Origin of the sequence: Kitasatospora sp. NPDC101183, from assembly GCF_044767945.1 — a bacterium.
In the GTDB taxonomy this organism is placed as follows: Bacteria; Actinomycetota; Actinomycetes; order Streptomycetales; family Streptomycetaceae; genus Kitasatospora.
Map to the genome: position 1 here is coordinate 169,493 of NZ_JBIWOW010000001.1, position 56,291 is coordinate 225,783.

A 56,291-nucleotide genomic window follows, 5' to 3' on the forward strand; every position below is an offset into this window, starting at 1 on the left:
CGCCCGCGACGTACGCGCAGCGGGCGCCGAGGCCGCGCGCGTCGAGCCTGCGGCGGGCGGCGGCGACGGCGTGGGGGCGTTCGAGCAGGACGCCGTGCAGGGCGGGGTTGGCGGCCAGGACGCGCTCGAGGAGTTCACCGTTGCCTCCGGCGACGTCGACGACCGTACGGGCCGCGCGGACGGCCGGGTGGGCGGGCAGGGGCTCGAACATGCGGGAGCCGGCGGCCATGGAGCGGTCGAAGAGGTCGGCGAGTTCGGGGTCGCGGGCGAAGTGGTCGAAGTGGTGCTCGCCGTAGAGGTGGTCGAAGGCGGGCTCCCCGGTGCGCACGCTGTGCTCCAGGGCGGCGAAGGAGTGGTAGAACGGGCCGCCGTACATCAACGCCAGGGGCCGCATGGTGGCCGGGGTGTCGGCGCGCAGCAGGTCGCCGGCCTCGGTGAGCCGGTAACCGTCGGGGTGTTCGGTGACCACGCCCAGCATCGCGAGGTAGCCGAGGAGGGTGGCGAGGGCGGCCGGGTGGGCGCCGAGGGCCGGGGCGAGGGCGTCGAGGGGGGTGGAGGCGCGGGTGTCGAGGGCGTCGGGCAGGCCGATGCGGGCGCCGGTGGCGAGGGCCTGGGTGGTCCAGGCGCCCGTGAGGCTGCGCAGAAGCGTTTCCGCCGGGTGGGCGGCGGCGGTCTCGCCCAGGTGGTCGGCGAGGACCTCGGCGTGCTCGCCGTCGGCGTGCAGCTCGAAGCGCCCGTAGCCGGCCTTGGAGTCGCCGGGGGCGGTGAAGTACAGGACGGTGGCGTCCTCGTGCGGGTTGTGGCCGCCGCCGTCGGGGGCCGCGCCGTGGCGGGCCAGCAGGGCGCACAGGCCGCGCAGCAGGAGCGGGTCGGGGCGGCGGACGTCGAAGGCGAGGTGGGCCTCGTGCTGGTGCTCGCGCTCGTGGGCGGCGAGGCCGGCCAGTTCGGAGCCGGGCGGGACGGTGAGGGCGAACACCTCCACCGTCCTCGCGCCGTCCGAGTCCTCCGTGGTGGACGCACGGGGGCCGGGCACGGCCGGGTGCAGGATGCCGACGTCGAGTGCGGCCCCGTCGAGGCGGTGGCGGCGGGCCAGGCGGTCGCGGACGACCACGCTCGGCCGTAAGGCGGCGTCGGGGTCGAGGTCGCAGGCGGCCAGCTGGGCGCGCAGGGTCTCGCCGTCCGGCGGGAAGACCAGCAGCGCGGCGTGCGCGAAGCGGCAGTGCTCGACCAGGGCGCGCAGCTCCGGGCCGTCGAGGCCGGGGAGCAGACGGGCGAGCAGGGTGGCGGTGTCGTGCTCCCGGACGAAGTCGGCGGTCGCGCGCAGGCGCGCCGCGTCGTCGAGGGTGGTGGTCATGGTGAGGGTGTCCTTCGGGGAAACGGAGTGGTGCTCAGAGGCCCAGGTAGTTCTCGGCGAACCAGTCCTGGTGGGGGCGCGAGGTGCGCAGCGCCTCGATCCGGGAGGCGCGCAGGGCGGCGTGGTACGAGGCCTCTTCGCCCGATGCGCCCGATGCGCCCGACTCGCTCGGCGCGTGCAGGAGTTGGACCATCCAGTGGGAGAACTCCTGGGCGCGCCAGATGTTCCGGAGGCAGCGCTGCGAGTACCGCTCCAGCGGCCCGGGGTCGCCGTGGACGAGGTCCTCGACGAGGGCCTCGGCGAGGAGTTCGGCCTCCAGCACGGCGAGGTTGGCGCCCTTGGCGGCGGTGGGGCTGAGCAGGCCGGCGGCGTCACCGGCCAGCAGGAGCGAGCCGTGGCGCAGCGGTTCGACGACGTCGGACTCCAGCGCGATGATGCCGCGCTGGACGATCGGCCCGCGCAGCAGGGGGCCGAGCTTCGGCGCGTACAGGCGCTCGTCGAGCTCGTCCCATATCCGCTCCTCGCTCCAGGCGTCGGCGGCCAGGCCGCGTTCGCACTGGAGGTAGTAGCGGGTGACCTCGGGGGTGCGGGCCATGTGCCCGGCGAAGCCGCGCTCGTGCAGGGCGTAGCCGACGGCGTCCAGGCTCGGCGGCGCCTCGGCGAGCAGGCCGAGCCACGTGACGCCGTGGTCGCGCCGGTGGCGGCGGGCGGTCGGGGGCAGGGAGTCGCGGGCGGCGCCGTGGCGACCGTCGCACCCGGCGACGTAGCGGGCGCGCCAGCGGCCGGGGCGGTCCTCGGCGTCGCGGACGGTGACGGTGGGCCGGGGGCCGTCCGTCTCCTCGACGCCCAGGGCGGTGGTCTCGAAGCGGACCTCTCCCCCGCCGTCGAGGAAGTGGCCGAGCAGGTCGGTGACCAGGTCCTGCTGGGGGTAGACGGTGTGCTGCTCGCGGCGGCCCAGGCGGCTGTAGTCGAGGCGGAAGGCGCCGTCGGCGGTGCGGAACTCGCAGGTGCCGTGCGGGAGTCCGCGGCGGCGCAGGCCGTCGGCCAGGCCGTGGCGCTCCAGGACGCGCACCGTGCCGGGGGCGAGGAAGCCGGCCCTCGCCCGGGTCTGGACGTGGTCGCGGGTGGCGCGTTCGAGGACGACGCACTCGACCCCGGCGGCCTGGAGGAGGTTGCCGAGGGTCAGGCCGGCGACTCCGGCGCCGAGGATGACGACGGCGGCGGAGTCGCGCTCTTTTCGAAAATCCTGATGATTCGTCACAAAGGTTGGAGCGTAGCCATCCCAGGTGTACGGAGCACCATCAATCACCCAAGACGGTGAAAAGTCGGACAACCGCATCTGGCCCCTGACCAGTGCGGACCACCCCCACCCCCGTTCCCGGGGGGCGGGCCGCGCCGGCCAGGGGCCTGGGCGATCAGACCCCCTCGGGCAGCGGTTCGCCCGTCTCCAGCAGGGTCTTGAGGCTCGCCAGCACACCCGGCCAGCCGTGGCCCACCATCTCGGCCAGGGTCGATCCGGCCTCGAAGCCGTCGTGCACGACCGTGAGCTTGACGACCTTCCCCGCCGACTCCTCGATCGTGAAGGTGACCTTCGAACGGGGCTCGGCGGCGAGGCGGGCGAGCAGGTCCCCGTCCCAGCCGAAGCGCTCGGCGAGCTCCGGGGTCATGGTGTGCCAGGTGTACGAGAGGCGGCTGTACGGCTCGGCCTCCAGCACGACCTGCTCCGGGTCGGCGATCGTCACGCCGTGGTTGTCCCAGACCATCGGCGATCCGGCGGCCCAGTCGGTGGCCAACTCCGTGGTCCAGTAGCGGCGGGTGAACTCCGGCTCGGTCAGGGCCTGCCAGAGCTTCTGCGGGGTGGTGCGGATGTAGGTGGTGTAGACGAAGGTCGGAGCGTCCATCTCACTCTCCTCCAGGGCGAGTTTCAGGTCCGCCAGGGCTTGGACCCTGGCCCGGTCGTAGCGGCTGATCCACCGGTGGGCGATCTCGTGCACGGGCGCGGCGTTGAGGTAGTGCAGCTTCTCCCGCCCCCGCCGGACGGTCGTGACGAGCCCGGCCTCCTCCAGCACGGCGAGGTGCTTGCTCACGGACTGCCTGGCCATGTCCAGCCCGCCGCACAGCTCCCGCAGCGTCTGCCCGTTGCGGGCGTTGAGGCTGTCGAGCAGCGCTCGCCGGCTCGGGTCCGCCAGCGCCTTGAACACGTGGTCCACGTCCGCGCCCACCCTTGATCGCCGCCTCTCGATAGGCAGCCTTTCAGCTGCCCTTTCACTGTAGGCAGCCGTTCGGCTGCCTGTCAATCGGAGCGGCCTCATGACGCGGGGGCCCGCCCGGATACCGGACGGGCCCCCGGAGGGACGGGCGGGGCGGCTACGGGCGCCAGATCACCGCCCTGTTCGCGGAGCCGGCCCGCACGCCGACGACCACGCTCGCGTTGTTGACGAAGAGGGCGTAGGAGTAGCTGTCCGCCGGGGCGACGTTCAGCTCGGTCTGGCTCCCGTCGGCCTCCCACCGCAAGGCGTAGCGCTCCTGCGCGTTGGGCACCTTGGTGCCGGTGTGCCCGACGGAGACCCCCGCGTCGTTGACGGCGGCGGCCACGGTGTAGTCGAAGTCGGCGCCGAGCGTCGTCGCGGTGCCGTCCGGGCTCCAGCTCGTCGCCGTGTAGTCGGCGCCGTCCGCCCCGGTCCGGCGGCCGACGACGGTGCCCGAGGCGTTGATCGCCTGCGCGGTGGAGTACCGGCCGAAGTCCGTGACCGTGCCGTTGGTGTTCCAGGTCAGCGAGCGCCACTGGTCGTTCGCGGCGCCGGTCGGCGTGGCGCGGGCGAGGACGGTGCCGGCGTCGTTGATCCGGACGATCCACACGCTGCGGTAGGCCGAGGCCGGGTCCAGCGCCACGGGGATGCCGTCCGGGCCCCACTTCACGGGGTGGAAGGTGCCGTCGACCGCGAAGGACAGGCCGGCCACCGTGCCCGAGCTGTTGATCGAGAGGGCGTAGGTGTTGGTGTCGCCGCTCAGCGCGGCGAGCGGGACGGCCTTGCCGTCCGGGCCCCACTTCGCCGCGTGGTAGGCCCCGTTGTAGGACTCCCCGACCACCGTGCCGGTCGAGCTGATCGCGCGGGGGTAGCCGCTGTTGGGCGTGTCCCCGGGCAGCGACTGCAGCGTCGTGACCGTGCCGTCGGCCGCCCAGCGCACCGGGTGGTTCCCCGAGAAGCCGATGGAACTGCCCTCGTTGCTGATGCCCAGCGCGTAGCCGCTCGTGTCCCCCGCCACCAGCGGGAGCGCCGCGGCGCTGAGGTCCGCGTTCCAACGGACCGGGAACATCCGGTAGTTCGCGTCGGTGCCGTACCCGACGACCACCCCGCTGTCGTTGAGCCCGGCGGGGTAGGAGGACACCGCCCCGGGCGGCAGGGGCAGGTCGACGGCCACGGTGGCCGACGGATCGGTGTCGGCCGCGGCGCTGCCGGCCGTACCGAGGGTGAGGGTGCAGACGGTGGCCAGGGCGATGGTGGTGGCGCCCGCGGACCGCAGGGCTCGTGTGCCGATGCTCATGACGTGCGTTCCTCGTCTCGTGGACTTCTCCGGAAGGGCACTGGGGTGAGGCTGTGTCACGTTGCGCAGCAGAAGTTCCCGCGTGCCACTGTCGGGCGGCGCACGGGAACTTCACCCAGTCTTCACGAAGTTGCGCGCGGGCGCAGCGGAATGCGGATCCCGGTGCGCGTGACTCCTCGGCGAACTCCTTTTGACGGGGCCGGACTTGGCAGGATCAGCCCCTCAGCCCGCCAGCGCCTCAGCCCCTCAGCCCCTCAGCGCCTCAGCGCCCGGCGCAACCAGCGGGTGCGGGCCTCGTGGGCGTCGCGGCTGAGGGCCGCGTCCGGGGCGAGGGTGTCGAAGCCGTGGCAGGCTCCGGGCCAGACGTGCAACTCGGCCTCGCCGCCCGCCTGCCAGATGGCGTCGGCGTAGGCCACGCCCTCGTCGCGGAAGGTCTCGGCGGAGCCCACCTCGACGTAGGCCGGGGGCAGCCCCGACAGGTCGGTGGCCCGGGCCGGGGCGGCGTACGGAGGGACGTCGGCGGCGCCGTGGCGGTCGCCGAGGACGGCCCGCCAGGCGGTGGCGTTGGAGGTGCGGTCCCAGGTGTCGTGGCCGTCCATCTGGCGGGCGGAGAAGGTGTCGCCCCGGTCGTCCAGCATCGGGCTCAGCAGCAACTGGCCTATCGGTAGAGGCTCTTGGCGGTCCCGGAGCAGCAGCGCGAGGGCCGCCGCGAGCCCGCCCCCGGCGCTCTTGCCGCCGAGGACGACCCGCCGTGCGTCCACCCCGAGCGCGTCCGCGTTCTCGACGGCCCACAGGTACCCCGTGTGGCAGTCCTCCAGCGCCCCGGGGTAGCGGGTGCCCGGCGCCAGCCGGTACTCGGCGGACACCACGGCCAGCCCCAACTCCGTTGCCCACCCGGCCAGGACGCGCGGCAGGACGGACCGCGCGTTGCCCGCCACCATGCCGCCGCCGTGCAGGTAGTACAGCAGCGGCAGCGGCCCCGTCGCCCCGGCGGGCCGCGCGCTGATCAGCGTCACCTCGCCGTCCCCGTCCGCCCGGGGAACCCGCAGCTCCTCCACCTCGAACCGCCCGCCGCCGCGCAGCCGTTCGAGCGTCGGCCGGGGCCGGACGGCCGCGTCCCGCTCCTGCCACGCCGCCAGATTCTCCGGCGTGAGCACCGTCCGACCCCCGGGGAACGCCGCCCCCACCTCCGGATCCAGCGGAGGCACCCCCGAACCGCTCACCACTCGCTCCCCTCCACCGCGATCTCGACCAGGGAGCGGATCAGCGGATTCGCGTCCCCTTCCCTCCACGCCGCCACCACCCGGCTCCGCGCCATGTCCAGCAGCGGCACCACGGCCAGATCCCCCGGCAGCTCGTGCCCGAGCGGCGCCAGGCCGACCGTACTGCTCCACAGCACAGCCTGCTGGCACTCCCGCACCGTCCGCACCACCGGGCCCTCGCGCGGCCGGCCGCCGTGCCAGTACGCCTGCCAGAGCGGGTCGGTGCCCGGCGGGAAGCGGAACCAGCGGCGGTCGTCCAGGTCCGCCAGCCGCAGCCCCCCGCTGCGGGCCAGCGGGTCGTCGGCGTGCAGGACGACGCCGACCGGGTCGCTGCGCAGCGTACGGACGGCCAGCCCCGTGCCGTCGAAGGGCGCCCTGGTCAGGGCGACGTCGACCAGGCCCGCGCGCAGCCCGCAGGTCGGGTCGGTCAGGTCGGTGTCGCGGATCCGGACGTCGATGCCGGGGTGGCGCCGGCGGTAGGCGGCCGCCAGGGCGGCCATCCCCAGCCCGGTGCCGTCGGCCACCATGCCGACGGTGACGCTCACGAGGCCGGCCGCCGCCGCGCCGACCCGGGCGCGGACGCGGTCGGCGTGCTCCAACAGGCCCCGCGCCTCGTCGAGGAACACTGCGCCCACGGCGGTGAGGCCGACCCCGGCGGGCGAGCGCGTGAACAGCTCCGCCCCGACCTCCGCCTCCAGCCGCCGGATCGCCCGGCTCAGCGGCGGCTGGGTCATGTGCAGGCGCAGGGCCGCCCGGCCGAAGTGGAGTTCCTCGGCGACGGCGACGAAGTAGCGCAGGTTCTGGAGCTCCACGCTGCCACGATACCTGTACGGTATCGGCGGCGCCGAACGGGTCTTGGACAACCCGCGCGCCCGACGGTGGAGTTGGACCATGACCGACATCACCGAACCCGCCGTCGTCCTGGTCCGCCCCGGCGAGGGCGAGACGATCCTGCTGGGCACCACCCGCATGCGCGTCCTGGAGGACGGCAGCCGCACCGGGCACCGCCTCGCCGTCGCCGAGTCCGTCCTCGCCCCGCACACCGACGGCCCGCCGCAGCACCGCCACGCCGAGCACGACGAGGGCTTCTACGTCCTCTCCGGCACCATCCGCTTCACCGTCGGCGACCAGCACCACGACGCCCCCGCAGGCACCTTCGTCCTCGTCCCGCCCGGCGCCCCGCACACCTTCGCCAACCGGACGGACCACCCCGCCGTACTGCTCAGCACGTTCACCCCCGACCTGTACGTGCAGTACTTCCGCGACCTCGCGGAAGTACTCGCCTCGGGGCGCCCGATGACGCGCGAGGCGAACGTCGAGACGATGAGCCGCTACGCGACGGGCCCGGCACAGTGAGCGCCGCCTACTGGATCGTGGCCGTCCCCCTGGCCCTCTTCTACGCCTACGCCGGCGCCCTGAAGACGACCCGCACCCGCGACCGCCTCCGCCCGATGATGGCCTGGGTCGACCGCGTCCCCCTGCCCGCCCTCCGAGCCCTGGGCACAGCCGAACTCCTCGGCGCGGCAGGCCTGTTCCTCCCCGCACTCGCCCCGGCCGCCGCCCTCGGCCTCACCCTCCTCCAAGCCGGCGCGATCCCCGTCCACCTCACGGGCGGCGACCGCCGCATCGGCCTCAACGCCGCCCTCCTCACCGCCGCCGGCACGGCCTTCGCACTGGCCCTGGCCCGCTGAGCCGCGCCGGCGCCGGGCCGCCGTCCATATCTGTTCCACCGCTCTGGACGACGCACCGAGGTACGCCCCGTACACGCCCTTCAGCCCGTCATCGTGTGCGGCCCTACCGCCGGTTCGAGCAGCGACAACGTCCGCTGCTGCGCATCGAGGCCGACGCGGATGCCGACCGGCATCGGCAGATTCGGGCCGGCATGCCCGAACTCGACGTTGCCCAGGACCGGGATGTCACGGTCGCCGAGGACATCGAGGACGATCTCGGGCAGGGTCGGGGACGCCCCGGGCTCGAGTCCACCGATCTCGCGCGGAACGCCCACGATCATGCCGGAGATCCGATCGAGGATGCCGCAGTGTCGCATCACCTGCAGATAGCTCCACACGTGTGATGCCAGGCCGCCCATCTCCTCCCAGAACAGCACCGCGCCATCGAACCGTTCGAGCGGCAGCGCGAAAGGCGTCGCCTGCGCCAGCACGATGCGATTGATCACCCCGCCGATCAGCCGGCCTTCGACACGACCAGGACGCCAGCACTCCCACGACGGGCTCGCAGGCAGCGCACCGATCGCCTCGGTACCGGTCAGCAACCTGGAGTAGAGCTTCTCGAGATCTGCTCGGCGCGCCGCGGGCGCAGACTGCCAGTGCCCGCCGAAGCCAGGGACGGCCATGTCGGCATGGAACCCGACCAGACCCGTGCGCGCATGGAGCACCAGATGCAGCAGCGAGATGTCGCTGTAGCCAAGGATGGGCTTGGGGTCGGCCCTGATCGCCTCGACGTCGATCAGGTCGAGGTAGCCGAGCGCCGTCTGGCCGCCGTCACTCGCGACGATCGCGCGCACCTCGGGATCACGCAGAAGACCATTGAGTTCCCCGGCGATCTCCGCCGGCGTGGCCGCGCTCCACCAATGGCGGCGTCCTACGTCGAGCAGCGGAGCCCGACGCACGCGGAACCCCATGCGCTTGAGCACCACGGCCGTCTGCTCGACGTTGGGCTCGTAAGCGGCTGACAGCGGACCGGACAGCGATGCGATGACAACGAGATCGCCGGGCCGCAGGGCACGCGGTCGAAGCAGTTGAGGCAGTGCAGAACCAGTCATGGCGTCAGCGTCGCCGGTGCCATGGGTGGGGTCACGCGACTTTCGCCGGTCGTCCGCCCCAGCGCAGGCCCTTCTCGCTGCGGATGCGGGCGCGCTCCCGGCGCTGGGCGGCCAGGACGCCGGGCTCAGCCCCGGAGGGAGGCGAGCCAGGAGGTCAGCAGGCGGTTCACCTCCTCGGGGCGCTCCTGCTGCACCCAGTGCCCGCAGCCGTCCAGGACGTGGGCGGCGTCCAGGCCGGGGAGGGTGGTCGGGTAGGCGTCGATCGCGTCGGCCATCCAGGTCGTGGAGGCGTCCAGGGCGCCGCCGATGAACAGGGACGGCTGCCGGATCGGGGCTCCGCGGTACGGGGCGAGGTCCTCCCAGTCGCGGTCCATGCTGCGGTAGCGGTTGAGTGCGCCGGTCAGGCCGGTGCGCTCGAACTCCCCGGCGTAGACGTCGAGTTCCTGCTCGCTCAACCACGCCGGGAGCGGGCCCGCGGGGAAGCGATCGCGCAACCGACGGCCCGGGGTGACGAAGTGCGGGTCGGGCTCGCCGTCGGCGGGCATGGTGTCGGCGGACAGGGCCGCGTAGAAGCCCGCGAGCCAACCCCGGACGTCGGGCTCGATCTCCGCCTCGGCGCGGCCGGGCTCCTGGAAGTAGGAGACGTAGAACTCCTGCTCGGGGCCGCCGATCCGGCCGAAGACCTCGGTCGGGCGGGGGCCGCCGGGCGGCGCGTACGGGACGCTCAGCAGGCCGACCGCGCGGAACACTCCGGGGTGGAGCAGCGCGGAGGCGGCGGCGATGTTGGAGCCCCAGTCGTGACCGACGATCACCGCGTCCTCCTCCCCGAGGGCGCGCACGACGGCGAGGTTGTCCTCCACCAGGTCGAGCATCCGGTAGGCGTCGGTCGCGGCGGGCCTGGACGAGCGGCCGTAACCGCGCACGTCGATCGCCACGGCCCGGTACCCGGCCGCCGCGAGGGCCGGGAGCTGGCGGCGCCAGGAGTACCAGGACTCGGGGAACCCGTGGACGAGGAGGACCAGCGGGCCGGCGCCCTGCTCCACCAGGTGCAGGCGCCCGGCGGGGGCTTCGACGGTGCGGTGGCGCGGTGCGGCGGTCGGCTCGGATCGCATGGGGCTTCTCCTCGGTTCGCGGGCGGGCGGCGGGAACCCCTTGATCATGCGGCGCCGCGGCCGCTCGGCGCGATCAGCGTTGCCGTTCTGGCAAGATCGCAGGACAGAGCGGTGAAGCGGCGCGGAGGAAAGGAACCGGGCGGTGGCAAGTGACGACGTGACCCGGACGCTGGCGGCGATGGGGCCCCGCCTGCGGACCGTGCGCGAGCGCCGTGGGGTCACCCTCACCGACGTCAGCCGCGCGACCGGCATCTCGCCCAGCACGCTCTCACGGATCGAGACCGGCCGGCGCAAGCCCACCCTGGAGGTGGTGCTGCACCTGGCCCAGGAATACGGAGTCGGCCTGGACGAGCTGGCCGGCACCGCACCCGAACCCCGCAGCCCGGCGCCGCCCAGCTTCGGCGACGACAAGGCGGTGCTGCCCCTGACCCGCTACGTCGGCGGCCTGCACGCCCACAAACACGTCCTGCCCGCCGCCACCCAGCCACCCGGACGCCCCCGCCAGACGTCCCACGAGGGCCACGAATGGCTGTGCGTCCTCTACGGCCGGCTGTGGCTCGCACTCGGCGACCAGGACCTCGTACTCACGGCCGGAGACGCCGTCGAGTTCGACACCCGCACCCCTCACGGAGTAGCGAACGCGGGTTCCACCGGCCCGGTCGAGTACCTGATCATGTTCGGCCCCCAGGGAGAACGCCTCCGACTCCGCACCCCTCCGACCGCCGGCCCCGGAATCGGTGGCGGAAGAGCCACTGAATGAACGGCTGCGCCAGATACGCGACGGTGCTCCAGTGCACCCACGGATGGTTCGAAGGATCGGTGCGGGGTCAGCGTTCGGCGCCGCGGATGCCCTCGAGCACCAGCGTGACGTACCTGCGCCAGTCACCCCCGCCGGTCATGTTCGCCATGGCGCCACGGATGATGAGCACGAAGTCACGAGCGTGGAAGTCGTCACGGAGGCGGCCCGCGTCGACGGCACGCCGCACGACGCTTTCGATGATCGCCGAGAAGTCCGTCTTCTCGGCAGCGATGTCGTTCCAGCGCGGCTCTTCCGGGCCGAGGAGCGCAAAGCGGAACGCGGCATCGGCCTGGACGGATTCCAGATAGCCGTAGAGCAGCGTCTCGAACGCCGTCCAGGGGTCCTCGGTCTCGTCGGCGGCGCGAGCGAGGGCGGTCATCGCCTCGAACCGGCGGCCGATGATCGCCGCGAGTAGCGCCTGTTTGTCGGCGAAGTGCCGGTAGAGGGTGCCGACGCCCAGGCCGGCACGCGCGGCGATCTCGTCCATCTGCACGGCGTCGCCCCGCAGGGCGAAGAGCTCGCCGGCGGCGTCGAGGACGGTTTCGCGGTTGCGCCGGGCGTCGGCGCGCAGTGGGCGTTCGGGGGCGGTCATGGTCGCTCCACTGTAGTTGACGTTGCGGGGAGGCCGCCCGTACATTCGGAACCGGAGTTCAGGTTCATGTTAGGGGAGATGAGATGATCGTCGTCACCACGCCGACGGGACAGATCGGCAGCCAACTGGTTCGTCAGTTACTCGAGCAGGACAAAGAGGTCCGGGTCATCGTTCGTGACGCCTCGCGTCTGGATGACTCGGTCCGCGAGCGGGTCGAGACCGTCAGCGGTTCCCATGACGATCCGGCCGTGCTCGACGAGGCCCTGCCCGGTACCGATGCGCTGTTCTGGCTCGTCCCACCGGACCCGCAGGCACCGAGCGCCGAGGCGCACTACCTCCGTTTCGCCCGGGCGGGCGCCGCCGCTGTTGCGCGGCACGGGGTCGGCCACCTCGTCGGTGTGTCCAGCGCCGGCCACGGCTGGCCGTCCCCGGCCGGCGTCCTGTCGGCGGCCTTCGCGATGGACGCCGAACTCGGCACCTCCGGTGCTGCGTACCGGGCGCTCTCCATGCCCTTCTACATGGAGAACCTCCTCAGGCAACTCGACGCCATCGGCGGGCAAGGCGCGTTCTCCCTGACCTGTGCGGGCGACCTGCCGCTGGCGACGACCGCGACGCGGGACATCGCCGGCACCGCCGCCGGCCTGCTCACCGATCTGTCCTGGACCGGGCAGGAGAACCTCCCCGTGTTCGGCCCCGACCGACTGACCCCTGAGGGGATGGCCGAGGTGATCGGCCAGGAGCTCGGGCGTCCGATCGCCTACCGCCGCCTGAGCAGCGACGACTTCGCGTCGCTGCTGCGCTCCCGGGGCGCCGGCGACCAGGCGGTCAAGGACATGACCGAGGCGTTCACCGCCCAGGACCACGGCATCTACGACACGGACTGGGCCATCGCCAGGCCCACACCGACAGACTTCCGCTCCTGGTGCAGGGAAGTCCTCAAGCCCGCTGTGGACGCCCGGGACTCCTGACCCGAGCGAGACTCAGCCGGCCGAACAGACCCACCTGGGATCACCCCGGGGAATCTCGATCCCGCCCATGCGGTCGTCGCCGCGACCGACCCGGCCGGTGAGCAGACCTGCTCACCGGCCCCTCTGCCCCGCAACGTGGCACGTCCCGTACCAGGGCACGGTGGTTCCGCGCCGCCGAGCGGTCAGCCGACGCTCCGGCAGCCGGCCTGCAGGGTGAACAGTCGGCCGGTCTCGGACGAACAGGGCGTTCAAGCCGGGTTCTCTGAACTCATTGCCGAGCACTGCTCGTGGCCACGATGTCGATGGCGACTCGAAGCGGTGTTTCCGCCTTCCCCAGTAGGGCGCGGGTGATGGCGATCGCCTGGACGATGCTCGTGCCGCGCTCGGCCAGGAAGGCCTGGACGGCCTCCATTCCGTCGTTCTCAAGGACTGGTCGGGATTGCTCGACCAGCGCGGCCCAGTGTGCGGCCTCCTCGGGGCTCAGCCCGATGACGTGGTCAAACACGACTTCTTCCTTCCCGCGATGGGCCGATGGATTGTGTTCGCGCCTCGCCAGAGCCCAGCGCCACAGTCAGAACTCGTACGGCGTCAGCGTATTGAAGGCGGTCGAACTGAAACGGGCCGAACCCCGAGTAGTCGCGCTTCTTGCGGTGGGGTTGTTCGAAGGAGTCCCAGGTCACGTGGTCAGGAGTCACCGTGATGCCGGCCATGAGCGGCCAGCATCCCCACTCACCGCATTCGCAGCCGAGTACGGGTGTCTTCGGCCCCATGGTTCCGGTGGAACGTCCATGGAAATGATCGTCCATCGGGCCGAATCGGAAGAACTGCGGAACAAGGCCGCCATAGGCGTTTCCGGCCGGTTGCATCCCGGCGTTCATCTCGAACTGGTCGATCAAGTCGGTGAGTGGTGTTCCGCCAATGCACGGGACCACTTCCAGCACGCCACGATCAGCGAGGCGTCGGCAGTCGAAGATGATCTCCTGGCTGGTCATGCGCTGATTGTTACAGCTCGTTCCTTCCCCGTTCCTCCGATTATGGTGGGCAGTCATGGCCGGGTCAGCGGGGCTCTGGAGGCTGGCTGCGAGTAGGGATACCGAGGTCGACAACGGCCCGACGGTCGCGCCGCCTGTTGATCTGGGCCAGTTTGGCCGACCGGTGCGCCCGCACTGGCCGCGCCCAGTCCCAAGCCGTTTGATGTCGGCGCTGTCGAGCACGTGCGGCCCGGGCCGTCGAGCCGGGCGACGGCGATCATCGCGCGCCCGACGCGTTTGGTTGTCGTCGTACGGGGTGACCGTCAGTAGTGGAAGCTGAGCCGGATCACCAGGCAGTCGCCGGGCAGGGTCTCCAGGTACTCGTTCGCGAACCGGTGGTAGTCACCGGATTCGCCCAGGTCCCGGCCCCAGTCCTCGAGGGTGCCGTCGATCCACCGGCCGTCCAGGAGCAGCAGGTGGTTCGTCGGGATGACGCGTTCAGTCTCACTACGGACGAACTTCGCCTGGTCGTCGCCGAAGTAATCGATGGGGTCGGACAAGAGGGGGGAGAGTCTGCAGACCTCGTGCGATTCGTTGGCCTCCTTGATCAGCGGCTGCTCGTAGTAGTCGTCGCGGGCCTGGGCGACGGGGTAGGCGACGAGGTCCTGGCGAGCGCGTGCGATGAAGTCCTCGAACGGCAGGGCGGGCGGGAACCTCGCGGCGAACGTGTGCCACTCCTGCCAGCGTTCGGCGGCGCGCGTGGCCACGGGCGCCCTTGCGGCGTGGAAGTCGAGGAGGGCACGCGGGCCGCCGTCCCAGCGGGAGGGGGTGCGCTGCCGGGTGATGCCTCGTGGCCCGGTCGGGTGGAAGATCAGGCGGGGGTCCGCCTCGTTCGCGGGCGAGACAAGGAATCCGTCACCGTCGTACCCGCCGTAGATGTGCCACGAGTCCCATTCGCCCTGCCAGGCGGAGCCGCCGGTCTGCTCCGCGTAGTCGTAGGGCGCCATGGCGGCCGCGATCGCCGCCTCGACCTCGTCCGGCGGGGTCGGGGGGAGGCAGACGGTCAGGAGGCCCTTGGACATGGTGCGCGCCTTCAGAGAGATGATCATGCGAGGTCGGGGCCGGAGCCTACAACGGCCCCGGCCGCCCGCGCCGCCTAGTTTTCCGGTGCCCCGTCGGAGCGGCCCTCGATCGCGGCCTTCCCTCCGACGAAGGCCACGCCCATCACGAGGACGGCCGCGCCGGCGGCGGCCGCCACCTTCAGCCCCGTCACCAGGAACTGCTTGTTCTCGCTGTCCTTCTGGTACTCCCGCCCCACGTTCTCGTCGAGCCGGTCGTGGAGGGCCTCCCGCTGCTCCCAGCTGAGGCCGTCCCGGCCGAGGTCCTCCCGGATGGCGTCCCGCTGGTCCTGGGAGGCGCGGTGGAAGTGGTCCTGGCTCCTGTCGTTGGAGGCGAGCGTCTCCTTGTGGGCCTCCTTGACCGCGTCGATGTTGCTCTTGCCGAGGTCCTTGAAGGAGGGGAACTGCTCGATGAGCTTGAGCCGCGCCTCGGTGGCCATGTCGGGCATCGCGGCCGCGAACCTGAGCACCTTGTCCTTGGAGACGTTCCGCCAGGTCTCGATCCCCAACTTCCGCTTGACCTCGGCCTCGTCCGCCCCGCCCATGTCCTGACTCCGTCCGCCGCGCCGTGATGTTCCCCGGATCTTACGAGGTCGTGAGCGAATCGGTCGGGGGCGTGTCGGCCTAAGGCTTCGGCTGATAGGTGATTCAGTGGGCCGTCATGCTGACGGGCACGAGTTCGGTGCTCGGCTGTGGCGGGTGGCCCGCTGGGCGGCGCGGTCGGAGACCAAGTCGGCGACGGCGCGGTGGGTAGCGGCGTAGTGCTCGCGGCGTCCGAGGAAGCGTTCCAGGGGGCGCCACTGCTTGTACTCAGCGTTGGCGTGCTCGACGCAGATCCTCGCGGAGGACTGGCGCCGCCGCTGCTCGCGCCAGGCATACTGCTCGCCGAGCGGCACGTCTTCCTTCGGTTTCTTCGGCGGGGCACTGACCTGGTCGGGGAACTCGTTAGCCAGACCCCGATAGCCCTCGTCGGCCTCGGCTCTCACGCCCGGATGGAGGCGGAACTGCTCTGCAATCCCCTCTGTGCGGACGCCCGTCTGGTCGTGCAGCGCGGACTCACAGCGAGCGGTCCACGGGGCGTCCAACTCCTCGATCAAACGGCCAAGATGACCACGCGAGATGCCCGTGAAGGCAGGACGGGACAAGGCCGCGCGGGCCCATTCCTTCGTCGTCACACACCAGGAACCCGTGCGGCCACCTCTAGATCACGTCCAGTGAGAGCCTTGGCCTACTGCCACGAGAGTTCAGTCTTCGCGGCGGCGAAGGCGGATCAGCCCAAGGGCTGGGTTTCACAGCCACCGCTTTGCGGCCTCGACGCTGTCGCCGCCGCTGGTGTTGAACGCGATCGCGGCACCTGGTGCATGCTGCCGGATCAGGTTCACGACCTGCTCGAAAAACGTCAGAGCAGGCTCCGGTTTGCGTATCCCGCCCCCGATGACGACGACGTCCCAGTCTCGTTCAGACAGTGCTGCGACAACCGTGGACTCGGCTGATTCGTCCGGCGCAATCAGCCCCATGGAAGCGTCGATGGCGTGTTCGCCAAAACGGGCCAGTTCCTTGTCCAGGACCGCGCGCATGGCGTCCCCGTCCATACCAGGCACTGCGTGAGGGTCGAAACCAAGAATGAGAACGGAAGGCATGCCCCGTGTGACGATCAGCCAACCGTGTCCGTTCCCGCTGCATGAAGGTGCCGTCTGGGTGGCAACAGCGTCAGTGCTCCGACCGCAGAGGTTCGCCGCGTTGGACGGCCGTCCCCGCCTGCTCGACCGTGACGACGAGGACGTCGTCGTCCGGACGGCCCCGGTTGCCCGCCACCTTCCACCGCACCCACGGGGTGGGCTACTTCCACGGCTGCTGCTCGATCGGCGACGACACCCCCTGGGGCATCGACCACCACAAGAAGGGTGCCGCGAACATACTGGCCGCCGAACGCACAGAACGCGCCCGCATCCGAAGTGAGAAAGGCGTCCGCTGGGGCGGACAGCCTCTCAGGAGCGCAGCTCGATCCGGCCTGGCGGGCCTGTCCGGCCGCATCACTAGGGTTTCGGCCATGAGTGACGACGTTCGTATGACCGCTTCGGCATCGGATCCGTCGGGGGTGGAAGGGTGGTGGACGGACCTGCCGTGGCTGGTGAACGCTGATCCGGAGCGGGTTCTGGGGTTGCTGGCTTCCGATGCGGCTTCCGATGCGCGGCTGATGGCTGCGGTCTACCGGGCGTCGGTGGACGTGCACCGGGAGGCGCCACCGTGGGTGCGGCGGCAACTGCTGGCCCTGGACGCGGCTCGGTACGGGGACCGGGAGTTGTCGGCACGGATTGCCGCCGTGTCGGTGGAGGGTGTCGACACCGAGCCGTGGCGGGTGCTGTGGTCCACCGGCGCGCAGAGTGACCCGCACTTCCGGATGAACCCGTCCGGTCACACCGGCGGTGTCGACGCGGTGGTGACAACCTTCTCGGACGGCCGCCACGTCGTGGTCACCGGCAGCAAGGACCGGACGGTCCGGGTGCGGGACCTTGAGACCGGCCAACCGGTCGGCGGGCCCATGAGCGACCTCAACGGCAGGGTGTGGGCGGTGGCGACGGAGGTCGTGGACGGTCGGCCGTGCGTCGTCACGGCCGGCGACTGGGCGGTACTCGCGTGGGACCTGGCCACCCGCCGGCAGACGGGCGAGCTGCCGGGGATCAACGGTGAGGTGTGGTGTCTGGGGACGGCTGTCGTCCAGGGGCGACCGTGTGCGCTCGCCAGCGACGACGACGTGTCCGTGCGGGTCTGGGATCTGGCCGGTGGGGAAGTGGTCGGCGAACTCACCGGACACGACGACTTCCTGATGGCCGTCGACACGCTGGTGATCGATGGCAGGCCCCATGCGGTGGGCTGTATGAGCGGTGGCAAGGTCTGGCTGTGGGACCTGACGACCGGACAACCGGTCGGGGAGCCCCTGTCGGGCCACGACGGCGAGGCGTGGGCGGTCGCGACAGCGGTCGTCGACGGCAGAGCCCACGCGATCACGGCAGGTTACGACGCCACCGTGCGTGTGTGGGACCTGGTCATGGGACGGGAGGTCGGCAGGCTGGTCGGCCACGAAGGCACCGTGTCCGCGGTGGTGACCGCGGTGATCGGTGGAGAACTCCGGGTCGTCACCGGTGGTTCGGACGGAACGGTGTGCCTGTGGGAGCCGGCCACCGGGCGGCAGATCGGCCGGGAGCTGGTGTTTCCCGCGCCGGTCCATGCGCTGACCGTGACCCCGGAAGGCTCGCTCGTGGTGGGCTTCGGCAGCGACGTCGCGGTCCTGTCCCTGCATTCCGACCCCGACTCCACCGGGCCGTGAGCCGTTGGTGCTGTGACCGGGTGAGGGCGGGGCTCACCTCAGCAGGAGGAAGGCGTCCCAGTCCCCGCTGTCCGTACCGGGGTTGGTGTGGGCGTGGAGGGCCAGGGCCGCGCCGGTGGTGCCCTCCAGGAGGGTGGCGGGTTCAGGTGCGGTGAGGGCGTCGGTGAGGGCGCGGGTGGTGGCGGTGGCGAGGGCGGGGAGGTGGGCGGCGAGGGCGGCGGAGCCGTCGGCCATGCGGTGGGTGATGCGGAGGAGGCCGGCCGGGCCGTGGCAGAGGCCGGGGCCGGAGAGGTGCCAGGTGGCGGGGTCGGCGAGGGTGGCGGCGAGGTCGGTGACGGCCGTGGTGCGCCAGTCCTCGCGGTCGAGGGCGGCGCCCGCCAGGTGGAGTGCGCGGGCCACGCCCGGGGTGCCGTAGCACCAGGCGGCACGGGTCGTGGCCTCGGCGTCCGGGCCGTCGAGGCGGACGGTCATGGGCCAGCCCCCGGCGGGCAGGCGGTGGGTGGTGAGCCAGAGTGCCAGCGCCTCGATCGCCTCCTCCTGGCCGGGGACGCGCACGCCCCGGGACCAGGCCAGGGACAGCAGGGCGAGCGGCCCCGGAATCCCGTGCGCCAGGCCGAGGTTGACGTGCCCCTCGGCCTCGGGCAGTCCCGGTCCGCCCGCCGTCCACCAGCGCGGCCGCGCCCCGCCGGTCGGCGCGGCCAGGTCGACCAGGGCGGTCAGGACGGCGGCCAGCGAGGCCCCGTACGGTTCGAGGTCCAGCAGGAGCCGGCCCAGGCCGGAGGCCCCCGAGACGGTGTCGAAGGTGTGCGCCCGCAGGCCCGCCCCCGCCGCCAGGTCGGCCCGCAGCGCGGCCGCGCGGCCGACGGCGGACTCCCCGACCCGGGGCACCAGCGCGTCCAGCAGCCCCCGGTACTCGCCGGGGGCCCGCGCCATCGTGCGGGCGGCGAGCGCCACGGCGGCGGCGCCCGAGTACAGGCCGCCCCCGCGCATGGCGCCTGGCGCCCGTACGGCGGCGGCGAGCCGCTCGTGCGCGGCCCGCCGCAGCGCCGGGTCCTCGCCCGCCAGCACGCCGAGCGCGAGCGCCTCGCCGCTGAGGCCGGCCCCGAGCCCGGGGGCCGTCACGGCGGTCGGCCGGGCGAGTTGGGCGGTGACGGCCGCGACGGCGTCGGTGGGGTTCATCGGACCTCGCTCGGCTCGGTGGGCGTGGGGGACCTTCGTGGGGCTCTCAGGCGCAGACGTGCTCGCCCGACGTGTGCCCGACCGCCTCCGGGAACAGCACCCGCTCGACCGTGGTGCTGCCGTCCGCGCGGCGGGCCTCGGTGTGCAGGACGCCCAGCGCCGCCCACGGGGTCCTGACGGCGTAGAGGGTGCGCGGGCCGTACGGGGTGGTGAGCTCGGCGATGCGCTCGGCGGTGAAGTGCCGGTCGTCGCAGGTGACGTCGACGATCTCCTCCTGGTCGGCGTAGAGGAAGGTCACCCACCGGCCGCCGTGCACGCCGGCCGCGTCGAGCGCGTTCACGGCGGGCGTGGCGTCGCCGGGGAGCGGGTCGGTCGTGCAGCCGACGTCCTGGGTGGTGGTGTCCTCCTCGAGGTGCAGCTCCCGCCCGGTGCAGAACCGGCCGTCCGGCAGGGGCCAGAAGTACCAGACCGTGCCGCCCTCGTCCCGGTAGTGCCCCCACTGCTCCCCGGGCGGGTTGTTCTTCGAGGCGGCGCGGATCCGTGCCAGCCCGGCCGCCACATCGCCCGGGACCGGCGGCTCGAACGCGCCCGGCGGGATCGTGGCGGACGGTGCCGGCCCCGCGTGCGTGGACGTGGACGAGGTGCAGGAGACCAGAGCGGCCAGTGCCAGCCCGGTGACCGCCGATACGACGGCATGCTGACGCAGCGAGTCAGGTTTCACGTTTCCCCCCGTGTACGACCTCATCGATCCGGCGATCCTACGACGGTGGGGCCGGGCGCGTGCGGTGGGCCTCCAGGGCGCCCCGGGCGAGGGCGTAGGCGCGGCGTTCGGCTTCGCGGTCGATGCCGATGAGGCGGTTGTGGCCCATGTGGAGGAGGGACGCCAGGGCCGGGCCCGCGTCGGATGGTGCCAACTCCCCCGCATACCGCCCGAGTTGGGCCGCCCGCAGCCGCCAGGCCTCAGCGAGGGATGCATCCTCCGGCAGCAGGCCGCCGCCGGGCGCGGCGGGCCCGTCCGGGCCGATGGCGCGCAGGGCGGCGGCGCGGTGGGTGCGGAACGCCCGGTGGTGTTCCTCCGACTTGGGGTACGTCGCGGCGATCCAGCCCCCGAGCGCGGGCGCCCCCGGCCGGGCCGCGAGGAAGTCACGGGCGGCGGCGGTGAGGTTGACGGCGGCGAGCAGTTCCCCGGGCTCGACGCGAGCGCCACGGGCCAGGCGCAGCGCCGCCAGCGCCACCAGGCTGTCCGCGTGGAAGACCCGTTCGGCGTTCGCGAGCGCGTCCGGGCCGCCGTACCGGTCGGTCTCGGGCGTGTAGCTGTCCAGCCGCAGGTCGGCGGCGAGCCCGGCCCGGCGCAGGTCGTGGGCCCAGTCGTGGAGGGCGGGCAGCAGGCCGGCCGTGAGTGCGGACGGCGTGCCGTGGAAGCGCAGGCGCAGGTGCGGGGCGGGGTCGCGGTAGCGGACGAAGAACCAGCGGTCGACCTCGCCGGGCAGGACGGCGAGCAGCCGGGGCAGGTGCTCGGCGAGGATCTCGTCCTGGCGGGCCTCGGTCGCCGCGAGCCGGGCGAACAGCCACGGCCCGCCGGGGAGTTCGGGCGTACGCGTGCCGTGCCGGGCAGGCAGGGCACGTCGCTCCCGCACGGACGAGCGGCCCAGCCGCCGCAGCGGGACGACGAGTTCGGCGGTGTGCGCGCCCCCGGGCCCGCGCAGCCAGCCACCCTCCCCCGCGAGGTCCTCCTGCAGGACGGTGGGCCGCCCCGTGCGGGCCTGACTGCGCAACAGCCGCTGGTGCCAAGGGTTGTCGAGGTCGAGCCCGATCCGCTGGTCCCCGCTGAGCAGCCGGACCGACGCGGGCACGCCCCAGCGGCGGCGCCACCGCGCGAGGCCGTCCGCCCACTCCTCGTCCGTGCAGGCGCCGGACGGCACCGGGTCGGTGAGCCGCCACGCGGCGGGCGCGAGGACGACCCGCCCGCAGCGCACCCGTGGCAGGGCGGGGGCGCCGGCGGACGCGCCCCAGTCCCAGGGCTGCCACGGGCGTTGGCCGGTGAGCGCGACCTCCTGGAGGAAGCGGGCCGCGTTCGGGGCGCCGGTGCGCAGGTTGAGCGCGTGGTGGGCGGTGGCGCGGATCTCGCGGCCGAGGCTGCGGGAGTGGACGGCGAGGCGTTCGGTGTCGGCGAGGACGAGGAGGTCGTCCAGCGGGAGGGCGGCGGGGCCGCCGGGGTCGGGGAAGGCGCTGACGGTGACGCGGTGGCCGAGCCAGCGCGGGGTCAGGGCGATGTTGGCGTGGCGGGGGCGGTAGGGGGTGAACTCCAGGTGGGTGTCGAGGAGTTCGTTGTTCTCGGGGCCGACGGCGGCGGCGAGCAGGGCGGCCCCGCCGCCGAGGTGGGCGGCGAAGCGCCCGAAGGTGGCCCCGGCGCGGTCGCTCCCGGCGGTCGGGGAGAGCACGAGCCTGAACTCCCCGGCGTCCAGGGCCTCCAGGGAGTCGGCGGCGAGTTCGGCGTACAGCTCCAGGGAGGCGGGCGGGGTGTCGGCGGGGCCGCCCTCCTCCGGAGCGGCCAGCCGCGCGATCAGCTCCTCGCCCAGGACGACCTCGGGCAGCGGGCCGCCCGGCTCGCGGTCGGCGAGCGCACCGGCGGCGAGTTCGGCCAGCAGCCGGTCGCGGGCCGCATCGGCGTCCGTACGGGTACGGGCGGGCTGCGGGTTGGCGGCGCCGCGCGGGCCGACCGGGCGGCGGTACCCGGCGGGCGGGCCGAGGCCGGTGTCGGGGTCGAGCAGTTCGGTGAGCGGGACGGGGCTGTCGGTGCCGTACCGCTCGACGAACTCCACGTGGTAGGCGCGCAGATGCTCGGGTGCGGTGGCAGGCGGGGAGAGCCGCCACAGGAGGGTGGCGGTGTGCTCCAGCTCGGTGCGGACGGGCTCGGGCAGGACCACCTCGGCGTCCAGGGCGAGGTCCGCGTGCAACGGGCGGTCGCACGCAGCGAGGCGGGTCATCCGTCGGCGCGTCTCGCGCAGGACGGCGGTGGCCCGCCCGCGCGGCAGGTCCGCCGCCCGGGCCAACTCGGCACGCACGGCCGCCAGTTCTGAGGCGACGGGATGCCCCTCGGGCAGCCGGTCGAGGACGTGCCCGAGCAGGTCGGTGCTGTCCGGCGGCGGCGTGAGGTCGGTGAGCAGGAACCCCTGGCCGACGAGCGTGCGTACGAGCGCGGCGATCGCCTCGGCGGGCGCGGCGGGGAACTCGGCGGCGAGCGCGGCGAGCAGCTCGCCGTGGAGCAGCGGGCGTTCGGCGTGCCGGACGGCGGCGAGGACGACGGCGGTGGCGCGCACCGTCCGCTCGGTGACGGGCTCCCCGGCGGTCGCGGCGCCGCGTTCGGGCAGGTACGGCAGGACGAGCCGGTCGCCGCGCCGGGCGATCTGCTGGTCGGCGGCGAGCCGCAGGCGGGCGAGCACCGCCGGGTCGGTGCGCAGCCCGTCCAGGAGCGGGAGCAGCCAGCCGAGGTCGGGGCGGAAGGCGCGGCGTTCGGCGCCGTCCCAGCGGACCTCGGCCCGGGGGCCGAAGCGCGCGGTGGCCACGGCGGCCATCAGGCCGAAGGGGGTGGGGCGGGTGGCCATCCGCAGCCGGTAGCGGCCGACGGCCTCGGCGGCGCGGTGCAGGGCCGCACCGGTACCGGCACCCGCGCCGACCCGCTCCAGCAGGTCGGCCAGGGAGGGGCTGGAGACCTCGACCGCCTCCCGAAGGACGGGATCGGCGGCGGCCTCGGCGAGCTGGGCCAGCGGGTCCGGGTCGTCGGGGGCGTCCTGCCGCCGGCCGGCCGGTGCGGGCGTACGCAGCAGGACGGGCGTACGCGCCAGTGCGGGCGTGCGCAGCAGGACGGGCCCGGTCGCGGCGAAGAGCGCGTCCCGGTGACGCCCCGTGTGCTTCCTCGTCCCCACCCTGCCCCCGAGTCCCTCGTGTGAGTCGTCGGGTCGTTCTATCCCGGCGGCCGAAAGCTGTCCATGGTTGATCAGAAGTCATCAAGAGTTGGCTGAATTCGCCTATTCATCCGGGTGCAGTCATTGTCGCGCCCCGCACAAGTGCCTAACGTCCGCTGCAGTCCGCCGTGGCGGCCCGTCGCGGCACAGACGAAGGGAGACCCTCATGGCCAACGACATGCAGGACCTGTTCGACCTCGATGTCCAGGACCTCGTCGCCGCCGAGACCGGCGAGCAGGAGGAAGCCGTGATCAGCATCTCGTGCGAGGGGTCCTGCACCCGCCCGTACTGCATCTGACCAGTGCGTTCCGCCTGACTCAGCCGTAGTACGGGTACGACCGGGCGCGGTTGCCCGGGCCGCTCAGCCGGCCCGGGCAGCCGCGCTCCGTCATGTCCGTCCCGCCCGGCTCATCGGCCCTGACTCCGCCGAGCGCTCCGCCGGGCACTCCGCCGCCGGGAGCGGCCCCCGCGCCAGGCGCAGCAGCTCCTCCGGCGTCAGCCCGGCCAGCCGCTCGCGGCCGAGGCGCAGCACCTCGGCGGCCGTGGCCAGCAACTCCGCCTCCGCGCCCGGGCGTTCGGGCAGATCGGCGCCGCCCCCGGCCAGGAACTCCCCCACCGCCGCACGCAGCCGCCCGACCCCCGCCTCCCGGACCGTGAACGAGAGGTGCACCGAGAGCCCCTCGCGCCCCGTCGCGGTGTGCGGCGCCCCGCGCGGCACGTACAGCACCTCGCCCGGCGCGAGCACGGTGTGCAGCGCCACCGGCCCCGGCTCGGGGGCGAGCCCCGGGTGCCACCGCCCGTCGGCGGGGGCCTCGTGGACGGTCCACTCCTTCTCCCCCGCGAGCTGGACGACCAGCACGTCCGCGTCGTCCCGGTGCACGTCCAGCCCGCGCCGGCCGGCGCCCGTCGCGAAGCAGAACGCCTCCGTGCGGCGGCCCAGCCGGAGCGCGATACCGGTGGCCAACTCCCGTACCGGGCCGTGCCACTGGTCCATCTGCGGCAGCAGCAGGGTGGCCCCCTGGTCCAGCAGTGCGGCGATCCGCCCGGGGTCCGCCCAGCCCTCCTCGCGCCGCCCCGCCACCGTACGGGCGGCGCAGAACCGCTCGGGCGCGACGACCTCGCCGTCCTGGACCATCTCCACGTACGGCACCCGCAGCAGCCCGCCGCGCAGCACGGCGTCCAGTTCCTCCGGGCGCGGCAGCCCGGCGGGCCACCGCTCGGGGCGGAACACCTGCGGCCGGCGGCCCTCCAGCGCCTTGCGGAAGGCGTCCGTATCCCCCGTCAACTCGTCCAGCACCATCGTCCTTCTCCCCAGGTCTCGTCCGGCAGTCGACCGTCCCATGGCGGGCGGATGAACGAGGGGGAGAAGCTCCACCACATGGCGGGAACCGGCCACCTTGCCGATTCCCGAGGACGCCACGAACCCGCAGGTCGGCACGGTCCTTCGCACCCTCCGCCGCAGGCCTCGGCGGGCGGAACGCCACATCGTGGGATGGATCACACCCTCACGAATGAACCTGCGGGCCCCTTGCTACGTACGCCGCCGCCCCGGCCAGCAGCACCGGAACCGCCGCCAGGGCGAAGCACAGCGGCAGCGGCACCCGCCCGATCAGCAGCCCGGCCCCGGCCGTCGCCGCCGCCGAACCGGCGTTGAGCGCGGTGTTCACCCACGCGCCCGCCCGCGTACGGGCCCCCGGGCCCGCGCTCTCGTCGGCGGCCAGGTACGCGGTGGTGACGGCCGGGGCCACGAACACCCCGGCCAGCGCCGCCCCGAGGACGAGCAGCCAGGGCCGGGGCGCCAGACCGGTCGCCGCCAGGACGGCCCCCAGTCCGATCGCGAGCCACGCCAGCCTCCGCCGGTTCGTCGCCCGCCACGTGACGGCGCCGTACGCGAGCCCGCCCACCGCGCTGCCCGCCGAGAGCGCCGCCAGCACCCAGGGCACCACCTGCGCGGCGCCCTGCTCGTCGGCGAAGGCGATCGCCAGCAGGTCCAGCGCCCCCAGCGCCACCCCGACCCCCGCCGCGACGGCGACCGCCCACCGCACCCGGAGCACCACCGCCCCGGAGGACCCGTCCTCCGAAGCGGCGGCCCTGCCCGCACCGCTCCACCCCCGCGCGACCGGCGACGCCGCCAGCGCCAACGCCCCGACCAGCACCAGCCCCGCACTCACCCCGACGGCCACCGAGGGCGCGGCCACCTTCACCAGCCCGCCGACCAGCAGCGGCCCGGCCACGAACAGCACCTCCTCGGCCACCGCGTCCAGGCTGTACGCCCGCGCCAGCAGCCCCCGCTCGGGCAGCAGTTCACCCCACATCGCCCGCATCACCGGCCCCAGCGGAGGCGTCCCCGCCCCGGCCACCCCGGCCAGCACCCCGAGCACCGCCCCCGGCACCCCGGGCCGCGCGGTCGCGACCGCCAACGCCCCCAGCGCCACCGCGTACCCGGCCGCCATCGGCGGCAGCACCCGCCTCGGCCCGTACCGGTCCACCAGCGCCGCCCGGGCCGGCGAGAGGAACACACTCGTCAGCCCGAACACCGCCATCACACCCCCCGCCACGGCGTACGACCCGGCGGCGTCCTTGACGGCCAGGACGAGCGCCAGCGAAACCATCCCGTACGAGAGACGCCCCACCAGCGCGGCCCCGAACGTCCGCGAGGCATGGGGAGTCCGCAACACCGCCGCGTACGACGGCGAAAGAGCAGAAGAAGACATGATCGTGTTCCTCGAAGAACGGCGCCGCACCGAGGGGCGCCCACACGTGCAAGGACAGCGAAAGGCCGCGCCCCACCACTCACGGGGCGCAGCCGCACTGATTCCTAGACACGGGGGAACAACATGCGCGTCAACCTAACAGACCCCCGCTGCCCCGCTGCGGCCCGATCGGGTGGCGGCGCCACCGAGGACGGCGCGGCTGCTCCACCACTCCCTCGGCCTCACGCCCCTGGACGGCCGCATGACGCTCCGCCCGGGGGGCGGAGGGGTGGCCGGGCTAGGAGACGAGGCGGTCGTCGACGAGCCGGGTGCCGGCCTGTTTGACGAGCTTCAGCACGGGTGAGACCTCCATGCTCTGCAGCCCGGCCAGGGACCCGATGCGGTCCGTGGTGAACTCGAACAGTTCGTCGAGGTCCCGGCAGTGCGCCACGGCGTGCAGGTTCCAGGGCCCGGAGACGGCCGCGACGAAGGCGATCCCGGGTTCCTGCGCGAGCGCGCGGCCCGCGCTCTTCACCGCCGACGGGTGCACGCGCAGCCAGAGGTTCGCGCGAGCGTGGTAGCCCAGCGCCGCTGCGGCGATCTCGACGTCGAGGTGGACGGCCCGCTGCCGGATCAGCGTGTCGAGGCGTCGCGCGACGCGTCCGGGTGTGAGGCCGGCGGCGGTGGCGAGGTCGACGAGACTGGCGCGGCCGTCGGCGGCGAGCGCGGCGAGCATCCGCTCGTCCTCGGGGGTGAGGCGCAGCGGCTCGCGGGCGACGACCGGCGCCTCGGTGAAGGGGGGCTCGCCGCCCCCCAACGCCGCCTCCTCCTGCGGGGACAGCGTGCCCTCCAAGGCGGTCCAGTAGTGACCGCGTCCGCCCAGGAACTGGCGGAGCATGGCGAAGGCGTTGATGTCGATCACCGCGGCCGTGCGGGGCAGCCGCCGCCCCAGGAGGTCCTCGCGCTGCTCCCGCGTCCGGGACTGCGTCGCGCAGGTGATCTCGCAGCCCGCCGCGCCCAGGGAGACCCAGTTGACGTCGTCCCGCCTGGCGAGCGCGTCGGCGATCGCCGCGACGCTGCCGGGGCGGCAGCGCAGGCGCACCAGCCACCTGCTCTGCCCCAGGGCGCCCGGATTGACCACACCGGCCACGCGCAGGACGCCGTCGGCGCGCAGGCGGCGGTACCGACGGTTGACGGCGCCCTCGGTCAGACCGAGGGCGGCCGCGATCGCGGCGAAGGACGCCCTCGGGGCGATCTGCACCGCCCGGATGATTCGCACGTCGTCGGGCTGCAGTGCAGCGGATTCCGTCATGAGTGCCCCTGTCATGCAGGCAATCGTACGAACGAGGGCTCGTGGCTCGCCCCCGACGCCGCACGGGCGGAACACTCGGGGCACACGCGGGTCCGCCCCGACGCGACCCGCGTCCAACGCCCGGCCCGAGTCCAACGCCCGGCCCGAGTCCAACGCCCGGCCCGAGTCCAACGCCCGGCCCGGGTCCAACGCCCCAAGAACGGAGACCACCGGATGTCATCGAGTGGCACCGAACAGCACCCGCCGACCGCTCTCCTCGTCGGGGCCTCGCGCGGCCTCGGCCACGCGATGGCGGCGGAGTTCCTCGACCGGGGCTGGCAGGTCGTCGGCACCGTACGCGACACCACCGTCCGGACACCGCTGCACGAGCTCGCGGACCGCGCCGGCGGGCGGGTGACGATCGAGCGTCTCGACATCAACGACCCCGCCCAACTTCCCCCGCTGCACGCACGCCTGGCGCACCGGCGGCTCGACGTGCTCTTCGTCAACGCGGGAACCACCAGCAACGAGCGGACGCCCGTCGGCGCGGTGGCGACGGCCGACTTCGTCGACGTGATGGTCACCAACGCGCTCAGCCCCCTGCGCGTCGTCGAAGCCCTGGAGGGCCTGGTGTCCCCGGCGGGACTCATCGGGGCGATGTCCTCCGGACAGGGCAGCATCACCAACAACACGACCGGAGGCCGCGAGGTCTACCGAGCCGGCAAAGCGGCGCTGAACATGCTGTTCCGGAGCCTCGCGGCCCGGCACGCCGGGTCTCGGCGCGCCTTCGTCCTCCTGGCGCCGGGCTGGATCCGCACCGCCCTGGGCGGCCCGGACGCGCCGTTCACCATCGAGGAGACCGTCCCCCTGCTGGTGGACGTCCTGCTCTCCCGGCTGGGCACGCCCGGCCTGGCGTACCTGGACCGCTTCGGCCGGACCGTCCCCTGGTAACCCCCGCGCCCCGGTGGCCGATGGGCGTGGCCGCCCCGGACCCTAGTCCTCCACCCGGCCCGGCAGGAGGAGGCTGAGCGGGACGGCCGCCGCGGTGAAGGCGGCGGCCCACCAGAAGGCGGTGGCGAAGCCCGGGGCGAGGGGGCCGCCGTCGGCCGTGGTGCGCTGGAGGATCACGACGAGGACGGCCGTGCCGAGGGAGCCGCCGATCTGCTGGGTGACGCGGCTGATGCCGGAGGCGGCCGGGATCTCGTCCTTGCGCAGGCCGACGAAGGCGCCGCCCATCAGGGCGATCATGGCCGCGCCCAGGCCGAGGCCCCGGACGAACAGCACGGCCATCAGCTCGGCGTTGCTCGTGGTCGCGGTGACGAAGCCGAACGGCACCGCGGCCGCGAAGGTGACGGCGAAGGCGAGGACGGCGACAGGGCGTGCGCCGATGCGGTCCATGGCCCGGCCCGCGAGCGTGCGGGAGATCAGGGTGCCGAGGCCCTGCGGGACGAGCAACAGCGCGGCGCCCAGGGCGGATTGGCCACGCACCTGCTGCCAGTACAGCGGCATGAGCAGCATGGCCCCGTACAGGGCGGCCCCGGCGAGGAGCAGCAGTGCGGACGAGGCGGCCAGGGCCCGGTGGCGCAGGAGCCGCAGGTCGAGGAGGGCGTCGGCCCCGCGCCGGAGCGCCCAGGCCGCGTACCCGGCCAGCAGGACGGCTCCGAGGAGCAGCGGCGGGAGCCCGGCCGCGCCGAGCCGCGTCAGCCCGTAGACGAGGGCGGCGAGGCCGGGCGGGAGCAGCAGCAGGCCGACCACGTCCAGGCGGGGGCGGGCGGAGGCCCGGGGCCCGTCCTCGGGCAGGTTGCGCCGGGCCAGGTACGCGCCGACGAGGCAGAACGGGATGTTGAGGAGGAAGATCCAGCGCCAGTCGCCCAGGTGCAGGATGGCGCCGCCGAGCACCGGGCCGAGGACGGGTCCGAGCGCGGTGGGGACGGTGATCAGCGCCATGACCCTGCCGATGGCGCGGCCCCCGGCGGCCTGCATGACCAGGGTGGACATCAGCACCATCATCACGCCGCCGCCGACGCCCTGGACGACGCGGAAGGCGATCAGGCTGGGTGCGTTCCAGGCCGATGCGCACAGCACCGATCCGGTGAGGAAGAGGCCCAGGGCGAGCAGCCACAGCCGCTTGCCGCCGAGCGCCGCCTGCGCCCAGCCGACGGTCGGCATGGTGGCGGACAGGGCCAGCAGGTAGGCGGTGGTGACCCACTGGACGGTGGAGAGCGGGGCGTGCAGCTGCCCGGCGAGGTCGTCGACGGCGACGCTCATGATCGTGGTGTCGAAGATGACGGCGAGGGCGCCGACGATCAGTGTGGAGACCAGGCGCCGCAAGGTCGGATCGACCTTCTCGGCGCTCGGGGCGGGTGGTGACTGGGTACGGCCGGCGTTCATCGACGCCCCCCTTAAGATACAGGGCTCTATCTTGCGATGCCCACGCTAGGCCGCCGAGCTAAGATAGGCAAGTCTTTCTAATTCGAGGAGCTCAAGGAGCTCAAGGAGAGCGACGATGACCGAACGGCGCCGCGGAGCCGCCCTGGAGAACGCCCTGCTCGACGCGGCCTGGGAGGAGCTCACCGCCGTCGGCTACGCCCGGTTCACCGTCGACGCCGTCGTCAAGCGCGCCGCCACCAGCCCCCCGGTCGTCTACCGCCGCTGGCCCGACCGCGAGGCCCTCGTCCGGGCGACCCTCGCCCACGTCCTGCGCCGCCACGTCCTGGAGGCCCCCGACACCGGGAGCCTGCGCGGGGACGTCCTGACCCTCATGCGGGAGATCAACGCCACCCGCGTCCAGCTCGTCACCGCCATGAGCGTGCACCTGGCCGGCTACCACCAGGAGACCGGCACCAGCCCGCGCGAGCTCTTCGACCCCGCCAGGACCGGCCGCAAGGAGGCCGTCGACGCGATCTACGAGCGCGCCGTCGCCCGGGGCGAGGCCGATCCGCAGCGCCTCACCGAGCGCGTCAAGACCCTGCCGTTCGACCTGCTGCGCCACGAGTTCCTCACCACCCTCGCCCCTGTCCCCGACCACGTCCTCGAGGAGATCGTCGACACCCTGTTCCTCCCCCTGGTCCGCTGACGGGCGCCGGTCCGCCATCGGCGAGACTGGTGCGATCACGTGGACACGGGAGGGGCACGAGCATGGGCACGGACGTCGTCAGGGAGTTGGGCGCGGCACTCGGCCGCGGAGAAGAGGCGGTGACGCGCCTCGGCGCCGACCACCACCAACTGGCTGTCCCCGACGGCGGGTTCACCGTCGACATCCTCGGCGACCCGGGCACCGCCCACCGCGTCGTCCACCTGCTGCCGGGCGGCGGCCTCAACGTCGCCGCCGACTTCTGCACCGCGCAGGGCCGCAGCCTCGCCCGCTTCCTCACCGACCGCGGGTACCTCGCCGTCGGCACCACCCCGTCCGACCGCGCCGACCAAGGCCTCGACGGCCGGCGGGCGGACCTCGACCGGGTCGTCTCCGCCGCCACGGCCGCCACCGCCCTGCCGTACGACCTCCTCGGCCACTCCGCCGGGGCCGCCCTCGCCCTGGCCACCGCCGCCGCCCGCACCTCGGCCGAGGGCCCGCACCGGGTACTCGTCCTCGACACCACCGGCCCGTACGACCCGTCCACCGATCCCGAACTCGCCGCCCGCGCCTCCGCGTTGACCGACCATTTCGCCCAGCAGCTCGCGGCCGGCGTCCGGACGGTCGACCCCGGCCTGAAGGCCCTCGTCGCCCGCGCCGCCACCGACCCGACCGGCCCCACCGCCCTGCCCCGCCCGACCGCCGACGCGGCGCCGTTCACCAACCTCGGCCTCCTCCACTACGCCCTGATCCACACCCGGGACCTGCCCGGCCCCGCCAACTGGATCTACCACCGGGGCCACAGCGACGGCACCTACGCCTTCGGCCCCACCCCCGCCGAGGACCGCTTCACCCTCACCCACGCGCCCCTGCCCGTCTGGCAGGAGGCCATCGGCCGCCTCGGCGGCGGCCTGCAGTCCACCGCCCTGCTGCGCGACCTCGCCGCGATCTGGGCCGGCCGCACGGACGTCCTCCGGATCGACTGGGCCGCCATCCGCGCCGACGTCGTCTGGGTCAACACCGAACTCGGGCGCGGCGACCACGACTTCGGCCCCCGCCTCATCCGCGAGGGCGGCGCGGCCGTCGACTACCGTGTGGTTCCGGGCTACGGCCACGGCGACATCGTCTGGTCGGCCACGGCCGAGCGCGACGTCTGGCGCTCGCTCCTGCCCCGCCCGTGAGCAACGAACCGACCGACGGGGGGAGCCCGCCATGACGGAGATCCAGATTCCCGGCCCCGAACAGGACTGGCAGCCGGCCACCGTCTGCTCGACCCAGCGACCGGCCGCCTGGAACCGGTCGACACGACCGAAACTCCCAATCCCCCGGCCCCGTCCGCCTGATGCCGACGATGAGCGGGCCCCGGTCGGTACATCTCCGGCGCGAGTGACCCCGACCGAGGCCCGTCATGCCTCCTAACCTAGGCCGCACCGCAGACGGCGAACCCGCAGTGGGTCTCCTCCCCTGCGCACTCCGTCTCCGGCCTCACCACGCTCGACGGGAGACCCCGAAGCAATTGTCGGCCCGACGGAGCAACCCGGCCCGGGGGGCGACCGACCAGGACCTGTCCGGCCGATCATGACAGGGAACCTCCGGGATCTAGCGCCGATACGATCTTTGCGGCTGAAAGGGGAGGACATGGAGGACGTCTTCGGGATGACCGGAAGACCAGGGCGTGGTTGGATGCACGCGCTCTTCGACGGTTGGCCCTACGGCGGGGACGTCGGCCGGTGCGTGCCCGGTCCGCCGGCTCCCGAGACAATCACGGTCCCGCTGTCGGAGGGCTTCACGCCCCGCACTCCCTCCACCAACCAGCCGACAAGACTCTGCCACGCAGTCTCGTCCTGGTGTTCCACTCCTTCGACCCCCAACCGCTCAGGCAGGTCTCGCCCCAGTGCACTCCGGTCCGCACCCGGTGCAGAATCCCGTCGATCACTTGTCGATGGTCACGCCACCGCCCGCACCGGCTGTTGCTCAACAGCAGGAATGGCCGTAGCCGCTCCCACGGACACTAGAGTCAACCGCATGTCGACAGCGAGCGCTCGCGCATTTCCGGATCCTGAAACCAACTCCTTTGGAAGCAGTCTTCTTTGGCCTTCGAAGCCGGATCCGTTGCCCGTCGGCTACGGCAGCCGTGAGGACCGTCGCCGGATGGCACAGGCCATGCGGGCCCACTGGACCCAGGCGAACGGAGAGCGTGGCACGCAGGTGCGCGAGGAACTGACATCCGCACAGAGCCGCCAAGGCGACGCGACCGCGTTCTGGGACGCGCACAAGACCACTGTGAAGGCGCTGTGGGCCAACCGCAGCGGCGGGCGGGGGAAGACCGTCGTCGCCGATATCCACCCGGTGGCGCAGCAGTGGGACCGCGGCAACCCGTCGAGCCCCGAGGCGGTCTCAGCCACAGCTCAGAACCCGGGGGTGCAGAGTCCCTACCGATGGCGGTGCCCGCTGTTCCCTGACGACCATCCCACCTGGCCCGCCTGGCCGAAGGACCGGGTGCTGGCCGGCGCGGGATGCCCAGCCTGCCGGAAGCTGACGCGGCTGGCGGACCTTCCCACCCTGGCCGCCCAGTACCGGGGCGACCAGTCGCTGGAAGACGTCGCCTACGGTTCCCACGATCACGTGCCTTGGCTGTGCCGGACCTGGGCGGCGGATCCACTCACCGGGTTGTGGCGCAAGGTGGAGCATCGCTTCACCGCCGAAGTGAAAAGCCGCGCCCTGCAACAGGACAGCTGCCTGGTGTGCGCCGGCTTCCTGGTCGACGACACGAGCAGCCTTCAGACATGGTTTCCCGAACTGGCCGAACAGTTGGACGACCCTGGGCTGGATCCAGCGACGATGCCGACGACAATGCACAACGCCACCGGTCAGAGCAGGACGCCGGGCCACAGGACGTATGCCACGGTCTGGTGGCGGTGCCGCCGTGGCCACCGTTGGCAGGCAACGGTCTTGAACCGCGTTCAGGGCGCCGACTGCGGACAGTGCTCGACCTCGGGGATATCCAAGGAACAGGTCCGGCTCGTCGCCGAGCTCGCCGAACTGTTCGTTCTCGCGCCCGCACAGCGTCCCGATCCCCGACTGCCCGACGGTGTCCGCGATTTCGCCTCCCACCGTCTTGCGGTTGCGCCCGAGTTCAAGCCCGCGCACTGGCGCTACCAGGATGTTGAGGTCGACGCTGTCCTTCACCTGCCCGGGTTGAAGGTCGTCGTGGGAGTCGAATACGACGGCTCGTATCACCACAGCTCGGCGGTGCGCGAGGGGGCCGGGCGCCGGGACGAGCAACAGAAGAGCGAGGTTCTCGCAAGCGCCGGGCTGCTGGACCTCCTGGTCCACGTCCGGGTCGGCGAGCTCGAGCCACTCGAGGGAGAGCATCTTCTGAGCGTCAGCGTGGCCGAGCGCAGTGGGCCCTTCGAGCAGGCGAGCGCTGTCGCTCGGGCCCTGCGCGAGCGCTACGCGGCGCACTGGCCGTGGCTGGACGACTACCTCTCCGCCGGTGTGGGGATCGGGCAGCACCAGGCGGACGCGTACATCACGGAGGTGTGGGGGCAGTTGGCCGCTCCTCGCGCCAAGCGTCCCCAAGCCGAGCCGAAAGAACGTGCGCTGCGTGCCACCGCCCCGCATCCCAGCAGCTGGCTCGCGCCGGTGAGCGAGCCTTACCGGCGACCGGGCAAGCCCCGCGAGATCGTCCGCGACTACCAGTGCCGTCGCTGCGGCGACGACGAGATGGTCACCGCAGTCCAGTCACAGGTCACCTACGGCACCCGCACCAGCTGCGGGTGCCTCAAAGAGGAGACCTCACGCCGCAAACGCCCTGTGATCTCCCACAAGGAGACACAGGCGGTACGTGTGTGGGCCACCGGACGCGGGCACGAGATCGCCGGGATGGGACGGGTGGCGGACCGGTACGTCGCCTCCTATCGGCTTGATGACGCCGGCCGCTGCGATCTGCTGGGTGAGGACGGTCTCCTGGCCGAGACCGCCGTGGCGGACTGGGCCCGTCAGGAAGGCCGCGCTCTGGGTGTCCGCAACCGGGTCACCAGCGAGTTGTGGCTGGACTACGCACACCACCACCTCACTACAGCGGCCGACACGAGTGAGGCAGGCGGAGCCGAGTTCCACTGACTGTGCTTCTCACCACTGCCCTGATCGCATTGCGGGCCCGCGATCGCGATCTGCGGCCAACGGCTCCACGGTCGCGATCGCGGTCACGCGCCCGTCAGCATCCGCCCCTGGTGGTCCCGGAACCTGGCATCAACACCACCCAGCTACGACGATCCCGGAAACCGGCCGCCCGGCACCGTAGGCACGGGCCGGTCTGATCCCTATGCTCGCCCTGGGACTTGGACACCAGGGGTGCCGGTGCACGGTGGAGACCTGATCGCGGGACGATACGAGTTGCTGAACCGTCTGGGGCGGGGCGGCATGGGAGAAGTGTGGGCCGCACATGACCACCGGCTCCAACGCCACGTCGCCATGAAAATGCTTGCCCTCGGCGGCGACGTACCGACGGAACTGGCCCATCGTTTCAACCGGGAAGCGGTGGCCGCCGCCCAGATCAACCATCCGAACGTGGCCGCGCTGTACGACAGCGGCAGGCACGATGATCTGCTGTTCCTCGTCTTGGAGAAGGTGGACGGTGGCCCGCTCGGCGAGCATCTGCGAACCCGCTCCGCCCTGGCGCCGGTCGAAGCGCTGACCCTCGCGCAAGGGATCTGCACCGCCTTGGTCTCGGCCCACGCGGCCGGGGTCGTGCACTACGACATCAAGCCGCACAACGTCATGCTCACCCCCGACCGGCGGGTGAAGGTGGTCGACTTCGGCATCGCCGGTTTCCTCCACAAGGCCTTCCCCTTGGCCCGCTCCTCCCAGCTGAGCCCGGCCGGAACCCCGGAATACGGCGCCCCCGAACAGTTCCTCCAGGGCGAGCACGGGGACGCGCGTTCCGACCTGTACGCACTCGGTGGCTTGCTGTTCGCCATGCTCGTCGGACGGGCCCCGTTCACCGGCCCGAGCGCACTGGCCGTCATACGGCACAAGCTCGACAACGACCCGCCCCGCCTGGACGCGTTTCGACCGGACCTTCCCCCCGCCTTGGTAGCGCTGGTGGCCGCCCTGCTCGCCAGGAACCCCGCCCACCGGCCCCAGACGGCGGCCGAGGTCCTCCGGCGACTACAGGGCCTGCAAGCGGCTCTGGCCATCGGACCGGTGCCGGTCGTGCTTCCGCCGCCCACGGTGCCGGACGCCGGAGCGCCGGACCGCTCCGCGGAAGGCATCGTGCGGCTGGGCTGGCGAGGCGACGAGCCACTGGACTCGTACGCCAAACTGGACCCGGCATGGCCCTTCTGGCTCGTGTTCCTGGCGCTGAGCCCGGTGTCGGCGGTCACATTCTCCATCTACGCCCGCGAGACCCGGGCCTCGCACGACATCTCGGACGACCTTGGCCTCGGCCTCATCGCATCCACCATGCTTGCGGTGCTGGCGTTGCTGTTCGCGTCGCTGTACGCGTTCCACAGCGTCTTGGACGCCCGCGCACGGCGACGCAGATCCGCCTGGGGCCTCCAGGTGGACAGCAGGGGCATCACCGTCACCTCCGAGACCGGCAGCACGACCTTCACCTGGCCCGCCCTCACCCGCGTCGCCATCGAACCCATCCAGAGCTCCGCACGGTACGACTACACCGGCGTCATCCTCGACCTCGACCCCACCGGACCACCCCACGCACTGCTGCGCCCAGCCGGCTGGCACTACGTAGTCGGCTTTCTCCCCATGGCGCCCAGGAACCGCGTCCCGGTCTGCGTCCTCGGCCCCACAACCGAACGGCAGCGCAGACAACTCATCCAGGCCCTCATTTCCCACGCCGGACCGACCTGGGAACCGACGACCTTCTTCAAGACGCTTCCCACCGACGGAGCGTGACACGGCCACGTCCGCCGCAGTGCCGGTCGCGGACACCGTGGTCGACGTTCGCCCGGAACCCGCCCGCGTCTGTTCGTCCATCGACCGATGAGTCCGAGCCTTGTGTGACCTCCTCCAAGCCCCCGGGCCAGCCTGCTCGATCTGCGCCATGAGCCGTTTGAGCCGGGTGACCTCGTCGCGGAGGGCGCGGTCGCCGGCCGGGGTGAGGGTGAGCCGGGTGCGGGCGCGGCCACGGCCTCGTACGTGAGCCTGCCGACCACCGCCCCGCCCAGCGTGAGCAGGCCCAGCAGGAGGAGGGGGAACCAGGCACCGCGCTGGGCGGCGCGCAGGCGACGGGTCAACTCGTCGAGCCCGGCGAGGACTTCGTGAGGGGGTACCCGGCGAAGGCACCGATGCGTCTGTCATGCCGTCAGCTGTGCATCACAAATCAGTTGCGACAAGAGACCAGGACGAAGCCGCCGGGTCGATCCGCCCCGAGAGGTGGTCGTACGCGACGGCGCAGTGCAGCCGTACGCCCGGGAGCAGCGCGCCGTCGTCGAGGTAGAAGCGCGGGCTGTGGTTGGGGACCAGCCCGCGACCGCCCGGGGTGGGGCGCGGCGTTCCGTCCTCGGTCAGCTCGCCGTCCTGGGCGCCGAGCATCAGGTAGGCGCCGCCGTAGCGGTTGACGAACTCGGAGACGTCGTCGTAGCCGAGGGTCGGCGGGGTCCGGAACACCTTGTCCGCTCCGACGACGCGCCGCACGGTCGGCAGGACGGCCTCCACCCACGCCGGGGTGTTGTGCACGGCGGGCACGTCCTGGTCGTACATGACGGCGGCGGTGCAGTGGTACGCGGCGGCGGACTGCTCGGCCAGGGTGGTCAGCCGCTCCTGGACGTCCGTCATGTCGGCCTCGACGGAGCAGCGGATGGTGCCCCAGAGGGTCACGGTCTCGCCGATGATGTTGAACCGGCCGACGTCCTCGACGTGCCCGATGGAGACGGTGACCGGGTCGAAGGCGGGCAGCTGCCGGTAGAGCTGGCCGATCCCCAGCTGGATCGCGCCCGCGGCGGGCATCGGGTCGACGCCCATCCACGGGGTGGAGCCGTGCACCTGGCGGCCCGTGATCACGATCTTGACCAGGCAGGAGGCGGCGAACTGGTTGCCGGTGCGGTAGCCGACGTACCCGGTCGGCAGCGGGCCCAGGTGCATGCCGAAGGCCATGGTCGGCGCCGGGTCGTCCAGCGCGCCCTCGGCGATCATCTGCCGCGCGCCCGAGGACTCCCCCACCGGGGCGCCCTCCTCGGCCGGCTGGAAGACGAACAGCACGGTGCCGGGCAGCCGCTCGCGCACCCCGGCCAGGACGGTGGCCGCCCCCAGCAGCATCGCCGTGTGCCCGTCGTGGCCACAGGCGTGCGAGACGGGGAACGGCCCGCCGGGGTAGTCGGCGTCGACGACGGTGGAGGCGAACTCCTCGCCGGACTCCTCCTTCACCGGCAGCGCGTCGATGTCCGCCCGCAACGCCACCACCTTCGACCCGGGCCGCCCGCCCCGCAGGACGCCGACGACGCCGTGACCGGAGACGCCGGTGCGCACCTCGTCCAGGCCCAGCGAGCGGAGGTGTTCCTCGATCAGCCGCGCCGTGCGCACCTCGCGGTTGGACAACTCCGGGTTCCGGTGCAGGTGGTGGCGCCAGTCGACCACCTGCCGCTCGACGGCCGCCGCACGCCGGTCGAGTTCCGTGGGGATCGGATCGTCGCTCATGAGGCAGGCCTCCCGGTGCGATCGGACGGCGGGCCGGTCCGCGCCGCCAGCGCCACGCTAGGGCCACCCGCCCCCGGGCGCGTGCGCTGCTGCTGCAAGCGGCGGACGCGCCCGGCGACGGCTGCGAAGATGACGGCCATGGATTCCACCGGGCCGCAGGGGCGGCTCATCGACGGCCGGTTCGAACTCCTCGAACGCCTCGGCGGCGGAGGCATGGGCCTGGTCTGGCGCGCCCGGGACACCGCGCTGCACCGCGAGGTCGCGCTCAAGGAGGTCCGCACGCAGGACACGGCCTCGGCGGACGAGGACCCGGCCCGGGCCCACGAGGTGCGCGAGCGCGTCCTGCGCGAGGCCCGCGCGCTGGCCCGCCTCCAGCACCCCAACGTCGCCGTGATCCACCACATCGTCGACTCCCCCGAGCATCCCCACCCCTGGCTGGTCATGGAGCTCGCCCCCGGCGGCAGCCTCGCCGACCGGCTCGCCCGGGGCCCGCTGCCCGTCCCCGAGGCGGCCCGGATCGGCAGGGGCGTGCTCGCCGCCCTGCGCGCCGCCCACGCCGCCGGCATCCAGCACCGTGACGTCAAGCCCGCCAACGTGCTGCTGCGCGCGGACGGCACGCCCGTGCTCACCGACTTCGGCATCGCCGCCGTCCACGGCGCCACCACCCTCACGCCCACCGGCGCGCTGATCGGCTCGCCCGAGTACATCGCGCCCGAGCGCATCCGCGGCGCCGAGGGCAACCCGGCCTCCGACCTCTGGTCGCTCGGCATGCTGCTCTACGTCGCGGTCGAGGGCAGCCACCCGCTGCGCCGGTCCACCCCGCTGGCCACGCTCGCGGCCGTCCTGGACGAGCCGCTGCCGCCGCCCGCCCGCTCCGGCCCGCTGGCGCCGGTGCTGGCGCGCCTGCTGGCCCGCGACCCCGCCGGACGGCCGGAGGCGGCGGAGCTGGACCGGGCGCTGGCCGACGCGGAGCGGCCGGAGCGGCCTGAGCGGCCGGAGCAGCCTGAGCGACCGGAGCGGGCGGAGGCACCGAAGGCCCGCGAGGAGCCCGTGCCTCCCAGGAACCGGCGGACCTCCGTCGCGCTGGCGGCCGTCGCGGGCGTCGCGGTCATGGCCGCCGCCGCCTGGCTCCTGTCCCCGGACCCCGGCGGCCACGACACCACGGCGGGCGGTGGGAGCACGGGCAGCGGGAGCAGCCCTGCGGCCCCTCCGTCGACGGGCGCCACGGGCACCGGGCCGACTGCCTCGGGTCAGCCGCCCTCCGTCAACACCCCCGAGATCATGGCGCTTCCCGTCTGCCTGTCCTCGGGGATCACGCTGGCCGTGGCCGGCTCGGCGAACTCCTACTCCGCGGGCGAGCGCCCCTCCCTCGTCCTGACCGTCCGGAACGCGGGGAACGCGAACTGCCGGGTCGACCTGGGCCGGTCCTCCTCCGCGATCACCCTGGACAGTGCCTTCGGCGAACGGATCTGGTCGTCCGGGGACTGCCCGAACGACCGGGGCAGCCTCTGGGCGCAGATCCCGGCCGGCTCCTCCCAGAACGAGACCTTCACCTGGGACCGCAGCCGCAGCCGGCCGCAGTGCGCACAGGCGGCGCAGACCCCCGCTCCCATCGGCACGTACTCCGTGCTGGCCGAACTCACCGGCGTCTCCGGCGACTTGGTCTCCACCCGGACCACGATCCGCCTCACGGGCTGAACTCGGCCGCCCGCCGCCTGCGCTGGACGGCCTGGAGGATGTCCGTCCCCACGAACTCCAGGAACTGCGAGGCCTGCGCCATCCGCGCCCCGGCGGGGGTGGCGGGGCCGAGGAGGTCGGCACCGTTGCGGGTGAACTCGGCCAGGGCGGTGTTGCGTTGGGCGCTGGCGAGCATCGCCCGGTACCAGATGTCGTCGTCGACGACGTACCGCTCGCGGTGGCCGTCCCCGGGCCGCTCGCGCCGTACGAGGTCCTGCCCCTCCAGGTACCCGATCGCCTTGGAGACGGAGGCCGGGCTCACCCCGAGGCGCTGCACCAGATCGGCGGCGGTGAGGCTGCCGGCGTCGGTGAGGTAGAGGCAGGCGAGGACCCGGCCGACCATCCGGGGCATGCCCAAGTGCGCCAGCAGCTCGGCGAGTTGTGTCGCGTACGCCTCCACCGCCGCCGGGTCGCGCCCGTCGCCCTCCCCCTCGCCCGCCCGGGCGCTGCCCTCCGCCACCCGGGGCGGCACGGCCCTGCTGCGCCGGGAGCGCCGTACGGTGGCGCGCTGCGCGTTGTCCGCGCGGTAGCCGGACGGGCCGCCGTTGCGGGCGATCTCGCGGGTGACGGTGGAGGTCGGGCGGGCGAGCTGCCGCGCGATCTCCCCGTAGCCCAGCCCCGCGGTCAGCCCGGCGGCGATCAGGCGCCGCTCCTCCTGGGTCAGTCTGGCTCCTGGCACGAGCCCTCCTCTCGTCACCGCCGAGTATGTGGCCGCTCCGATTCCATTGCAACAGGCGGACGTGGATCCGATTGCATTAGACGACAGGGTCATTGCAAGGAATTACCGCTTCTCACCTGCGATTTCGCACCTGACGAACCGGCAGGGCATTGATGGCTTCGCGAACACACCCCTAGTGTTTTCCCCAGAAGGAAACGGAACGCACCAACGGGGAGACCACGATGAAGACCACCGCCCGCGCCATCGCCCGCACCACCGCCCGCACCACCCTCACCACCGCGATCGCCGCCGCCCTGCTCGCCGGCGTCGCCGCCCCGGCGGCCCTCGCCGCCGACGCCTCGACGTCCAAGGGTGACCACGCCGCCGTCCAGGCCGTGCTCGACCGCGCGGTGACCGAGGCCGGCCTGCCCGGGGCGCGGGTCGAGGTCCGCGACGGCGACTCGGTCTGGTTCGGCACCGCCGGCGCCGCCGACCTGAGGACCGGCCGGGCGATGAAGCCCCAGGACCGCTTCCGGATCGGCAGCACCACCAAGACCTTCGTCTCCACCGTCGTCCTCCAGCTCGCGGCCGAGCAGAAGCTCAGCCTGGACGACAGCGTCGAGCACTGGCTCCCCGGCCTGCTGGACGACCACGGCTACGACGGCTCGAAGATCACGATCCGTCAGCTGCTCAACCACACCAGCGGCGTGTACAACTACGCCCAGTCCCCGAAGCTGGGCGCCGACTTCGTCGGCACGCCGTTCCTGCAGCACCGCTTCGACGACTTCACCCCGCGCCAGCTCGTCGAGGCCGCCGTCGTCTACGGGCCGGTGTTCGCCCCGGGCACCGGGTTCGCCTACTCCGACACCAACTACGCGCTCGCCGGGATGATCGTCGAGCAGGCCACCGGGCGCAGCCTCTCCCAGGAGCTGACCGAGCGCGTCATCGAGCCGCTGCACCTGAGGAACACCTACGAGCCGGCCCGCAACGACATGCGCATCCACGGCCCGCACGGCCGCCACTACTCCCAGCTGATGGAGAAGGACGTCGACACGGCGCCGGTCTACGACGTGACCGACCTCAACCCCTCCTGGGGGTACGCCTCGGGCGACATGATCTCCACCAGCGGCGACCTCAACACCTTCTTCCGCGCCCTCCTCCAGGGCCGACTGCTGCCGCAGGCCCAGCAGAACGAGATGTTCACCCTCGTCGACCCGCAGGGCCACTGGATCGACGGCTCCGAGTACGGCCTGGGCGTGTCCTCGCAGAAGCTCGCCTGCGGCGCCACGGTGTGGGGCATGGGCGGCGCGATCGACGGCTCCTGGTCGTACACCTTCGGCAGCCGCGACGGCCGCCACATGCTCTCCACCGAGGTGAACGGCGACTGGGCCAAGGGCCCGCTGGGCTCCCCGATCGGCGTCTTCACCGCCGAGCTGAACGCCGAGTTCTGCCCGGCCGCCACCTCCTGACCCACCGGCCCGGGGTGGACGACGGCGGCACGCGTCCTCCGCCCGGCCGGACGCCCGGCCGGGCGCCGGGGATGCCGTAGGGTCGGCCAATGGCCAAGTACTTCGACGTGCACCCCGAATCGCCCCAGCCGCGCACCATCGGCACCGTGGCCGACAGCCTCCGCTCCGGAGCGCTCATCGCCTACCCGACGGACTCCTGCTTCGCCCTCGGCTGCCGGCTGGACAACCGCGAGGGGCTCGACCGCATCCGGTCGATCCGGCGCCTCGACGACCGCCACCACTTCACGCTGGTGTGCGAGGACTTCGCGCAGCTGGGGCAGTTCGTCCAGCTCGACAACGCCGTCTTCCGCGCCGTCAAGGCCGCGACCCCGGGCAGCTACACCTTCATCCTCCCCGCGACGAAGGAGGTGCCGCGCCGCCTGATGCACCCGAAGAAGAAGACGGTGGGCGTGCGCATCCCGGACCACACCGTCACCCGGGCCCTGCTCTCCGCCCTCGGCGAGCCGCTGCTCTCCAGCACCCTGATCCTCCCCGACGAGGAGGAGCCGATGACGCAGGGCTGGGAGATCAAGGAGCGGCTCGACCACGTCCTGGACGCCGTGGTCGACTCGGGGGACTGCGGAACGGAGCCGACCACCGTCGTCGACTTCTCCAGCGGCGAGGCAGAGATCGTCCGCTACGGCGCCGGGGACCCCTCCCGCTTCGAGTGACACCGGGAACAGAATCGCCGACCGGCCGGTTGGGCCCCTGCGGACGACACGCAGCACTCGCACCACTCGCAGACGAGGGGCTTCCCATGAAGATCGGCATCATCGGCGCGGGCAACATCGGCGGCAACCTGACCAGGCGGCTCACCGCCCTCGGCCACGAGGTCGCGGTGGCCAACTCCCGAGGGCCGGAGTCGCTCACGGCGCTGGTGGAGGAGACCGGCGCGACGGCCGTCCCGGCGGAGCAGGCCGCCCGGGGCGCGCAGGTCGTGGTGGTGACGGTGCCGCTGAAGGCGGTGCCGGACCTCCCGGCCGGACTGTTCGACGAGGCGGCCGAGGGCGCCGTGGTGATCGACACCGGCAACTACTACCCGCGCGAGCGCGACGGCCGCATCGACGCGATCGAGGACGACGGCGTCACCGAGAGCCGCTGGACGGAGCGCCACCTGGGCCACCCGGTGGTGAAGGCCTTCAACGGCACCTACGCCCAGGACATCCTCGACCGCCCGCTCCCGGCGGGCGACCCGGGCCGCCTGGCCCTGCCCGTCGCGGCGGACGACGAGGACGCCAAGCGCGTGGTCCGCGCCCTGATCGACGAGCTGGGCTTCGACACGGTCGACGCGGGCGGCATCGACGACTCCTGGCGCCAGCAGCCCGGCACCCCGGTGTACGGGCTGCGCGAGGGCGTCGACGCCGTCACCCGGGCCCTCGCCGAGGCCTCCCCGGAGCGCCCGGCGGCGCACACGGCCTGACCGGGTACGGGGTCCGGGCGTGGCCGCCGCCCGCCGCTCCCGGGCCCCTGCGCCAACGAGCGGTCCCGGCGTTCACCGCGCCGCCGCACCCCGGCGCGCGCGTTCGGTGATGTTGCGGGCCATCCCCCCGAACACCACCGTGTGGAACGGCGAGACGGACCACCAGTAGGCGTGCCCCGCCAGGCCGTGCGGGTGGAAGAGGGCCCGCTGCCGGTAGCGGGCCCGGTGGTCGCCCTCCGGTGTGACGGACAGTTCGAGCCAGGCCAGGCCGGGCAGGCGCATCTCGGCCCGGAGCCGGAGCAGCCGGCCCGGCCGGATCTCCTCTACCCGCCAGAAGTCGAGGGAGTCGCCGACCCGCAGCCGGGCGGGGTCGCGGCGGCCCCGGCGCAGGCCGACGCCGCCGACCAGGCGGTCCAGCCGGCCCCGCAGGGCCCAGGCGAGCGGGAAGGAGTACCAGCCGTTGTCGCCGCCGATGCCCTCGATCACCCGCCAGAGGGCGTCCGGCGGCGCGGTCACGGTGCGTTCGCGGACGTCCTGGTAGAGGCTGCCGCCGGCCCAGTCGGGGTCGGTGGGCAGCGGGTCGCTGGGGGCGCCCGGCACCGAGGCGGAGGACCAGCGGGTGGCGACGTCCGCGTCCTTGATCCGCCGCAGGGCGAGGGCCACCGCCCGGTCGAAGCCGGTCGGCCCCTCCGGCGGGTCGGGCGACCACCGGGCGAGGTCGTGCTCGCCGCAGACCACCTCGTGGCGCAGGGACTCGACGAGCGGCCGGGCGATGGAGTTCGGCACCGGGGTCACCAGGCCGACCCAGTGGCCGGACAGTCCGGGGGTGAGGACCGGTACGGGGAGGATGAGGCGCCGTCGCAGTCCGGAGATCCGGGCGTAGCGGTGCATCATCTCGGCGTAGGTGAGGACTTCGGGCCCGCCGATGTCGAAGGTGCGGTTCACCTCGGGCGGCAGGCCGGCGGCGGCGGCCAGGTGGCGCAGAACGTCCCGGACGGCGATCGGCTGGATCCGGGTGGAGACCCAGCGCGGCGTGACCATCACGGGCAGGCGTTCGGTGAGGTGGCGGAGCATCTCGAACGAGGCGCTGCCCGATCCGATGATCACGGCGGCCCGCAGTTCCGCCGTGGGGACGCCGCTGCCGCGCAGCATCCGGCCGACCTCGGCGCGGGAGCGCAGGTGCGGCGAGAGGTCAGCCTCGGGCACCCCGGCGGGGACGAGGCCGCCGAGGTAGACGATCCGGGTGACGCCGGCGGCCGCCGAGGCGGCCCCGAAGGCGCGGGCGGCCTCGCGGTCGGTGGCCTCGAAGTCCGGGCCTGTGCCGAGCGAGTGCACCAGGTAGTAGGCGACGTCGACGCCGTCGAACGCCCCGGCCAGGCTCTCGGGCCGGGTCACGTCACCGGCGGCGGTTTCGACGCGCGCCCGCCACGGCTGGTCCCGCAGCCGGTCCGGGTCCCGCACCAGGCAGCGGACGGCGTGTCCGCGCCGGAGCAGTTCCGGCACCAGGCGGCCGCCGATGTAGCCGCTGGCGCCGGTCACCAGGCAGCGCTTCGGGGCGGGGCGCGACGTGTTCACGGGTGCTCCTCTCTGCCGGAGCCTCAGGGGCGGCCGTGCCGCAGCCGCGCGGCCAGGTCCTCGGGTGCGAGGATCGGCGCCGGGTAGTCGGGGGCGGGGAACAGCCAGGGCCGGTGGACGGTCGGGCCGGGCAGGTGCGCGAGTTCGGGCACCCAGCGGCGGACGTACGCGCCCTCGGGGTCGTAACGGTCCGCCTGGCGCAGGGGGTTGAGGACGCGGTTGGGGCGGGTGTCGGTGCCGGTGCCCGCGACCCACTGCCAGTTGAGCTGGTTGTTGGCGATGTCGCCGTCGACGAGCAGGGAGAGGAAGTGGGCGGCGCCGATGCGCCAGTCCAGGCGGAGGGTCTTGGTGAGGAAGCTCGCCGTGAGCAGCCGGGCGCGGTTGTGCATCCAGCCCTCGTGGGCGAGTTGACGCATCCCAGCGTCGACGATCGGGTAGCCGGTGAGGCCGTGCCGCCAGGCCTCGGCCTCCTCCTCGTCCCGGTGCCAGTGGTCGTCCCGGCTGCGGTAGTCGCGGTGCGCGGCGTCGGGGCGGGCGGCGAGGACCTGGTGGTGGAAGTCGCGCCAGGCGAGCTGCCGGACGAAGGCCCGCGCGCCCTCCCCGTCGTGTTCCCCGGCACGGGTGGCGAGTTCGGTGGGCGACAGGCAGCCGAAGTGCAGGTACGGGGAGAGCCGGGAGGTGCCGTCACCGGCGAGGTCGTCGTGGATCTCGGCGTACGCGTCGACGCCCCAGCGCCGCCACCGCGCCCGCGCCCGCGCCTCTCCCCCGCGCGGCAGCCCCGGCGAGAACGGGCCCGCGAGCGCGAGGGTCTCGCTGCCGACGCCCTCCGGGGTGTCGAGCGTGCGGGGCGCGCCCAGCACGCCGCGCCGGGGCGCCGCCTGCCAGGCGCGATGGTACGGGGTGAACACCGCGTAGTGGTCCCGGCCCGCCGGGGTGACCCGTCCGGGCGGGACGACCGTCAGCGAGGCCTCGTGCACGCGCAGCCGGTCGCCGAAGGCCTTCCGCAGCCGTGTCTCACGGCGCCGGGCGAAGGCCGTGACACCCGCCGCCACGTGGACGGAGGCGGCGCCCGTCTCGGCGGCGACCCGGGCCGCCTGTTCCGCCGGTTCGCCCTTGCGGACGGTCAGCCGGGAGCCGATCCGGCGCAGCGAGGCGTCGAGGTCCGTGAGGCAGTCGGCCAGGAAGGCCTGCCGGTTGGGCGCGGCGAAGCCCGCGGCCTCCACCGCCGGGTCCAGGACGAACAGGGGCACGACCTGGCCACCGTCGGCGCGGGCGGCGTGCAGCACGGGGTTGTCGTGCAGGCGCAGGTCCTGGGTGAACAGGGCGATGGAGATGGTCATCGGTGGGGCCCTTCGGGCTGTGCGGTGCGGGCTCTCGGGTGGCGCCCGCTGTTCGGAGTCGCGGCCGGGAGCCTCAGCCCGTGGCCGTCCGTTCGAGCAGGTCGAGGGCGCCCGCGAGGGAGCGCGGGGCGGCGGTGCCGGCCGGGAGCCCGCCCCTGGCCCAGCCCGGGCCGGCGGCGAGGACCACGGGCCCGGTACGGGCGCCGCGCGGTCCCCAGGCGCCGGAGGCGACCCTGCGCAGGAGTTCGCGGTCCGCGGTGTGCGGGCCCTGGGACCAGAGCACGACGGCGGGCGGGCCGAGCCGGTGGGCGGCGTCGAGCAGGGCGCGGGGCGGGACGGCAGCCCCGAGCATGCGGAACGGGAGCCCGCGCCCGGTCAGCGCGGCGGCGGTGGCCTCCAGCGGGAGGGTGTGCTGCTCACCGGGTGCGGCGGCCAGGAGGACGGGCCGCAGGGGCCGGATGGCGGCCGGGGCCGTCGGCGCGCACCGCAGGGCGCCGGAGACGTGCCAGGAGAGCAGGTGCTCGACCTCGACGTACTGCTCGCCGTCCGCGGCCCACTTGCGGCCCACGGCCCGGAGCGCGGGCATCATGACCTCCGTCCAGGCGTCGACCACCCCGAGCGCGCCGACCGCCTCCCGCAGGATCGTGTCGACCTCCGGCGCGTCGAGGCGCACGGCCGCACGGGCCAGGCCTCGGCACTCGGGGCGCACCGTGCCGACCCTCAGGGCCCGGCTCCCGCCGGGGCGCGGGCCGTCCTGCCGGTCCGCCGGTGGCCACGGGGCGTCCTCGTGACCGGCCAGGGCGGCCCGGGCGGCTTCGCCCGGGGGCACCCCTCGGGCCGTCAGGCGGCACATGGCCTCCAGGACGGCGATGTCCTGCGGGCTCCAGCGGCGGTGGTGCCCGGGCTCCCGGTCGGCCGGGCCGATGCCGTAGCGGCGTTCCCAGGAGCGGACGGTGGTGGGGGACACGCCGAGCCGCCTGGCCACGCCTCCGGTCGGCAGGCCCGCCTCCTGTCCGGGTGCCGTCACCATCGCACGTTCCCCCTCCGGGCGGAGGCCGGGCGTGGTGTGGGGCCCGTACGGGCGTCGGTGCTGGTCCGCGGTGTCACACCTCGACCTTGGTCCGGTTTCCCCCCAGAAGCCAGTCGCAGCGCTTGTGCAGCGTTTCGCCCGGGTGCGACCGCCCTACCGGCGGACCGCCGAGACCAGTCCGCCCGGCCCCTCCTCCCGGCGGGGCGGGATCGCCACCGGTCGGCCGTAGGCGGCGGCGCGCTCGCGGATGGTGTGGGTCTCGGCCTGCCAGCCGTGGGCGGCGAGCCAGGCGACCGGGTCCTCGGGCATCTCGGAGACCCAGAGGGAGGCGGCCGATCCCGGTGCGGCGTCGGCGGCGAAGCGGTCGATCACGCCGCGCGAGCCCAGGGTGAGGCCCATCCGGCTGCCCGGCGCCGATCGGGCACCGATCCGGGTGAGGAGCAGCTCCACCGCCTCCTCGGGCAGGTAGATCAGCAGGCCCTCGGCGATCCACGCGGTCGGCGCGGCGGGGTCGTGACCGGCGGCGGCCAGGGCGGCGGGCCAGTCCTCCCGCAGGTCCACCGCGACGGTGATCCGCTCGCAGCGGGCGGTGGCCCGCTCCTCGCGCAGCACCGCGGCCTTGAAGTCCAGCGGCTCGGCGGTGTCGACCTCGAAGAGCCGGGTGCCCTCGGGCCAGTCCATGCGGAAGGCGCGGCTGTCCATGCCCGCGCCGAGCAGGACGACCTGCCGGACCCCGGCCGCGCAGGCCTCGTCGAGGAGGTCGTCGAGGAACCGGGTCCTGATGACGATGGAGATGGCCACGGCGAGGCGGCGCAGTCGCGCTCCCTCCTCGTCCGGCAGCGGTGCGGGGGAGGACCACAGCCCGCCGGCGGCGGCGAAGGCCCGCGCGAGCGGGTCGCGGAACAGCGCGTCGTCCCGGTCGCTCTCCAGTGCCCGCACCCGGGCCACCCCCACCGCCGTGGCCCAGACTCCCGACGGCTGCACCCGCTCCTGATCCCCGGTCATCTCGTCAGCCTAGACGACCTGTTCCACGGGCCCGGACCCCGCCCCGAGGTGCGCCAGCGCGGTGATCAGCCGCTCGGCGATGCCCTCCGGCCAGGGGAAGGCGACCGTGACGGCGCGCTGGTGGGCCAGCCCGTGCAGGCCGAGCCAGAGGGCGACGGCGTCCGCCCAGGGGTCGTCGACGGCGGCCAGGCCGGCGGCGGCGCACGCGGCGAGGAGGTCGGCGAGCAGGTGGAGGGAGCCCATGCCGAGGGTCAGCATGTCCTCCTCCGTCACGGCGGTGTCCTGGAGGACGGGCACCCAGACACCGGCGAACATCGTGCGGTAGCGCTCCGGATGGTCCTCGGAGAAGCCCAGGTAGGCGTGGCAGTAGGCGAACAGCCGCTGCCGGGGGCCGTCCTCGGCCTCGTCCAGGGCGGCGCGCAGCCGTGCCTCCAGTTCGTCGAAGGCCTGCTGGACCACGGCCAGCATGATGGCCGGCTGGTCGGGGAAGTGGCGGTAGATCGAGGGGGCGGCGATCCCCACCCGGCGGGCGACGGCGCGCAGGGTGACGGCGGTCTCCGTGCCGGTCTCGTCGAGCAGTTCGACCGCGGCGGCCACGATGTCCTCGCGCAGGCGGGCGCCCTCCCCGCGGCGGTTGCGGGGGCGGGCGGAGAGGGTGCTCGGTTCGTTTCCCATGGCGTGAGCTTACAGCTGAGAACTTACAGCCGGAAGTTCTTGTGCGCCGTGAGCTTACGTGTGTAACTTTACGAACGTAAGCACGGCATCGAGCCCCACGGAGCACGCCATGACGAACACCCTCGCGACCGAAGTCGTCCTGCCCGGCCAGGTCGAGCCGGACGGCCTGCGGCTGCGCACCCGCGACCTCCCGCCGCCCGCCCAGGGCCAGGTCCTGCTGCGGATGGACGCCACCGGCGTCTCCTTCGCCGAGCAGCAGATGCGCCGCGGCAAGTACTACGACCAGCCGCCCTTCCCCTTCGTGCCCGGCTACGACGTGGTCGGCACGGTGGTCGCCACCGGCCCCGGGGTCGACCCGGCCATGGCCGGGCGCCGCTTCGCCGCCGTCACCAAGACCGGCGCCTGGGCCAGCCACCTGCTGCTCGACGCCGCCGACGCCGTCCCCGTGCCGGAGGGCGTGAGCGCCGCCGACGCGGAGACCGTGGTCGTCAACGGCGTCACCGCCTGGCAGATGCTCCACCGCACCGCGAGGACGCCCCGGGGCGGGACGGTCGTCGTGCTCGGCGCCAACGGCGGCGTCGGCTCGACCCTCGTCCAACTGGCCCGCCACGCCGGGATCACCGTGATCGGCACGGCCTCCGCCCGCCACCACGACACCCTCCGCGCCCTCGGCGCCGCCCCGGTCGACTACCGCGACCCGGGCGCCTACCGGCGCATCCGGGAGCTGGCACCCGACGGCGTCGACGCGGTGTTCGACCACGTCGGCGGCGCCGGGCTCGCGGAGTCCTGGCGGCTGCTGCGGCGCGGCGGGGTCCTGGTCTCGTACGGCACCGCCGCCACCAAGGACGAGGCGGGGAACTCCCGGCTGCCCGTGCTGCAGCTGTTCGCCCGGCTGGCGCTGTGGAACCTGCTCCCCAACGGCCGCTCCGCGAGGTTCTACAACTTCTGGGCGGGCCGGCGCCGCCCGGCGGTCTTCCGCGCCCGGCTGCGCGAGGACCTCACCCGGGTGCTGGCCCTGCTCGCCGACGGCACGCTCAGCGCCCAGGTCGCCGCCGAGTTCCCGCTCGACGAGGCCGCGGCCGCGCTCGCCCTGGCCGAGTCGCGCACCGTCGCGGGCAAGGTCGTCATCGTCCGCTGAACTCCCCCACCCCGCAGAGGAACCGGAGATCCGACCATGCCCGACCCGATCGTCTCCCGCACCGCCCGGCGCCGTTGGCGCCGGCTCCTGTGGGGCCTGATGGCGCTGCTGGCCACCGGCATCGCGGCCGTCTACGTCCCGCCGTACCTGACGGGCTCCTCCGTCGTCCCCATCGACCGGCACATCGCCGGCTACTACGCGAGCCTGGTCGCCCACGCGGGCCCGGCCGGGCTGACGCTGGTCATCGGGCCGCTGCAGTTCGTGCCCCGGCTGCGCGCCAGGTACCCCCGGCTGCACCGCCTCGCGGGCCGGGTCTACCTCGTCTCCGTGGTGGCCGCCTCCGCCGCGGCCCTCTACGCCGCCGCCGTGACACCCAGCGGCTTCCCCCTCCAGGTCGCCTTCTTCCTGCTGACGGCCGCCTGGCTGTTCACCGCCGCCCAGGCCTACCGCACGATCCGGCGCGGAGAGGTGCAGCTGCACCGCGTCTGGATGATCCGCAACTACGCCCTGACCTTCGCCGCCGTCACCCTGCGCCTCTACCTCCTCGCCGGGCTGGGCCTGATGAAGCTCGTCCCGTCCCTGCCGTTCCGCGACGTGTACACCGCGTCGGGCTGGGCGGCCCTGCTCGGCAACGTGCTGGTCGCGGAGTACGTCATCGTCCACCGCATCCTCCTGCGCACCACCCGCCGCCCCTCCGAGGCCCCGGCGCCACGACGGGCGGTGAGCTTGATCACAAGGCCGTGACCTCCCGACCCCGCGGGCTTTGAGATGGGTATGACGCCAATGAGCAGCGACCTCGCCCGGCTCCTCTTCGGCCCCGACCGCCATCGCGTCCACGGCCCCTGGCGCGCGCTCGCCGCCGACCCCTCGATGCACCGCCGCCCCACGGACCCGACGTCCGATCAGATCGACGCCTCCTACCGGCGGTTACAGCGGCTCAACACCCTCGCCGACCCGGCCGCACTGGCCGCCGACCCCCGCGCGCTCGCCGCCCTGCACGAGTGGACGGCCGTCGTCGACGGCGGGCTGACCGTCCTCGCCGGCATCCACTACAACCTCTTCCTCGGTACCCTGCTCGACCACGACCCGTCGCCCAAGCGCCCGTTGGACGAGTTCCTGCGGATGGAGCGGACCGGCACCTTCCTGTGCACCGAGCTGGGCCACGGCAACGACGCCGCCGCCCTGGAGACCGTCGCCGACTACGACCGCACCGACCGCTCCTTCACCCTCCACTCCCCCGGGCCCTCCGCCCACAAGTTCATGCCGAACACCGGCCCCGCCGGCGGGCCCAAATCCGCCGTGGTCGCCGCCCGGCTGCGGGTGGAGGGCCGCGACCACGGGGTGTTCCTCTTCCTCGCCCCGCTCACCGACGAGGACGGCGGCCCGCTGCCCGGGATCGCCGTCCACCCGCTGCCGCAGCGCCCGGGCAGCCCGGTCGACCACTGCGTCACCTCCTTCGACCGGGTCCGGCTGCCGTACGAGGCCCTGCTGACGGGCGCACACGGCCGGCTCGCCGACGACGGCACGCTCACCAGCGCGCTCGGCAGCAGGCGGAAGCGGCTCCTCCGCGCGATCGGCCGGGTCACCACCGGCAAGCTGTGCATGAGCGCCAGCGCCGTCGGCGGGGCCCGGGCCGCCCTCACCACCGCCGTCCGGTACGCGGGGCACCGCGAGGTCACGGGCTCCCGCCCCGACCGCCGCGTCCCGGTGTGGGAGCACCGCACCCACCACGGGCCACTGCTGGAGGGGCTGGCCACCGTGTACGCGATGACCGCCCTGCACCGCGCGGCCGTCGAACACTGGGCCGACCACGACCGGGCCGACCCCGCGGCCGCGGCCGCCGCCGAACGCCGGGTCGCCGTCGCCAAGGGCTGGACGACCTGGCGGGCCCGCGATCTGATCATCGAGGCCCGCGAACGCTGCGGCGCCCAGGGGCTGTTGCCGGTGAACGGCATCACCGCCTACGCGGCCGACATCGAGGGCACCATCACCGCCGAGGGGGACAACCTCGCCCTCTGGGCCAAGGCGGGCGCCGAACTCCTCCTGGAGTCCGACCCGTTGGACCCCGCAGCGCGGGCCGTCCCGGGCGGGCGCCTCGACGACCCGGCCGTCCGGCAGGGCCTGCTGCGCGCCGTCGTACGGCTGCGGCTGGTCCGCGCCCGCACCCGGCTGCGCGAGGCCCCCGCCCGGGACGGCCTGCGGCGCTGGAACGCGGCGGCGCCCGACGCCCTGGCCGCCGTCACCGCGCGGGCCGAGCAGGAGGCCGGCGACGCCCTGCTCGCCTGGGCCGGCGACGCCCGCGACGACGATGCCCGGGCGGCGCTGGAGGACCTGCACCGGCTGTTCACCCTGCGCCGGATCGAGGCCTACGGGGCCCTGCTGCTCGGCGCCGGGGAGCTGACGGCGGAGCAGGCCGCCGCCCTGCCCGACCTGCAGGAACGATCCATCGGGCGGCTGGCCGGGCAGGCGCCGGCGCTGGTGGAGGCCTTCGACCTGCCCGAGGCCTTCCACGAGGCCCGGCCCATCACCGGGCGGTCGTACCAGGAGGCCTTCGCCGGGCAGGCGTGACGCGCGGCCGGTCAGCGGCGCAGGACGACGATCCCGTCCTCCTGCGCCACCGTCCGGTACCCCTCGGCGCGGTACGAGGCGAGGGCGGCCTCCGTCGCGGCCTCGGCGCAGGGGGACTTCACCGTCGGGTCGGTGGCGTCCGCGACGACCCACTCGGGCGGCTCGGCCGCGAGCGGGCCGGGCGGCTGGCAGACCAGGCTGACGGCCTCGGAGCGGGCGACCAGCAGCGGCGCCAGCCGGTTGGTCGAGGCGACCCGCGCGCCGTCGGGGACGACGGCGAGCAGCCGGTGCGCCGTCCGGACGTGCGCGTTCTGCCGCCAGCCGCCGGGCAGCGCCAAGTCCCGCATCGGGTACACCGCGACCGTCACCACCGCGAAGGCCGCGCACCAGGCCAGCGCCCGCCGCCGCAGGCCGGGGCGCCGCCCGAGCACGTCCAGCAGGGCCCCGAAGAGCAGCGGCATCAGGATCGCGCTGTAGTGGTAACCCGGCTGCCAGTAGTGCTCGTTGGAGGCGGCCAGCCGCCAGGCGAGGGTGGGCAGGCAGAGCAGCGCGAGCGGCGAGCGCAGGCCGACGAAGGCCACGGGCGCGGCCAGCATCCCCAGCAGCAGCCACTTCACCGGCGGCCAGCCGAGCTTCAGCGCCGCCAGCGGCAGGGACGAGGCGGGGCCACCGGGCACCTGGTGCCAGTAGTCGAAGACCCCCTGCGGATTGGCCAGCGGCAGCAGCACCGCCATCTCGACCGCCGTCGCCCCGAGCCCGAACACCGCCACGGCCAGCCCCCGCGCGCGGCCCCCGCCCCGCAGCGCGACGTACAGGCCGATCGCGGCGACGGTGAGCCCGAGGTCCTCCTTGACCAGCACCAGCGGCAGCGCCCACAGCACGCCCGCCCGCCAGCGGCGCGCGGCCAGCGCCTCCACGGAGAAGGCGAGCAGCGGCACGGCGAAGCAGATCTCGTGGAAGTCGTACGCGACCGCCGAGACGATCCCCCAGGAGCAGCCGAAGGCCGCGCCGAGCACCAGGGCGGCCCCGGGCCCGGCCGTCCGGTACGCCCAGCGGGTGATCGGCACGCAGGCGAGCGCCATCAGGGCGGCCTGGGCGACGAGGAGCGTGACCGGGGTCGGGAAGAGCCGGTAGGCGGGGGCGAGCAGGGCCAGGACGGGGTGGAAGTGGTCCCCGAGCAGGTCGTAGCCGGGGCCCTTGAGCGGGACGACCGGCAGCCGGCCGTGGGCGTACGCGCGCACGGCCTGTTCGAAGATCCCGAGGTCGTAGGCGGCGCTGAGCATCCGCGCGTGCCGACTGATCGACAGCAGCGTGTACAGGGCGAGGAACAGCCCGCCGACGGCCAGTCCGAGCCCGTTGGGCCCGGGCAGCCGGGTCAGCAGCGGCGCCGGGCGGGCGGAGGCCGGGGGGAGGGGCGCCGGACGGGCCGGCAGGGTGTCGATCATTGCCTGAACACCATTCCACTAGTTAACTAGTGGAATGGTGTTCACAGCGTCGAACGCCTTGTCAAGAAGGGTTAATGGGCCAGACTTGACGCGGGACCGGCCGACTGGGCAGGATTCCCCTAGATAACTAGTGAAATGGCGGTCCAGCGTGGTCGAGTACCTCATCGACCGACACAGCGGGCTCTCCCCGTACCTCCAGATCGTGGAGCAGACCAAGCGCGCCCTGCGGCTGGGCGTGCTGCGTCCGGGAGACCAGCTGCCCACCGCACGCGAGGTGGTGGAGGCCACCGCGATCAACCCCAACACCGTGCTCAAGGCCTACCGCGAGCTCGAACGCGAGGGGCTGGTCGACAGCCGCCGGGGCGTCGGCACCTTCGTGCGCCGCTCGCTCGCCAAACCGCAGACCGTCGCGGACTCGGCGCTGCACGCCGAGCTCGCCGACTGGGTCCGCCGCGCCCGCGAGGCCGGGCTGGACCGCGAGGACGTCGACGCCCTGGTCACCACGGCCGTGGACGCCGCCTTCTCCGCCTCCGCCTCCCCCTCTGGCCTTGCCGAGGAGCCGACCGGCTGGCACGGCCGGACCGGCACAACCGAGTAGCACGACCCAGCACCACCCACGAGGAGCCCGGGTGAGCCACCCCATACCCCGACCCGTATCCGCCGCACCCGCCGACGGGACGGCCCTGACCGCCACCGGCCTGGGTTTGAAGTACCGCAGGGCCTGGGCCCTGCGCGACTGCGACGTCCGACTCCCGGCCGGGCGGATCTGCGCCCTGGTCGGCCCCAACGGCGCGGGCAAGTCCACCCTGCTCGGCCTGGCCGCCGGCCTGCTCACGCCGACCACCGGCGCCGCCACCGTCTTCGGCCTGCCCGCCGGCTCCGACGCCTCCCGCCGCCGCGTCGCCTTCCTCGGCCAGGACAAGCCGCTCTACCCCCGGCTCACCGTCGCCGAGACCCTGCGCGCCGGCCTGGAGCTCAACCCCGGCTGGGACCAGGCCGTCGCCGAACGGATCGTCACCCTCGGCGGGCTCGACCCCAGGGCGCGCATCGCCACCCTCACCGGCGGCCAGCGCACCCGCGTCGCCCTCGCGCTCGCCCTCGGCAAGCGGCCCGACCTGCTGCTCCTCGACGAACCGCTCTCGGACGTCGACCCGGTCGCCCGCCAGGAGCTCACCGGCCTGCTGATGTCCGAGGCCGCCGAGCACGGCACCACCGTCCTCATCTCCTCCCACGTGCTCGCCGAACTGGACGGCGTCTGCGACTTCGTCCTCCTCCTCGGCGACGGCCGGGTCCGCCTCGCCGGGGACGTGGACGAACTGCGCGCCGCCCACCGCCTGGTCGTCGGCGCCCACGAGGGCGAGGGCCTCCCCGACGGGCTCGCCGGCCACCCGGTCGTCGAACTGCGGCGCACCGGCCGCCAGTTCACCGCCCTGCTGCGGCCCACGACCCCGCTCGCCCCGCACTGGGAGCCGAGCGTCCCGACCCTGGAGGACCTCCTGCTCTCCTACCTGCGCTCCCCCGACGCCGCCCCGCTGCTGCTCGCCGAGGCCGCGCCCCTCGCCGCGGAGGTGGCCGCCTGATGGCCGCGAGCGCCTTCGCCCTCCCCCGCCGCCGCTTCGGCCTGCGCGGCCCCGCCTGGCTGAGCGGCCGCCAGGAACGCACCTCCTTCCTCGTCGGCGGCGCCGTCCTGCTGGCCGTCTGCCTCTGGCTGCTCGTCCTCGGCGGCATGATCAGCAGCTACGTGAGCGCCCACCACATCGAGGGCTGCAACCTCGTGTACTTCCCGCCCGAGTGCAGGGACGGACCCTCCTCCGGCTACGCCCCCGTGCTCGAGGAGAGGTTCCAGCCGGCCGTCTGGATCACCGGCTGGCTGCTGTTCGCCCTGCCGCCCGCCCTCGGGCTGTTCCTCGGCGCGCCCCTGCTGGCCCGCGAGTTCGAGTCGGGCACCTACCGGCTGGCCTGGACGCAGTCCGTCTCCCGCCGCCGCTGGCTCGCCGCCCGGCTCGGCGTGCCGCTCGCGGCCACGCTGCTGGGCTCGACCGTCCTCGCGGCGGTCTCCACCTGGTGGGTCGGCGTGATCGAGGGGCGCTTCTCCGTCCCCGGGTACTACCACTGGTTCACCTGGCTGAGCCGCGCCACCACCGGCCCGGCCGTCGTCGGCTACTGCCTGCTCGGCGTCGCCCTCGGCGCGGCCGTGGGCCTGGTGGTGCGGCGGGTGGTGGCCTCGATGGCCGTCACGGCCGTGCTGATGCTGGGGCTGCGCCTGGCGATCGACGCGCTGGGCTTCCTGTTCACCCCGGCCCGGGACGCGTTCGCCCCCGCGAGGATGGCGATCGACTCCGGCGGGTCCGGCGCGACGATGTTCGAGAGCGGCCACCTCAACACCGGCACCCCGCTGGAGTCGTACATCCTGGAGAACGGCCTGGTCAGCTCCGACGGCCACCGCCTGCCGCTCCCCAGCGACTGGACCACCACCCTCGCCGACGGCCGCATCCTCTGC

At 73.7% G+C, this 56,291-nt stretch carries 51 protein-coding genes (2 of these 51 running past the window's edge); 21 read left to right on the plus strand and 30 right to left on the minus strand.

Features of this window, described 5'->3' with window-relative positions:
* The 6 genes from ACIRRS_RS00695 to ACIRRS_RS00720 all read right to left on the minus strand — a co-directional run.
* Positions 1-1,354: the 5' portion of a methyltransferase gene (locus tag ACIRRS_RS00695; protein WP_402962751.1), read on the minus strand. Its footprint begins 338 nt before the window's first position; 1,354 of the gene's 1,692 nt are visible here — the first part of the coding sequence; the start codon lies at positions 1,352-1,354; its stop codon lies off the left edge, out of view.
* Between the two features lie 34 nt (positions 1,355-1,388).
* Entirely contained in the window at positions 1,389-2,615 is a 1,227-nt protein-coding gene (locus ACIRRS_RS00700; RefSeq protein WP_402962754.1) for a 4-hydroxybenzoate 3-monooxygenase, read from the minus strand.
* Between the two features lie 154 nt (positions 2,616-2,769).
* The gene (locus ACIRRS_RS00705) at positions 2,770-3,564 is read right to left on the minus strand and encodes an ArsR/SmtB family transcription factor (RefSeq protein WP_402962756.1); all 795 of its coding nucleotides are present in this window, start codon (positions 3,562-3,564) and stop codon (positions 2,770-2,772) included.
* Positions 3,565-3,721: 157 nt separating this feature from the next.
* Positions 3,722-4,900 carry a hypothetical protein gene (locus ACIRRS_RS00710; RefSeq protein ID WP_402962759.1) on the minus strand — a complete coding sequence of 393 codons (1,179 nt, stop codon included), beginning with the start codon at positions 4,898-4,900 and terminating at the stop codon, positions 3,722-3,724.
* A 254-nt stretch (positions 4,901-5,154) separates the two neighbouring features.
* Positions 5,155-6,057 (minus strand): alpha/beta hydrolase, encoded by a 903-nt coding sequence (locus ACIRRS_RS00715; protein WP_402962762.1) that lies wholly within the window; start codon positions 6,055-6,057, stop codon positions 5,155-5,157.
* 62 nt (positions 6,058-6,119) lie between these two features.
* Positions 6,120-6,959 carry a LysR family transcriptional regulator gene (locus tag ACIRRS_RS00720; protein WP_402963539.1) on the minus strand — a complete coding sequence of 280 codons (840 nt, stop codon included), beginning with the start codon at positions 6,957-6,959 and terminating at the stop codon, positions 6,120-6,122.
* A 94-nt stretch (positions 6,960-7,053) separates the two neighbouring features.
* Between ACIRRS_RS00720 and ACIRRS_RS00725 the strand changes: the two genes are divergently transcribed.
* Together ACIRRS_RS00725 and ACIRRS_RS00730 are read left to right on the plus strand one after the other, a co-directional pair.
* Positions 7,054-7,518 (plus strand): cupin domain-containing protein, encoded by a 465-nt coding sequence (locus ACIRRS_RS00725; RefSeq protein ID WP_402962764.1) that lies wholly within the window; start codon positions 7,054-7,056, stop codon positions 7,516-7,518.
* Positions 7,515-7,853: a DoxX family protein gene (locus ACIRRS_RS00730; protein ID WP_402962767.1), complete on the plus strand. Its 339-nt coding sequence runs from the start codon at positions 7,515-7,517 to the stop codon at positions 7,851-7,853. Before ACIRRS_RS00725 ends, ACIRRS_RS00730 begins: the two co-directional genes overlap by 4 nt.
* Before the next feature lie 80 nt (positions 7,854-7,933).
* Here ACIRRS_RS00730 and ACIRRS_RS00735 read toward each other — a convergent pair whose 3' ends face one another.
* The gene (locus ACIRRS_RS00735; protein ID WP_402962770.1) at positions 7,934-8,944 is read right to left on the minus strand and encodes an LD-carboxypeptidase; all 1,011 of its coding nucleotides are present in this window, start codon (positions 8,942-8,944) and stop codon (positions 7,934-7,936) included.
* Positions 8,945-9,069: 125 nt separating this feature from the next.
* Positions 9,070-10,056 (minus strand): alpha/beta fold hydrolase, encoded by a 987-nt coding sequence (locus ACIRRS_RS00740; RefSeq protein WP_402962772.1) that lies wholly within the window; start codon positions 10,054-10,056, stop codon positions 9,070-9,072.
* Between the two features lie 142 nt (positions 10,057-10,198).
* On the opposite strand from ACIRRS_RS00740, the gene ACIRRS_RS00745 reads away from it, so the two are divergent.
* Complete coding sequence (locus tag ACIRRS_RS00745) at positions 10,199-10,816, plus strand: helix-turn-helix domain-containing protein (protein ID WP_402962775.1); 618 nt, start codon at positions 10,199-10,201, stop codon at positions 10,814-10,816.
* 67 nt (positions 10,817-10,883) lie between these two features.
* Here the strand turns inward: ACIRRS_RS00745 and ACIRRS_RS00750 are convergent, their stop codons facing one another.
* Positions 10,884-11,447 (minus strand): TetR/AcrR family transcriptional regulator, encoded by a 564-nt coding sequence (locus ACIRRS_RS00750; protein ID WP_402962778.1) that lies wholly within the window; start codon positions 11,445-11,447, stop codon positions 10,884-10,886.
* Between the two features lie 83 nt (positions 11,448-11,530).
* On the opposite strand from ACIRRS_RS00750, the gene ACIRRS_RS00755 reads away from it, so the two are divergent.
* Complete coding sequence (locus ACIRRS_RS00755) at positions 11,531-12,415, plus strand: NAD(P)H-binding protein (protein ID WP_402962782.1); 885 nt, start codon at positions 11,531-11,533, stop codon at positions 12,413-12,415.
* 268 nt (positions 12,416-12,683) lie between these two features.
* On the opposite strand, the gene ACIRRS_RS00760 is transcribed toward ACIRRS_RS00755, so the two are convergent.
* The 6 genes from ACIRRS_RS00760 to ACIRRS_RS00785 form a co-directional block, all read right to left on the minus strand.
* A complete protein-coding gene (locus ACIRRS_RS00760; RefSeq protein WP_402962785.1) occupies positions 12,684-12,920 on the minus strand; it encodes a hypothetical protein in 237 nt (78 codons plus the stop codon).
* Positions 12,913-13,407, minus strand: coding sequence for a hypothetical protein (locus ACIRRS_RS00765; RefSeq protein ID WP_402962787.1), 495 nt, complete (start codon positions 13,405-13,407; stop codon positions 12,913-12,915). Before ACIRRS_RS00765 ends, ACIRRS_RS00760 begins: the two co-directional genes overlap by 8 nt.
* Before the next feature lie 302 nt (positions 13,408-13,709).
* Positions 13,710-14,495, minus strand: a complete 786-nt coding sequence (locus tag ACIRRS_RS00770; RefSeq protein WP_402962790.1) for a hypothetical protein — start codon at positions 14,493-14,495, stop codon at positions 13,710-13,712.
* Between the two features lie 47 nt (positions 14,496-14,542).
* Positions 14,543-15,049 (minus strand): hypothetical protein, encoded by a 507-nt coding sequence (locus tag ACIRRS_RS00775; protein WP_402962792.1) that lies wholly within the window; start codon positions 15,047-15,049, stop codon positions 14,543-14,545.
* Positions 15,050-15,163: 114 nt separating this feature from the next.
* Entirely contained in the window at positions 15,164-15,679 is a 516-nt protein-coding gene (locus ACIRRS_RS00780) for a transposase (RefSeq protein ID WP_402962795.1), read from the minus strand.
* A 114-nt stretch (positions 15,680-15,793) separates the two neighbouring features.
* Complete coding sequence (locus ACIRRS_RS00785; protein ID WP_402962798.1) at positions 15,794-16,144, minus strand: hypothetical protein; 351 nt, start codon at positions 16,142-16,144, stop codon at positions 15,794-15,796.
* A gap of 410 nt (positions 16,145-16,554) precedes the next feature.
* Here ACIRRS_RS00785 and ACIRRS_RS00790 point away from each other — a divergent pair, with 410 nt between their 5' ends.
* Positions 16,555-17,832, plus strand: coding sequence for a WD40 repeat domain-containing protein (locus tag ACIRRS_RS00790; RefSeq protein ID WP_402962800.1), 1,278 nt, complete (start codon positions 16,555-16,557; stop codon positions 17,830-17,832).
* Between the two features lie 33 nt (positions 17,833-17,865).
* On the opposite strand, the gene ACIRRS_RS00795 is transcribed toward ACIRRS_RS00790, so the two are convergent.
* From ACIRRS_RS00795 to ACIRRS_RS00805, 3 genes are read right to left on the minus strand one after another with little or no spacing between them, the layout of a single operon-like run.
* Positions 17,866-19,011 carry a lanthionine synthetase C family protein gene (locus ACIRRS_RS00795; protein ID WP_402962803.1) on the minus strand — a complete coding sequence of 382 codons (1,146 nt, stop codon included), beginning with the start codon at positions 19,009-19,011 and terminating at the stop codon, positions 17,866-17,868.
* A gap of 46 nt (positions 19,012-19,057) precedes the next feature.
* Positions 19,058-19,732 (minus strand): hypothetical protein, encoded by a 675-nt coding sequence (locus tag ACIRRS_RS00800; protein WP_402962805.1) that lies wholly within the window; start codon positions 19,730-19,732, stop codon positions 19,058-19,060.
* Positions 19,733-19,769: 37 nt separating this feature from the next.
* A complete protein-coding gene (locus tag ACIRRS_RS00805; protein ID WP_402962808.1) occupies positions 19,770-22,937 on the minus strand; it encodes a lantibiotic dehydratase in 3,168 nt (1,055 codons plus the stop codon).
* 205 nt (positions 22,938-23,142) lie between these two features.
* Between ACIRRS_RS00805 and ACIRRS_RS00810 the strand changes: the two genes are divergently transcribed.
* Positions 23,143-23,274: a hypothetical protein gene (locus ACIRRS_RS00810; protein ID WP_402962811.1), complete on the plus strand. Its 132-nt coding sequence runs from the start codon at positions 23,143-23,145 to the stop codon at positions 23,272-23,274.
* Between the two features lie 90 nt (positions 23,275-23,364).
* Here the strand turns inward: ACIRRS_RS00810 and ACIRRS_RS00815 are convergent, their stop codons facing one another.
* The 3 genes from ACIRRS_RS00815 to ACIRRS_RS00825 form a co-directional block, all read right to left on the minus strand.
* The gene (locus ACIRRS_RS00815; RefSeq protein WP_402962814.1) at positions 23,365-24,276 is read right to left on the minus strand and encodes a JmjC domain-containing protein; all 912 of its coding nucleotides are present in this window, start codon (positions 24,274-24,276) and stop codon (positions 23,365-23,367) included.
* 205 nt (positions 24,277-24,481) lie between these two features.
* Positions 24,482-25,690 carry an MFS transporter gene (locus tag ACIRRS_RS00820; RefSeq protein ID WP_402962817.1) on the minus strand — a complete coding sequence of 403 codons (1,209 nt, stop codon included), beginning with the start codon at positions 25,688-25,690 and terminating at the stop codon, positions 24,482-24,484.
* A 277-nt stretch (positions 25,691-25,967) separates the two neighbouring features.
* Positions 25,968-26,996 carry an Lrp/AsnC family transcriptional regulator gene (locus ACIRRS_RS00825; protein ID WP_402962819.1) on the minus strand — a complete coding sequence of 343 codons (1,029 nt, stop codon included), beginning with the start codon at positions 26,994-26,996 and terminating at the stop codon, positions 25,968-25,970.
* A 198-nt stretch (positions 26,997-27,194) separates the two neighbouring features.
* Between ACIRRS_RS00825 and ACIRRS_RS00830 the strand changes: the two genes are divergently transcribed.
* Positions 27,195-27,911, plus strand: a complete 717-nt coding sequence (locus tag ACIRRS_RS00830; protein ID WP_402962822.1) for an SDR family NAD(P)-dependent oxidoreductase — start codon at positions 27,195-27,197, stop codon at positions 27,909-27,911.
* Positions 27,912-27,953: 42 nt separating this feature from the next.
* Here the strand turns inward: ACIRRS_RS00830 and ACIRRS_RS00835 are convergent, their stop codons facing one another.
* The gene (locus ACIRRS_RS00835; protein WP_402962824.1) at positions 27,954-29,351 is read right to left on the minus strand and encodes a DHA2 family efflux MFS transporter permease subunit; all 1,398 of its coding nucleotides are present in this window, start codon (positions 29,349-29,351) and stop codon (positions 27,954-27,956) included.
* A gap of 115 nt (positions 29,352-29,466) precedes the next feature.
* Between ACIRRS_RS00835 and ACIRRS_RS00840 the strand changes: the two genes are divergently transcribed.
* From ACIRRS_RS00840 to ACIRRS_RS00855, 4 genes are all read left to right on the plus strand, one after another.
* On the plus strand, positions 29,467-30,036 hold the full coding sequence (locus ACIRRS_RS00840) for a TetR/AcrR family transcriptional regulator (protein ID WP_402962827.1): 570 nt from the start codon (positions 29,467-29,469) through the stop codon (positions 30,034-30,036).
* A 62-nt stretch (positions 30,037-30,098) separates the two neighbouring features.
* On the plus strand, positions 30,099-31,214 hold the full coding sequence (locus tag ACIRRS_RS00845; RefSeq protein ID WP_402962830.1) for a hypothetical protein: 1,116 nt from the start codon (positions 30,099-30,101) through the stop codon (positions 31,212-31,214).
* 844 nt (positions 31,215-32,058) lie between these two features.
* Positions 32,059-34,158, plus strand: coding sequence for a zinc-ribbon domain-containing protein (locus ACIRRS_RS00850; protein WP_402962832.1), 2,100 nt, complete (start codon positions 32,059-32,061; stop codon positions 34,156-34,158).
* Positions 34,159-34,395: 237 nt separating this feature from the next.
* Positions 34,396-35,952 (plus strand): serine/threonine-protein kinase, encoded by a 1,557-nt coding sequence (locus ACIRRS_RS00855; protein WP_402962835.1) that lies wholly within the window; start codon positions 34,396-34,398, stop codon positions 35,950-35,952.
* A gap of 420 nt (positions 35,953-36,372) precedes the next feature.
* Here ACIRRS_RS00855 and ACIRRS_RS00860 read toward each other — a convergent pair whose 3' ends face one another.
* Positions 36,373-37,692, minus strand: coding sequence for a M20 family metallopeptidase (locus tag ACIRRS_RS00860; protein ID WP_402962838.1), 1,320 nt, complete (start codon positions 37,690-37,692; stop codon positions 36,373-36,375).
* A gap of 138 nt (positions 37,693-37,830) precedes the next feature.
* Here ACIRRS_RS00860 and ACIRRS_RS00865 point away from each other — a divergent pair, with 138 nt between their 5' ends.
* A complete protein-coding gene (locus ACIRRS_RS00865) occupies positions 37,831-39,390 on the plus strand; it encodes a serine/threonine-protein kinase (RefSeq protein WP_402962840.1) in 1,560 nt (519 codons plus the stop codon).
* Here ACIRRS_RS00865 and ACIRRS_RS00870 read toward each other — a convergent pair.
* Entirely contained in the window at positions 39,380-40,108 is a 729-nt protein-coding gene (locus ACIRRS_RS00870) for a MarR family transcriptional regulator (RefSeq protein WP_402962842.1), read from the minus strand. The two genes, ACIRRS_RS00865 and ACIRRS_RS00870, sit on opposite strands and share 11 nt — an antisense overlap.
* A 221-nt stretch (positions 40,109-40,329) precedes the next feature.
* Here ACIRRS_RS00870 and ACIRRS_RS00875 point away from each other — a divergent pair, with 221 nt between their 5' ends.
* The 3 genes from ACIRRS_RS00875 (at position 40,330) to ACIRRS_RS00885 (ending at position 43,015) form a co-directional block, all read left to right on the plus strand.
* Positions 40,330-41,556 carry a serine hydrolase domain-containing protein gene (locus ACIRRS_RS00875; RefSeq protein ID WP_402962845.1) on the plus strand — a complete coding sequence of 409 codons (1,227 nt, stop codon included), beginning with the start codon at positions 40,330-40,332 and terminating at the stop codon, positions 41,554-41,556.
* Positions 41,557-41,645: 89 nt separating this feature from the next.
* Positions 41,646-42,266 carry an L-threonylcarbamoyladenylate synthase gene (locus ACIRRS_RS00880; RefSeq protein WP_402962847.1) on the plus strand — a complete coding sequence of 207 codons (621 nt, stop codon included), beginning with the start codon at positions 41,646-41,648 and terminating at the stop codon, positions 42,264-42,266.
* Positions 42,267-42,352: 86 nt separating this feature from the next.
* The gene (locus tag ACIRRS_RS00885) at positions 42,353-43,015 is read left to right on the plus strand and encodes an NADPH-dependent F420 reductase (protein ID WP_402962850.1); all 663 of its coding nucleotides are present in this window, start codon (positions 42,353-42,355) and stop codon (positions 43,013-43,015) included.
* Positions 43,016-43,087: 72 nt separating this feature from the next.
* On the opposite strand, the gene ACIRRS_RS00890 is transcribed toward ACIRRS_RS00885, so the two are convergent.
* The 5 genes from ACIRRS_RS00890 to ACIRRS_RS00910 form a co-directional block, all read right to left on the minus strand.
* Positions 43,088-44,590 (minus strand): SDR family oxidoreductase, encoded by a 1,503-nt coding sequence (locus ACIRRS_RS00890; protein WP_402962852.1) that lies wholly within the window; start codon positions 44,588-44,590, stop codon positions 43,088-43,090.
* A gap of 23 nt (positions 44,591-44,613) precedes the next feature.
* Positions 44,614-45,930 carry a cryptochrome/photolyase family protein gene (locus tag ACIRRS_RS00895; protein ID WP_402962854.1) on the minus strand — a complete coding sequence of 439 codons (1,317 nt, stop codon included), beginning with the start codon at positions 45,928-45,930 and terminating at the stop codon, positions 44,614-44,616.
* Positions 45,931-46,003: 73 nt separating this feature from the next.
* A complete protein-coding gene (locus tag ACIRRS_RS00900; protein WP_402962857.1) occupies positions 46,004-46,960 on the minus strand; it encodes a MerR family transcriptional regulator in 957 nt (318 codons plus the stop codon).
* Positions 46,961-47,113: 153 nt separating this feature from the next.
* Complete coding sequence (locus tag ACIRRS_RS00905) at positions 47,114-47,965, minus strand: class I SAM-dependent methyltransferase (protein ID WP_402962860.1); 852 nt, start codon at positions 47,963-47,965, stop codon at positions 47,114-47,116.
* 9 nt (positions 47,966-47,974) lie between these two features.
* On the minus strand, positions 47,975-48,640 hold the full coding sequence (locus tag ACIRRS_RS00910) for a TetR/AcrR family transcriptional regulator (RefSeq protein ID WP_402962862.1): 666 nt from the start codon (positions 48,638-48,640) through the stop codon (positions 47,975-47,977).
* A 109-nt stretch (positions 48,641-48,749) separates the two neighbouring features.
* Here ACIRRS_RS00910 and ACIRRS_RS00915 point away from each other — a divergent pair, with 109 nt between their 5' ends.
* From ACIRRS_RS00915 to ACIRRS_RS00925, 3 genes are read left to right on the plus strand one after another with little or no spacing between them, the layout of a single operon-like run.
* Positions 48,750-49,778: a medium chain dehydrogenase/reductase family protein gene (locus ACIRRS_RS00915; protein WP_402962865.1), complete on the plus strand. Its 1,029-nt coding sequence runs from the start codon at positions 48,750-48,752 to the stop codon at positions 49,776-49,778.
* A gap of 36 nt (positions 49,779-49,814) precedes the next feature.
* Complete coding sequence (locus ACIRRS_RS00920) at positions 49,815-50,522, plus strand: DUF2306 domain-containing protein (protein WP_402962868.1); 708 nt, start codon at positions 49,815-49,817, stop codon at positions 50,520-50,522.
* Between the two features lie 39 nt (positions 50,523-50,561).
* Positions 50,562-52,346: an acyl-CoA dehydrogenase family protein gene (locus tag ACIRRS_RS00925; protein ID WP_402962870.1), complete on the plus strand. Its 1,785-nt coding sequence runs from the start codon at positions 50,562-50,564 to the stop codon at positions 52,344-52,346.
* 11 nt (positions 52,347-52,357) lie between these two features.
* Here ACIRRS_RS00925 and ACIRRS_RS00930 read toward each other — a convergent pair whose 3' ends face one another.
* Positions 52,358-53,791: a DUF2079 domain-containing protein gene (locus tag ACIRRS_RS00930; protein ID WP_402962873.1), complete on the minus strand. Its 1,434-nt coding sequence runs from the start codon at positions 53,789-53,791 to the stop codon at positions 52,358-52,360.
* A 148-nt stretch (positions 53,792-53,939) separates the two neighbouring features.
* Here ACIRRS_RS00930 and ACIRRS_RS00935 point away from each other — a divergent pair, with 148 nt between their 5' ends.
* The 3 genes in view from ACIRRS_RS00935 to ACIRRS_RS00945 are tightly spaced (at most 31 nt apart) and all read left to right on the plus strand, a layout consistent with a single transcriptional unit that may run on beyond the window.
* Positions 53,940-54,389: a GntR family transcriptional regulator gene (locus ACIRRS_RS00935; protein WP_402962876.1), complete on the plus strand. Its 450-nt coding sequence runs from the start codon at positions 53,940-53,942 to the stop codon at positions 54,387-54,389.
* Positions 54,390-54,420: 31 nt separating this feature from the next.
* Complete coding sequence (locus ACIRRS_RS00940; protein WP_402962879.1) at positions 54,421-55,371, plus strand: ATP-binding cassette domain-containing protein; 951 nt, start codon at positions 54,421-54,423, stop codon at positions 55,369-55,371.
* A protein-coding gene (locus tag ACIRRS_RS00945; protein ID WP_402962881.1) for an ABC transporter permease subunit crosses the window boundary here: on the plus strand, positions 55,371-56,291 show its 5' portion. 165 nt of this gene lie beyond the right edge of the window; 921 of the gene's 1,086 nt are visible here — the first part of the coding sequence; it begins with the start codon at positions 55,371-55,373; its stop codon lies off the right edge, out of view. Before ACIRRS_RS00940 ends, ACIRRS_RS00945 begins: the two co-directional genes overlap by 1 nt.

Bases quoted from the DNA above. Each gene is read 5' to 3' on its own strand.
- ACIRRS_RS00710 (WP_402962759.1), bottom strand. From the start codon at position 4,900: ATGAGCATCGGCACACGAGCCCTGCGGTCCGCGGGCGCCACCACCATC.
- ACIRRS_RS00725 (WP_402962764.1), top strand. From the start codon at position 7,054: ATGACCGACATCACCGAACCCGCCGTCGTCCTGGTCCGCCCCGGCGAG.
- ACIRRS_RS00735 (WP_402962770.1), bottom strand. From the start codon at position 8,944: ATGACTGGTTCTGCACTGCCTCAACTGCTTCGACCGCGTGCCCTGCGG.
- ACIRRS_RS00740 (WP_402962772.1), bottom strand. From the start codon at position 10,056: ATGCGATCCGAGCCGACCGCCGCACCGCGCCACCGCACCGTCGAAGCC.
- ACIRRS_RS00750 (WP_402962778.1), bottom strand. From the start codon at position 11,447: ATGACCGCCCCCGAACGCCCACTGCGCGCCGACGCCCGGCGCAACCGC.
- ACIRRS_RS00755 (WP_402962782.1), top strand. From the start codon at position 11,531: ATGATCGTCGTCACCACGCCGACGGGACAGATCGGCAGCCAACTGGTT.
- ACIRRS_RS00765 (WP_402962787.1), bottom strand. From the start codon at position 13,407: ATGACCAGCCAGGAGATCATCTTCGACTGCCGACGCCTCGCTGATCGT.
- ACIRRS_RS00770 (WP_402962790.1), bottom strand. From the start codon at position 14,495: ATGATCATCTCTCTGAAGGCGCGCACCATGTCCAAGGGCCTCCTGACC.
- ACIRRS_RS00775 (WP_402962792.1), bottom strand. From the start codon at position 15,049: ATGGGCGGGGCGGACGAGGCCGAGGTCAAGCGGAAGTTGGGGATCGAG.
- ACIRRS_RS00785 (WP_402962798.1), bottom strand. From the start codon at position 16,144: ATGCCTTCCGTTCTCATTCTTGGTTTCGACCCTCACGCAGTGCCTGGT.
- ACIRRS_RS00790 (WP_402962800.1), top strand. From the start codon at position 16,555: ATGAGTGACGACGTTCGTATGACCGCTTCGGCATCGGATCCGTCGGGG.
- ACIRRS_RS00795 (WP_402962803.1), bottom strand. From the start codon at position 19,011: ATGAACCCCACCGACGCCGTCGCGGCCGTCACCGCCCAACTCGCCCGG.
- ACIRRS_RS00810 (WP_402962811.1), top strand. From the start codon at position 23,143: ATGGCCAACGACATGCAGGACCTGTTCGACCTCGATGTCCAGGACCTC.
- ACIRRS_RS00815 (WP_402962814.1), bottom strand. From the start codon at position 24,276: ATGGTGCTGGACGAGTTGACGGGGGATACGGACGCCTTCCGCAAGGCG.
- ACIRRS_RS00820 (WP_402962817.1), bottom strand. From the start codon at position 25,690: ATGTCTTCTTCTGCTCTTTCGCCGTCGTACGCGGCGGTGTTGCGGACT.
- ACIRRS_RS00825 (WP_402962819.1), bottom strand. From the start codon at position 26,996: ATGACAGGGGCACTCATGACGGAATCCGCTGCACTGCAGCCCGACGAC.
- ACIRRS_RS00830 (WP_402962822.1), top strand. From the start codon at position 27,195: ATGTCATCGAGTGGCACCGAACAGCACCCGCCGACCGCTCTCCTCGTC.
- ACIRRS_RS00835 (WP_402962824.1), bottom strand. From the start codon at position 29,351: ATGAACGCCGGCCGTACCCAGTCACCACCCGCCCCGAGCGCCGAGAAG.
- ACIRRS_RS00840 (WP_402962827.1), top strand. From the start codon at position 29,467: ATGACCGAACGGCGCCGCGGAGCCGCCCTGGAGAACGCCCTGCTCGAC.
- ACIRRS_RS00845 (WP_402962830.1), top strand. From the start codon at position 30,099: ATGGGCACGGACGTCGTCAGGGAGTTGGGCGCGGCACTCGGCCGCGGA.
- ACIRRS_RS00850 (WP_402962832.1), top strand. From the start codon at position 32,059: ATGTCGACAGCGAGCGCTCGCGCATTTCCGGATCCTGAAACCAACTCC.
- ACIRRS_RS00860 (WP_402962838.1), bottom strand. From the start codon at position 37,692: ATGAGCGACGATCCGATCCCCACGGAACTCGACCGGCGTGCGGCGGCC.
- ACIRRS_RS00865 (WP_402962840.1), top strand. From the start codon at position 37,831: ATGGATTCCACCGGGCCGCAGGGGCGGCTCATCGACGGCCGGTTCGAA.
- ACIRRS_RS00875 (WP_402962845.1), top strand. From the start codon at position 40,330: ATGAAGACCACCGCCCGCGCCATCGCCCGCACCACCGCCCGCACCACC.
- ACIRRS_RS00880 (WP_402962847.1), top strand. From the start codon at position 41,646: ATGGCCAAGTACTTCGACGTGCACCCCGAATCGCCCCAGCCGCGCACC.
- ACIRRS_RS00885 (WP_402962850.1), top strand. From the start codon at position 42,353: ATGAAGATCGGCATCATCGGCGCGGGCAACATCGGCGGCAACCTGACC.
- ACIRRS_RS00895 (WP_402962854.1), bottom strand. From the start codon at position 45,930: ATGACCATCTCCATCGCCCTGTTCACCCAGGACCTGCGCCTGCACGAC.
- ACIRRS_RS00900 (WP_402962857.1), bottom strand. From the start codon at position 46,960: ATGGTGACGGCACCCGGACAGGAGGCGGGCCTGCCGACCGGAGGCGTG.
- ACIRRS_RS00905 (WP_402962860.1), bottom strand. From the start codon at position 47,965: ATGACCGGGGATCAGGAGCGGGTGCAGCCGTCGGGAGTCTGGGCCACG.
- ACIRRS_RS00910 (WP_402962862.1), bottom strand. From the start codon at position 48,640: ATGGGAAACGAACCGAGCACCCTCTCCGCCCGCCCCCGCAACCGCCGC.
- ACIRRS_RS00915 (WP_402962865.1), top strand. From the start codon at position 48,750: ATGACGAACACCCTCGCGACCGAAGTCGTCCTGCCCGGCCAGGTCGAG.
- ACIRRS_RS00920 (WP_402962868.1), top strand. From the start codon at position 49,815: ATGCCCGACCCGATCGTCTCCCGCACCGCCCGGCGCCGTTGGCGCCGG.
- ACIRRS_RS00925 (WP_402962870.1), top strand. From the start codon at position 50,562: ATGAGCAGCGACCTCGCCCGGCTCCTCTTCGGCCCCGACCGCCATCGC.
- ACIRRS_RS00930 (WP_402962873.1), bottom strand. From the start codon at position 53,791: ATGATCGACACCCTGCCGGCCCGTCCGGCGCCCCTCCCCCCGGCCTCC.